The following is a 53,390-nucleotide window of genomic DNA, read 5'->3' as shown; positions in this document are numbered from 1 at the left end:
TTGGGCCATAGACCTACCAATCCTATGTCCTCTTTCCACCCCATTCGCGACATATGCCGCCGATCTGGCTGTTATGGCAGGAAACGACCGATTGCAGACATCGACGATAGCGTTATGTTTGAGCGCATGATGGGCTTTGCAGACCGCGTGCGCATCAAACGCACCGAAGAAACCGAACGGCTTGGCTTGGCTGGACGTGAAGGCCAAGTATTTGGGTATACCACGCCATCCGTCACTGACGTGGCAGTGGTGGGCATTTTAGCGGATGACTATGCCGTCAACGTTCACTTCAAAGAATTGGCTGAGGGATTCTGGTTTGCGGACCACCTTGTTGAACAAATTGATCATGCACCAGGAACGGTGATGTCCCTTGAGGGACAAAATACGGCGTGGGTGCGCCTGCCGAATGGAGGGTGGCAGGAAAAGTCGTCACTAGGCTAACGTCTGCTTCCCACCCCATTCGCGACATATGCCGCCGATCTGGCTGTTATGGCAGGAAACGACCAATTGCGGACATACGTGGATTAGCGGGCGAGCATCACTTCGGGATCGCGATCTAATGAGCCCCCCTCTATGAGGCGACCATCGTCAGTAACCACTACGGGTCCGTGTCCAACTAGCATTTGGTCCAAAGCACCCGTCTCAACATAAGCCCGCGACTGATAGAAAAAGGCCCATCCTTTAGAAAGGCGCTCTGGACCAGCCGGAAGCGCTAACAACGATTCTCCGAGTTCCCGCTCCTTGGCGGTGAGAAAGGATGCGAACGCACGAACCGGCGACGCCTCATTCGGGGCTGATAAATTAGGGCGATACGCTTCCACGTTTCCAGCATCAACGGCTGCAAAGGTGCGGCTTTTGAGGATACCCATACCTTCGCTGACGCTGGCCGTGATGATTGCTGGCGGCTCCTGATCTGCCGCCGTCCGCAAAAGGGCAACGAACTGTTCGCCGGTCTCTCGCCACCAAATCTGATAGGATTTATATTCTTCATGGGCTGCCATCGGGCGATTATACAACGTTTGCACACGATGTCAGCTAACCACCCCAAAGCAGGCACAAACGGCCCGCAAGAAAACCGCTGTCCTACATTGCCGCGCCATGCCAGCCTGCGATCCGCTGTTTGAAATCGTCGGCTTTCGGCACATCAGCTTAAAGCGACAAAGGAGACAGTTTCGCGGCGTACATCCGTATATTTTGTCGCTTTAAGCACCGGCAAACCGCTCTCAGCGAGAGTATCTTTGCCCGATCGGACGAAAAAAAGGGCAGCGATATCGTCGATATCGCTGCCCACCGGGAACTGACTGTTTTGAAGGCTTTAGAAGTTCAGCTTCACGCCGCCCGAAACATAACGGCCGATTACGTCGTAGTTCGGCGTGATATAGGGCGTGAACGGCGGATCGCGGTCGAACAGATTGTTGACGTTGCCGAACAGCGTGAACGGACCCGTCTTGAACTGCAGACCCAGGTCGACATAGGTGCGGCTGCCGTTCTTGTTGTTCACGATCGGCTGCTGCGTCGGGCCGAGCTGGGTGTTGTACAGACCGCCGTCGACATAGCGCACGCGAAGGTTCGCGCCGAAACTGTCGTTGTCGAACGCGATCGTTCCCGAACCGCGCCATTTGGGCGTCGAGAAAGCGGTTTCGCCGCCGACGATGCCCGACACGTCGGTTCCGTTGATCCTCAAGTGGAAGACATGGTTGGCGAGCGCGCGGAAGGAGAGGGTGCCATCGCCCAGACCCGTCCGGTACGACGCCTCGATGTCGAGCCCCGCGGTGTTGTAGTTCGCGAGGTTGCGGAAGGTGTTCGACATCGACTCGATATTGCCGTTCGGCAGGCGGGTGATGACGCCGCCGCACGTCCTGTCGCTCGGGTTCGCCGCATAGCATTGGCGCAGCAGATCCTGAGCGGTCACCGTCGTGATCACATTGTCGATGTCGATCTCATAATAGTCGACCGACAGGCGGACGCCCGGAAGATAGTTTGGCGAATAGGAGCCGCCGAGCGTCAGCGTGTGCGAGATTTCGGGGGTCAGGTTGCGGTTGCCGCCGCCATATACGACGACATTGTTCTGCGGCGTGTTGACGGCGCCGCTCGAATTGGGGAACGGATCGATCACATTGCCGATGTTCGTCGACCGGTTGAGGAAATATTCGGTGATGCTGGGCGAGCGGATGTCGCGCGAATAGACGGCGCGGAGCAGCAGGTCGTTGGCGACGCGCAGCGTTCCGCCGGTCTTCCACGACCAGATGCCGCCGCTCGTGCTGTAATCCGAATAGCGCGCCGCGCCGTTGATCTCGAGCTTTACCGCGTCGACGATGTCGAGCAGCGGCACGTTCACTTCGGCAAAGACTTCCTTGACGTTGAAGCTGCCGTTGGTCGCCGAGGAATTGAGCGTGCCCAGGGCGTTCGCCTGCGACAGCGGATCGACATAGTTGGTGATCTGCTTTTCCCAGCGCGCGTCGGTGCCGATCGCGATGTCGACCGGACCCGCCCAGGTTGCGAAGGGCTGGCCCGACAGGCTGGCGCCCACGGCGTCGAGCTTGGTGGTGGCGATCAGTTGCGACCCGCCGAACGCCCACTCCGCCGCGGCGGCCGATATATTGCCGTTGCCGAACAGGTTGATGGGCACGCAATTGGGATCGTCGTTGGCGGTCGATGCGTCGGCGTTGATCCGGCACGTCGGCGTACCCGCCACCAGCACTGCGTCGACGCCGTTGTTGAAGCGCGTCTTGATCCGCTGGTTGTTCAGGCTCTGATTGATCCGGACTTCGCCGTGATCATAATAGAATTTATAGCTCCAGCCATCGCCGAACGTGCCGTCGAGGCCGATCGCGCCTTCCAGATTGCGGCGGTTGTACCGGAACGTCATCATCTTGTCGGGTCCGACATCGTCGAGGACGCGGCCGAGAACGAACGGACCGGTGACGCCGCCGGCGGCGAGCGCGGCGCGGTTTGCTGCGGTCAGGAAGGCGTTGTCGGGCATGATCACCGCCGTCGGGGTTTCGGGGAAGAAACCGTAATTGCCCGTCATGCGGTGATAGCTGAAGTTGGCCCAGATCTTGAGCGAGTCGGTCACCTCGAAATCGGCACGGGCGAAGCCGTTGATGCGTTCATAGGGCGTGCTGACCGCGACATAGTCGAAGATCGTCTGTCCGCCGCCGCCGACGGTCGTGACGCCCTGCGTCACGCTGCCGAACGGGAAGCCGCCGATGTTGCCGTCGGGGTTGAAGACCAGATTATAGGGCACGCCAGTCAGACCGAGGATCGAGCCGCCGTTGTAAAGCTGCGTCGAATTGGGGTCTTCGACCAGTTCCAGTCGGCCGTCGGGGCGCAGGAACACACCCGATTCCAGCTTGGGGCGGCCCTTGCGGCTCAGGATACCGCGCTCGTTCATATAGTCGCCGGCAACCATGAAGTGGCCGCGACCGTCCGCGAAATCGGTGCCCCATGCGATGTCGGCACCATAGCGCGCACCGTCGCCGCGCGACGACACGCCGGCCTGGGCGCCCATGCGCCAGCCCGTGAAATCATCGTCGAGAATGATGTTGACCACACCCGCAACGGCGCCCGAGCCCCAAGCGGCCGATGCGCCGCCGGTAACGACGTCGATGCGCTTGACCAGGCTTTGCGGCACGGTGTTGAGGTCGGCTGCGCCCGAGAAGCGGTGCCCGTTGAGCAACGTCAGCGTGCGGACCGCGCCCAGGCCGCGCATGTCGGCGGTCGACACGCCGCTGGCGGTGTTGCCGGTCGTCGTCGTCGGGCTCGACGTAGGGCGAAATTGGGGGGTGTCGTTCAGAACCTGGGCGATGCTGGGACGGTTGCCGAGCGCGAGTTCGGCTTCGCCGATCACGGTCGTCGGGGTCGGTGCGTCGAAGCCCTCACGCTGAATGCGCGAGCCGCTGACGACGATCTCTTCGTCCGAAACGGCCCCGGCCGCGGCGTCGACCGACTGCGCATAAGCCGGGTTCAGGCTGACGAGCATCGACAGGGCGGTCCCTGCATACAAGCCCGATTGAACGAATTTCATAATTATCCCCTTCGCCTGTGGGCGACAGATGCTGCGGCCCGATGTTCGCTTATGTTTTCACCGCGAGGCTCATGGTCCTCGGGTTTGCGATTTTCTATAAAGTCGGATTTTTTTGAAAAATCAACCCAGATCGAGACAAAATTTTCACAAATAGAAAATTATCTGGCGCGGGGATATCTGATTAGGAGATAAATCTATTTAATCCAGATGGTTGGATCAATTTCAAAAATGCATCGATTGCCAACGGCTGCAATTTCGGCGGGCGGCCCGGAACGGACGACTCCATGGTCGGCGGGGTAGCGCCCCAATCGCCCCGAAGCGATATCGGTTGTTATCCGCCGTCCGGCGTCAAGACGAACCTGCGGTTGGTGGAGTCGTCGGGCATGGCGCTTCGGGGATGGCGCATATCGTCCAGCCGCCGCCCATCGCCTGGAAAAGCTGGATGCGCGCGGAGAGGGCGTCGGCGCGAAGCTGGATCAGTGACAATTCGGCGCCGAGCAGGCCGCGCTGGGCATCGAGCTGTTCGAGATAGGGCGAATAGCCTTCGCGGTAGCGATTGGTTGCCAGCCGGAGTCCTTCGGCCAGCGCGTCGCGCTGCGACTGCGCATAGGCGATTTGCGCGTCTGTGAGCCGAACTGCGGCGAGTGCATCCTCGACCTCGCGGAACGCGGTGAGCGCGGTGCGGCGGTAGGCGAAGGCTGCCTGGTCGCGCTGCGCGCCCGCGGCATCGGCCTGCGCCGTGAGCCGCCCGCCCTGAAAGATTGGCGCAAGGACACTGCCGCCGACCGACCAGATGGTGATGGGATCGCCGATCAGTGTCGAAAAGGCGGCACCGGCCGCCGAGCTCAGGCGCACCTGCGGCAGGAAGCGCTTACGCGCCGCGGACAAATTCTTGTCGGACGCGGCGAGCTGATATTCGGCCTGCGCAACGTCGGGCCGACGGCGCAGCAGCTCGGAGGGCAGGCCGTCGGGAACCGCAGGCACCGTAAGCCGGTCGAGCGCTGTGCCGCGTTCGACGGCACGCGGCGTGTCACCCACCAACAGGCTGAGACCGTCCTCGATGCGTGCGATGGCGAGTTCGATTTGCGGCACGATCTGCGCGGTCGCATCATATTCGGCTTGTGCCTGTTGGAGTTCGAGCTTGGGGGAATAGCCCCGACCGACGCGCGATTTCGCGATCCGCAGCGATTCCGATCGCGCGCGCACCGTCTCGCGGGCGATCTCCAGCCGCGCGTCGAGGCCGCGAAGCGTGACATAGTTGCCTGCCACCGCCGCAGCGACCGAGAGTTCGACCGCATCATGCGCGGCCTCGCTGGAGAAATAGGAATCGCGCGCCGCCGATTTCTGATCGGCAAGGCGCCCGAACAGGTCGACTTCATACGCCACCTGAATTTGCGGCTGCGCGAAATTCTGTTCGATAGGCTGGCCAAGGGCGCTCACCGACCGCGACCGTCCGCCGCTCAGCGTTGCATCGATCGCCGGCAGCATTTGCGCTCGCGCGACCGCAAGATTGGCGCGCGCTTCGCGCACGCGTCCGGCTGCGACGCCGATATCGCTGTTATAGGCCAATGCCTTGTCGGTCAGGGCCACCAGAGCCGGGTCGTCGAACGACCGCCACCAGTCGCGTTGCAGCGGCGCTGTCGGCCCGGCATCGGTCCGCCATGCGGTCGGCGGCGTGACGGGAGCGACCGGGGTCGTCGCCACATTCGGGCCCGCACAGGATGCGAGTCCGACGCCCAGCACGGCAGCCAACGCGAACCGCGGCGCCTTCATCGCCGCGATCCGCCGCTTGTGTCGACACGGACCTCGACCGACATGCCGGGGCGCAGGCGTTTCGCGAGCGATTGCCCCCCATCGATCTTGATCCGCACCGCAATGCGCTGCGCCACCTTGACGAAATTGCCTGTCGCATTGTCGGCCTTCAGTACCGCGAATTCGGACCCCGCCGCCGGTGACAGATTTTCGATCCGTCCGGTCAGTTCGGCGCCGCCGAGCGCGTCGACGCTGAACCGTGCCCGCTGGCCGATCATCATGCCGCCGGTCTGGGCTTCCTTGAAGTTCGCGATGACCCAGACATTGTGCGGGACCACCGACAGCAATTGGGTGCCCGCGGTGACATAGGCGCCCACGCGCACGCCGACTTCGGACAGCTGCCCATCGGCGGGCGCGCGGATGATCGTGTTGTCGAGATCGATCTGTGCGAGGCGAAGCTGCGCCTTCGCCGACTCAACCGCCGCTTCGAGTCCGGCGCGACCGACGACGACGGTGCGGACGTCCTGCGTCCCGATTGCCCGGCTGGCGCGCGCCTGTTGGAGTGCCGCCTGCGCCGCGAGCAGCGCCGCGCGCGTCTGGTCGAATTCACGGGTTGAGATCGATCCATCGGCGACGAGCGCGCGGGCGCGGCGCATGTCGGCGTCGGCCTTTGCCAGTTGCGCCTGCGCGTTGGCGATCCCGGCGTTCTGGCTGTCGGTCGCGACCTCGCGCGATCGCTGCGCCTGCGCCGAATTGGCGAGCGCGGCCTGCTGCGCTGCGACATTGGCTTCGGCTTGCGCGACGCGGGCGCGATAAATGCGATCGTCGATCGTCGCGAGAATCTGGCCCGCCTTGACCTCGGCGAAATCCTGCACCGGGACGCGGGTCACATAGCCGCTGACCTGCGGACTGATGATCGTCACGCGCCCACGGACATAGGCGTTATCGGTCCGTTCCGCTCTGCCGGCAAAGGGGGGCAGATCCCACGCATAAAGGATGGCGAGGATCGCCAACACTGCGGCGGTGATAATGATGACGACGGTCGTGCGCGTTTTGTCCGGTGGGCGCCAGGCCGATGGCTGCGCGTCGACTTGCGGATCGGACGGAGGCGGAACTGCCGTTTCGGCTTCGGGCTTCACCGTCTTGGTTTTGGGCTCGTCGCTCATCCTATGGCCCCTGCTGAGCTTGTGCCTGCGCTTGCAGGCGCTGCACCAATAATATCACTGGAGACGGCTCGTTTCGCCGTCGGATCGACCGGCTGATCAGGAAGCCCCATATCGCGGTCAAGATCGCAAGTACCCCAACCAGCAGGAATACGTCATTATACGCAAGGATATGCGCCTCGCGCGTGACCTGCTGACTGAGCAGCGCGGCGCCCTCCGCATTGCGCAGCGCGGGATCGCCAACAGTTCCGGCGACGACGCGGCTCCCGGCGCCTAGCCGCGCAGCGACGAGCGGGTCGCTCGCAACGATATTCTGGACGAGCTCGTGCGAATGATATTTTTCGCGAACCGTCTGGAAGGTTCCGAGCAAGGTGCCGCCCGCCAGTCCGCCGATACTCTGGCTCATGCTGAACAGCACGACGAAGCTGATGAAATTTTTCCCGCCTGCGAGCAGGGTCCGCGCGATCCCGATCACCATCGCCTGGGCAAGGAACAGCAGCGAAGCGAAGCCGATCAGGGCCTGGCTGACGTAGAATTGGCCGGGCCGCGTCAGATTGGTCGCCTGCGCGTCCATGAACGATCCGATCACGATCAGCACCACCGCGATGATGATCGGCCGCGACAGATTATCGGGGCGGAAGGTCAGCACGGCCGTCGCGAGGCCGGCGATCGATGCGAACACCACGATCAGGTTCAGCGTCACCAACTGATCATTGATCAGGCCGACGGTGGTGAGGAAGCCGATCGACCCGAACGCCTGTTCGGAGAGCAGGATGCGGATAGATGAAGCAATGGCGAAGAGCCGCAGCATCTCGCGCGTGCCCAGCCAACGTGTGTTGAGGAGCGGGTTTTTGCGATGATGTTCGACGAGGATCGCGGCGGCGATCAGCGCCACACTGGCCGCCAGCGACCAGCCCATCCACGGTCGCTCGGTCCACCACTGGATACGCCCTTGTGAAAGCACTGCAACCAATAGCCAAAGCCCCGGAGCCAGCAAGCCAAAGGTCAGGAAGTCGAGCGGTTCGAACACTTTCTCGCGCTCACTGGGGGGCAGGGGCTGTGCCATCACCGCCGCCAGCGTTGCCAACGCCATGCCGAATTCGAACCAATAGAGATTGTGCCAGTCGCCCCAGATGAGCAGGCCGGGCGAGAGTACGCGCGCGAGCGGCGTCGCGATCTGCGGTATGCAAATGCCGATCATCACCGCGGCAAGCCGCTTGGAAGCGGGCAGCGCCTGAAAGAAATAGAGGATCGTAAGGGTCGACAGACCGCTCGCCGCGATCCCGCTCATCGCGCGCACCGCGACCGACGTCCAGAAATCGTGAATGAACAGGTGCATCAATGTCGTCACCGCATAGGCAACAAGCGTGTAGCGAATGAACGGCTGGAGCCCGAACTGCTGGCGATATTTGACGAGCAGCAGGTTCGCCGTGACGTTGGTCATGAAATAGGCGGCGGTCAGCCAGGCGGCCTCGTCGCTGTTGAGCCCGAGCGTGCCCTGCGCGAAGTTGAGATTGACGGTGACGAGCGCATTGCCGAGGCCACCGGTAATCCCGATTAGGCAACCGATAATGAAATGGCGCACCATGCGCGACGTCGGATGATCGGGATTCGCGGGCGAACCCGGAAGCGTCGGCCGCTCGTGGGGTTTGAAAACATAGTCCGCCATGTGGGGTCAGGCTTTCGCGGTCACGGGCACGCGCGGTGCGCTGATGATCGCGGGGCCCGGAAGCCGCGACGAGTCGGTTCGACAATCATGTTTTTCCTTACCGCATTGTCGCGCCTCATGCAGCCTATTCGCTGGAATAGTCGTTCCGCGACATCGGGGCGGGGACCCCGCAAGGAGGCGGCTTTCAATCCCCCTCAGTCTTCCAGAGCCAGGCGGCGCAGGCCAGATCCTGTACGATCGAACCCAGCGATTTATAAATGGTGACGTCGGAGGTCGCGAGGCGGCCCGCGGCGGCACCCGAGAATATATTGCCTATCTCGGGCAGGACATGCGCTTCGGTGATCAGCCCCGACGCGCTTGCGCGCAGATATTCGGCGCCCTGCGCCAGCACGCCCTCGCGATGATCTGGGACGAAGCGCGCGCGTGCGACCAGCGCCTCGTCGATTTCGGAGGGGCCGGCGCGGCTCGATCCGACGGCATTGATATGCGTTCCGTCCTGAACCTGCGCACCGAAAAGGACCGGCTCGGTCGCTCCCGTCAACGTGCAGATGATGTCCGCCCCGTTTGCGGCCTCGGCAACCGAAGCTGCACAATATGCCGATAGACCAAGGTCGCGGGCCACCCGGTCGGCAAGCCCGGCCGCCTTTTCGGGCGAGCGGCCCCATATCCGCACGTCATCCAGCGGACGGACGTAACGGATCGCAGCGATATGATGCCAGGCCTGCTCGCCCGTTCCCAATATCGCGAGACTGCGGGCCTCGGGCCGGGCGAGCGCGTCGGTTGCTGCAGCCGAAGCGGCGGCGGTCCGGATCGCGGTAACCTCGCTGGCATCGATGACGCAAACGGGGGCTCCGTTCGCACGATCGAACAGGATGATGACCCCTTGGTGCGAGCTTCCGTGGGCGGCGGCCGAGGGGAAGATGCTGATGATCTTCGCACCGAAACCCGCGCCATCGAGCGCGCCGGGCATCACCCCGAACAGATCGCCGCCGTCGAGGTCGATGATGCCGCGCAGCAATTGCCGGCTACGGCCCTCCGCGAGCGCGATCATCGCGTCCTTCATCAGTGCGATGCACGTCGCATGATCGAGCCGCCGTCGAACCTCGACCACATCGATGAAGCGGATGGGATCAGCCACCCCAGACGCTTTCGGCGTGGTGCAGGAAATTGAGTCCCATGATTTTCTCGATCCGGCCGCTCGAATAGCCGCGCGCGGCGAGTAGGCCGATCAGCTTCCGGAACTGGTCGGGCCCGCGCAGGTCGACGACAAAGGGATAGGTATCGGGACGCTCACCCGAAGCGCTGATCCCCGCCGCACGGCGCTCGGCGATCTCCTTTGCAAGGACCGCTTCATACGCCTGCAGGTCGTCGATCTGTCCGATATGGCCGTCGGTGCCGATCCCGACGTGATCCTCGCCGCAGATGTTCACTGCGTGGTCGATGTGGCGGACCACATCCTCGGCGCGCGCGTGGCCCGAGACGTTGAGGAAGGGCATGAAATAGATGCCGACAAAGCCGCCATTTTCGGCAACCAGCCGCAATTCGGCGTCGGTCTTGTTCCGCGGCAGGTCGGTGACCGCGCGGCAGCCGGTGTGATTGATCGAGATCGGCGCCTTCGATGCCCGGGCAGCTTCGAGGCAGGTTTTCTCGCCGCTGTGCGACAGGTCGACGATCATCTTCTGCGCGTTGAGCCGCTCGATCACCTCGCGCCCGAAGGGCGTCAGTCCGCGATTATCCGGCGCCATCGACCCGTCGCCAAGCTGGTTCGCCGGATTATAGGTGAGCTGAAAGATGCGCACGCCCATATTGGCGAAGATATCGACGCGCCCCGCGTCCTTGCCCATCATCGCGCCGTTCTGGAAACCGTAGATGATCCCGATCTTCTTTTCCGCCTTGGCGCGGCGGATGTCGGCGGCGCTCAATATCTTGATCAGGTCGCGTGGATAGCGGCGCAGCAACATGTCCATTTCGGCAACGTCGGCGACGCTCTTTTCGAACGGTTCGGCCGGACCCGCGACATAGCCAAGGGTGCAGTTGATCGCAGTGATGCCAGACGCATGGGCTTCGGCGAGCACACGCGGTGAAAAAGGATCGGGCGCATCGCGTATATTGGGATCGGCAAGCCCGCCGAGCGCATTGACGATCACCCATTTGCGGCCGTCAGGGGCCGCAGCACGGGCCGCCACCGGCAGCAAGGATGTTGCGGCCAGCCCCGCCGCGCCTGCCAGCATCGCGCGCCGCTCAATCGTCATTTCCAAGCTCCTTTGTCGTCGGTGCGATATAGTCGGTGCGTCGATATTCGCGGCCACGCTTCACGGTCATTTCGATCCGTTCGATATTGTCGATATCGGCCGAAGGGTCCGCCGTCAGCACGACGAAGTTCGCGAGCTTGCCGGGTTCGATCGACCCCATGTCTTTCTCGCGGCCCGCGGCGCGCGCGCCGACAAGCGTTGCCGAATGAATGACCGCGAGCGGAGGCATCCCGACGTCGCTCGCCAGATAGCGAAGCTCGGCGTGGACTTCGGGCCAGGGGTTGCTGGCGGGGTCGACAAAATCGGTCCCGGTCGAAATCGGCAGCCCCGCGCGCCATGCCTGTTGCGTCAGGCGGATCGTCCGGGCGCCGCTGCAGCGAAGCGGTTTCGCTTTCGGATCGGCTTTGCGTGCGGCCTCGAATTTGACGAACAGGCTTCCGGTCGCGTCGAGGATCGTGCCCTTTTTCGCCATCGCGCGATACAGGCCGGCGACGACCGGATCGTCGCCCGTCGGCGCAAGGCGCGCTTCGTCGACCGGCGTGCGGTCCTGATAGGATGCAAGCATTTCGGGCTGGGCCTCATAGCCGAGATAACAGACATGGCTGACCGAATCGACGCCCGCGGCGATCACTTCGGCGGGGCGGGCAGGGAAGATCGCGCTGTGGGCCCAGATCATCAGCTTCTGTCGGTGCGCCTCGGCCGTGATCGCCGCGACGCGCTCGGCGGGCAGGTTGGCGTATATCTTGATCGCGCTCGCCGACGTGCCGCGCGCCAGTGTGACCGCCGTGCGAAGGTCGGTCTTTTTGTCGATCGCCTGCATCCACGGCGCGGTCCCCGGCGTGAAGCCGCGGCTGACCGCGAGCACGCGCGGATCTTCGAAAAAGGAGGGGCCGGCCATCAGCGCGGCGTAATAGATGTCGGGGGCAGGAATCTCGCCCACCAGCGACGCGCGCGAAAGCTCGCCCACCGCGCGGAGGTCGTCGGCCATGTCGCGCACCGCTGTCACGCCGCCATAAAGCTGGCGGCGCAGGATCGCTTCGGCGCGCGTGCGGTTGGGCGGGGTCGCGAGATGGACGTGGCTGTCGATCAGGCCGGGAATGACGAAGCGGCCCGACAGGCCGACGCGGCGCGCGCCGTCTACTTGTGCGCCGAGCGTATCATGTGCGCCGACCGCAACAATCCGCTCGCCCTCGACCAGTAAATCCTGGCCGGATCGGGCCGGGCCACCCGTTCCGTCGATGATCGTCGCGTTGGTATAAAGGACACGCTCCGCGGCGCCGGATGGGGTGGCCGTCGCCACCAAAGCGGCAAGGCCGATTGACCGGAGGGCAGCGACAAGCGCAGGCGAGCGGGGACGGACGGACATCATATGCTCGTCGCTAGCCTGCTCATTTCATGTCCGCAATCGCGTTGCCATGCGAATGCCTCTCCCCCTTGTTCGATCCCTAATCGCGTTCCCCGGATCGACGCATTGCCTGATATCGGGGGTCGAGGCTGATCGCGCGCCGTTCGTCCGCTTCGGCGCGCTTTGTGTCACCCTGTTTGCGAAGCAGGATGCTGCGATTATAGTAAGCGCGCGCCGATCGGGGGGCGTATTGGACCGCCCGGTCGAGGTCGGCAATCGCGCGGGCGCTTTCCCCCTGACGGTCATAGGCAAGGCCGCGATTGAGATAGGCCACCGACAAGTCCGGCGCGACGGCAATCGCCTGATCGAACGCCGTGATCGCGCCACCGAGATTGCCTTCCCACGCCTGTTTCAGCCCGTCGGACAAATGTGTATCGGCCTGCGCGCGAACCGCCTTCGCACCCTTGTTCGCAAGCTTCTTGCACTGCGACAGTGTCCGGCCGGGGTCGTTAACCGTGCAGGCATTCCAGTCGCCGCGCCGGGGTGCCCCGCGCGCCGCGATGCGCGTGCCGGTGACGACGACGCTATCTTCGACCGCCTCCGCCGAAATCGCCGAAACGGCACTTGGCGAAGCCTGTACGGGGCGTGGCGCGCGTTGGGCCGTGACCGTGATCGCCTGGCGATCTTCGACCTTTGTTGCCGGCGCGGCGGGCGCGGCCGTGTCCGCCTGGGCCAGTTCGACGCGCTTTGCGATTGGCGCCGAAAGGACAGGTTGGATCGTCTGCGGCGCCGGGGTAACGCCCTTGGACAATTTTGCGGGCGGTGGTGCTGCGACGGCTACCGGGGCCGGTGTTTCGACAGTGTCGCGAAGGACCATGCGTGTCTCTGCCGGGGCGCCGCGTTGCATATGTTCGTCGGCCGCGGGAAGCCCATGGTCGAGCGTTGTCCATGCAAAGGGCAGGCTGATCGCGGCAACCAGCGCGGCGGTCGCAAGCAGCCCTGCTTGCGGACGCCCGAGACTGGCCCACCACGATGGCTTTCTCGGCGTAGGCGCGGCCGCCGGTGAAGCGGTGCCGTCGAAACGGGCGAGCGCTTCGGCTATCGTCGCTTCGCGCCGTTTCGGCGCTGGCGGCGGCGGCTCGGGCAGAAAGCCCGTCAGATCATCTTCGCCCGTCATCGCCATGCGGCTCCCGACGCATTCCAGCGCGCTGTCGAGCGATGTCGAAACGGCAGGCACGAGGGGAGGGGCATGGGCATCGGCTGACCTTATACGCACAATATCGCGGCGGTCGAATATCTCGATCGGCGGGGCGAAACGGGCAGGGCGGATGCGGCGGCGCTTCGTGAAACCGCCGCCGCATCATCTTAGCGTTCCAGTCTTGCCATCGATCCGGCCGTCTTCGCCGCGCGAACCATCTGGACCAGCTCCATGCGATATCCGAAATCGTCGGTGCCGCGCGCCGCGCCGACGATTTGCAAGACATCGTCATAGGTCATCGAACCGCTATATTTCCCGCCGCGCATCAGTTCGGCGAACGCGGCGACGCCGGTGGCGAAGCGTGCATCTTGCGGGGCGTCCGCAAAACGGGCGAATTCGATACGGCGGTCGATGGGCGTTGAGATCAGCTGGCTGCGGTCCGATTTCGGCAGTTTGTAACGGATCTTCACAAAGCCATATTCGCGCGATGCCGTCGGCACGGCGCGCGCGGCGGGCTGGCTGTAACGCAGGTCGCCCATCGTGCGCGGGCCGCCGACCGGCACGATCTCATAGAGTGCCGTCACCGTCTGTCCCGAACCCACATCGCCCGCGTCGACCTTGTCATTGTCGAAATCCTCGCGGTTCAGCATCCGCGTTTCATACCCGATGAGCCGATATTCGGCGACCGTCGCCGGATTGAACTCGACCTGGATTTTCACATCCTTCGCGATCGGGAACAGCGTCGACGTCGCTTCGTCCACCAGCGTTTTGCGCGCTTCGCTGAGGGTGTCGATATAGGCGGCGGCGCCATTGCCGTTCTGGGCCAGCGTCTGCATCAGCGCATCATTGTAATTGCCCATGCCGAAACCGAGGACCGACAGGAAAATGCCCTTGCCGCGTTCGCGCTCGATATAGCCTTTCAGCGCATTCTGGTCGGTAATGCCGACATTGAAGTCGCCGTCGGTGGCGAGGATGACGCGGTTGACGCCGTTCGGGTCGCGGTTGCGCCCGGCCAGCGCATAGGCTTGGCGTATGCCCTCGGCACCCGCAGTGCTGCCTCCCGCGCCGAGCTGATCGATCACCGCCAGGATTTTGCCTTTCTCGCTCGCCGCGGTCGGCTCGAGCGCGGTGCCTGCGCTGCCGGCATAGGTGACGATCGATACGCGGTCGCCCCGATCGAGCTGGTCGAGCAACAGGCCGAGCGATTTCTTGACGAGGGGTAGCTTGTTCGGCGCATTCATCGAGCCCGACGTATCGATCAGGAAGACGAGGTTCGCGCGCGGCCGCGTCGCGCGTTCGATCTCATAGCCCTTGATGCCGATGCGGACGAGTTTGCGCCCTGCGGTGAATGGACTCGGGAAGACCGCGACGTTCGAGGAAAAGGGCTGCTGCGAGCTGCGCGGCGCGGCATAGTCATAGGGGAAATAATTGATCAGTTCTTCGGTCCGCACGGCGGCCGGTTGCGGCAGGGCATTGTTGTTGAGCGATGCGCGGACAAAGGAATAGGACGCGGTGTCGACATCGATCGAAAAGGTCGACACGGGCTCGTCGCGCGCGATCTTGAATGGATTCTGAGAGGTCGAAGTGAATTTGTCGCGGCCGATATCCTGATAATAGGGCGCCATCCGGTCGGGATAGGGGGCGCGGATGGCGCTTCCTGTTACGACCATTTTGCGGGCCTGCGCCGGGGGCGCTGATTGGCTTTCCGAACTGATCACCGATATCGGCATCGGCGCATCCATTGCGGGTGCGGCGATCCTCTGGCTCGTCACGACGATCGCCGACGTGTCTTCTTCGACGTCTGCTTTCACCGCCGGCGTTGAAGCCTCGGACGATGGTGAGGCGATGTCGGGTTCGTTCGATTGCGAGCAGGCGGTGACGAGCGTGATCGACAGACCTGCGGTGAGCATCAGACAGAAACGGGGCATCATATGTCTCCCTGGCAACAGCGGCGCACAATCGCCCGCATGTCCCTGTGACGCCGGGGCGCAGGAAATCCTTGGCGGCATCTGCGAAAAAAGTTTCGGCGGTGCCGTGGGTCAGTCTTCGGGTCCGGCCTTCGCCGCAAGTTGGCGGCGTACCTCGTGCATTCGCCACGACACCGTTGCCTCCGCAACGCCCAGGATTTGCGCGGCTTCGGCATGCGAAAGCTGCTGTCCGGCGATGAGGATCGCGGTGTCGCGAAGGTCGGGTTTGAGCCGCGCGATCGCGCTTTCGATCCAGAGGGCATCGTAAAGGTCGCGGCCGTCGGGGCCGCGCGCCAGCCCCGCCATGATGCTCAGCCGGCCTGCGAAGCGTGTGAAGGCCGATCGGCGCCGGTGAAAATCGCGGCAGGCGTTATAGACGATGCTGCACAGCCAAGTCGTGAATTTGGCATCGCCGCGGAATGCGGAGAGTTTTTCCGCCAGGATGCAGCAAACGTCCTGCGTGATATCGTCCGCATCGGCGCGCGATCCGGTCAACTGCCAGGCGAGGCCATGGATGCGATCATAATGGCGCCGCAGCAGCGCTTCGAAAGCTTCACGGTCACCCGCGATGGCCGCGGCGAGGATATCGGGGTCGGCGGCCTCCTCCATGGGTCAGGGGCGCCTGTGCGAATATCGACGGCCGCCCGGCCCGTTGACGGGCCGAAGCTCTCTTGCCGGCCAAATTGATCCCCCGCATCCTGCCATCGCGACGGTTTGTGCCCCATCCGCCGCACGAAGGCCATCGCCGACTTTGGCGGCCTATCCTTCGGCGTCGCGGATTTCGGCGTCGAGCGATAGGGATTCGGGCAAAAATGGGTCGGGCGCCGGGCGACCGAAATAATAGCCCTGCGCCTGCGGACATCCCTCGTCGAGAAGCATCTGACGCTGTTCGCCGGTCTCGACCCCTTCCGCGACGATCGGCATGTTGAAGCTCCGGCCGAGCCCGATGATCGCACGCACGATCGACCGCGCCGCCTCGTCATCGGGGATCGAGGCAACGAAGCTCTTGTCGATCTTGATCTTGTCGAACGGAAAGGCCTTGAGGTTGCTGAGCGACGAATAGCCGGTGCCGAAATCGTCCATCGCGATCCGCACGCCAAGCGCCCGGATTTCGTGGAGCGCCTTCAGCGCGCTTTGCTTGTTGCGCAGGAATGCCGTCTCGGTGATTTCGAGTTCGAGTCGGCGGGCCTCTAGCCCCGATTGGGACAGCGCGTCGCGAACGATTGCGGGAAGATTGGGTACCTGGAACTGTACGGTCGATACGTTGACCGCAACCGAGACATTCTTTGGCCAGCCGGCTGCGGTCCGGCACGCTTCGCGCAGCACCCATTCGCCGATCGGTACGATGGCGCCGATTTCCTCCGCGACGGGAATGAAATAATCGGGCGGAACGTCGCCGCGTTCGGGATGCTCCCAGCGCAGCAAAGCCTCATAACCGACCACCGAAGCAAAGGCTGTCGCGACGAGCGGCTGAAAGACGATGTACAGCTCGTTGCGGGCGATGGCATGCCGCAGATCATGCTCGAGTGCCCGGCGCTCGCGTGCGAGTTCGTCCATCTCCTGATCGAAGAAGGCGGCATTGCCTTTGCCGTTGTTCTTCGCGCGATAGAGTGCGGTATCGGCATTGCGCTGCAGCGTCTCCGCATCGCTTCCGTCCTGCGGAAACAGCGCGACGCCGATGCTGACCCCGACCGCCATCGGATCGCGCGCGACGTCCATTTCGATGGCGAGCGTGTCGAGAATGCGCGCCGAAAGCTTGCGGGCATCGTCGGGCCCCGAAACGCCGGTCTGGATCACCAGAAACTCGTCGCCGCCAATGCGGGCGACGACGTCGTCGGCCCGCACGGCAGAGCGCAGGATATCCGCGATGCGGCACAATATCTCGTCGCCGGCGCCGTGACCGAAGATGTCATTCACCGCCTTGAACCGATCGAGGTCGAGTGCGAGCAGCGCAAAGGGCTTCTTCGCGTTCAGCGCCGCATCGAGTGCCCGGCCGAAATGAGCGCGGTTCGACAGGTTGGTCAGGGCGTCGTGCGACGCCAGATGCTCGATTGCCCGCTGCGCGCGCTTTCGGTCGGACAGGTCGCGGATCGCGAGAACCTGGCAGCTTCGTCCGCGATACTCGATCGTCTGGGTCGCAATTTCCAGGATATGATCCTCGTCGCTGCTGTTCCGAAGGCGGGCTTCGGCGGAATGGCCGCTGGGCGGTTCGAAGGAGGTGCCGTTGCTGGCGATGAACCAGTCGGACGGGGTGCTGCCGATTATCGCGCCGCTGCTGACGCCAAGCAACGAGCAAAGCCGGGCGTTCACTTCGATGATCCGCCCGTCATAGGTGATCGCGAGGGCCTCGAGCGTCGCGTCCGCAAGGCCATGAGCATCGGTGAGCCAGCGGTCGATGAGCGACCCCGTGAGGGCCAGGGATACCAGCGCGATATTCGCGATCACGATGGCCGGAACCAGCCAGTCGCGGCTGCTCGCCGCCCCGGCGATGCCACCGCGCGTGGGGTCGGGGACAAGCGTTGTTGCCGACATCGCGGTGAAATGCATGACGACGATCGCGAGCACGGCGAAGCCCGCGGGCAGGGCTATCTTCCTCCAGCCTTTCGTCCTCGCAAAAGCGAAGAATGCGGCGAAGAAGCACAGCCCCGACAGCAGGGCCGAAACGAGAATCGGGGCCCAATCATAGGTAACCCGCGCGGGCGCGATGATCGACGCCATGCCGATGAAATGCATCGCTGCGACGCCGGTCGACGCTCCGGCCGCTGCAATCCCGCAGCGGAGCGCGTCGGGCGCCTTGCCCAGCCAGCGGAAGCTGCACCAGAAAAACGCGATCGCAACCGCGACCGACAAGATGGTCAGGCCAACGTCGAAGCGGATCGGCATCGATCCGCGATAGGCCAGCATCGCGACGAAATGCGTCGCCCACACGCCCACGCCTTCGGCGACGGCCGCGACCACGAGCCAGTGGCGCCTGCGGGCATCGACGCAGTGTGTCGAGCGGTTCAGGACAACGAAAAGGCTGATATTGCCAAGGATGCAGACGAGTGCGGCAATCAGGACAAATCGCAGATCGTGCTGATAGACGACGCATTCGAGGACGCTGAACATGCATTCTCTCCCTGGTCCCCGACGCTCTTGTGCCCTCCAATTCTAAAGATTGCCTTATTGAGCGGTCATATCCCGTCAGGGTATTTGAATATCATCGGCCGGGACAAGAAGCGGCCGGCCTTTCTCTACGATATAGGTCGCGAGTTCGGCGCCATTAGTCGCGGTGCGATTTTGCGCCATATGCGCGGCCCCTGCTGGCACGAACAGCACGTCGCCCGCTTTCAGCGTGACCGGCGCCTTGCCCTCGATCTGATATTCGAGCGTGCCTTCGATGATATAGATTATCTCTTCGCCGGGATGGCGATGCCACGGTGCAACCGCGCCAGGCGCGATGTCGATGCGCGCCTGGACCATTTCGCGGTCTGGTATCGAAAGCTCCTGACGTTGGAGGTCCGTCCGCGTGACGCCTTGCGGTGCTGCTGCGGAAGCGGGGCCGGCGAGCGTGATCGCGGCGGCAAGCAGGGCGAGGGTGTGTCGGATCATTATTCGGTCCTTTTGCAGCGCGCCGCAACGAGCGGCATCGACGAACCAATGTTCGACGCCAAGGGCGCCGAGGTTACGAAATGGGGATATTGCGGCCGGGCAAACCGGAAGCTGCGCCCCGAAAATGATTGATTTGCTCGTCCAGCGATAATAACTTAGATATCTAAGTATATTCATCGGCGACTTTTGGGGGCAAGCATTGGCGGAATTCTGCGACTTGGTGAACGGGGCAGGGATTCGCGCGGAATGACAATGCCGATTGCGCGCACCCTCTATGACAAGATTTGGGATGCGCACGCCGTCGCCGACGATGATGGCGAAACCCTTCTTTATATCGACCTGCACCTGCTCCACGAGGTGACCTCGCCACAGGCCTTTGCCGGGTTGGCCGCGGCAGGCCGGATGGTGCGGCGGCCGGAACGGGTGCTGGCGCTTTCCGATCATAATGTACCGACGTCCGGGCAGGCGGCCGGGCCGGCCGGTGTTCCCGATGTCGAGGCGCGGGCACAACTCGAGGCTCTGGTGGACAATACACGGCGTTTCGGGATCGAGAATTTCCCGATGGGGGATCCGCGTGGCGGCATCGTCCATGTCGTCGGCCCCGAACAGGGGCGGTCGCAGCCGGGGATGACGATCGTTTGCGGCGACAGCCATACTTCGACGCACGGCGCGTTCGGTGCGCTCGCTTTCGGAATCGGGACGTCGGAGGTCGAGCATGTGCTCGCCACGCAGACGATCCGCCAGCGTCGGTCGCGCAACATGCGCGTAACCGTCGACGGCATGCTCGCGCCGCACGTCCATGCCAAGGATCTGGCGCTGCATTTGCTGAGCATGATCGGGGTCGATGGTGCCGGTGGTCATGTGATCGAATATGCCGGGGCTGCGGTCCGTGCGCTTTCGATGGAGGGGCGGATGACGCTCTGCAACCTCAGCATCGAAATGGGCGCGCGGGCGGGACTTGTTGCGCCCGATGCGACGACGTTCGCCTATCTCGCGGGCCGTCCGGCAGCCCCGCTCGGCGAAGCCTGGGACGCTGCGCTGCTCCGTTGGCGTGCGCTCGCCAGCGATGACGATGCGTCGTTCGACCGCGAACTTGCCATTGATGCCCGCGATGTACGCGCGATGGTGAGTTGGGGAACAAATCCGTCGCAGGTGGTCGCGATCGACGGCCGGGTTCCCGATCCCGTGCTGCTGGACGATGCTGACACGCGTGCAGCGGCCGAACGCGCACTTGCCTATATGGACCTTGAACCGGGAGCGCGGATCGCAGGCCAGCGGCTCGACCGGGTCTTCATCGGCAGTTGCACCAACAGCCGGGTCGAGGATTTGCGGATCGTGGCCGACGTGGTGCGCGGACGCCGCGTCGCGCCGCATGTCCGCGCAATGGTCGTGCCGGGTTCGGGGCTGGTCAAACGGCAAGCAGAGGAGGAAGGGGTCGCCGACACGCTCCGTGACGCAGGGTTCGATTGGCGCGAACCGGGATGCTCGATGTGCGTCGGAATGAACGCCGACCGGTTGCAGCCGGGCGAACGCTGCGCCGCGACGTCGAACCGCAATTTCGAAAATCGTCAGGGGCGCGGCGGCCGCACCCATCTGATGAGCCCCGCCCTTGCTGCCGCGAGCGCAATCGCGGGCCGCATCGCATCGCCCGAAATGCTGGATTAGAGCGCGGCCTCGAACTTTGTGATCGCGTCGTCGTGGCGGAGCGTGCGGCCGATATCGTCCAGTCCCTCCATCAGGATGCGGCGGTCGTCCGGGTCGATGTCGAACGCAATCGTTTCGCCCGATGCGAGGCGGATCGACTGCGCTTCCAGGTCGACTTCGACTGGGGCATATTGCGAAAGCGCGACTTCGGACCGCAGATGCCCGCATATTTCGTCGGGCAGCCGGATCAGCAACAGGCCGTTCTTGCGTGCATTGCTTGCGAAAATATCACCGAAACTCGGCGCGATCACACAGCGAATGCCGAAATCGGTCAACGCCCACACGGCATGTTCGCGCGAGGAGCCGCAGCCGAAATTGCGATCGGCGACAATGATCTGCGCGTTCCGGCACTGCGGCCGATTCAGGACGAAGTCGGCGCGCTCCTCGCCGCTCCGGTCAAACCGCAATTCCTGGAACAGATGTTTGCCGAGGCCGGAGCGGCTCAGCGATTTCATATATTGCGCCGGGATGATCATGTCGGTGTCGACATTGGCGAGCGGTAAGGGCGCGGCGACAGCCTTCATCCGGATAAATTTTTGCACATCGCCTCCATTAACTTAGTATTCTAAGTAAATCGATGGATCGATCCTGTCCACTCTTATCGCGCGGTTGGGCGGGCGATGCGATGCAAGATGGCAATGAAGATGGTTGCTGCGCGAATCTTCGCGTTCTAAGGTTCGCCATTGTGCGGACCGCCGCCCGGCGCCGGGAACCGCGACAGGGGAGCAGGATTTTGGCAAAAAAAACACAGGATTACCGGCATCCGGCCGAATATTATACCGATCCTGAAAATAGCATCGGTTATCTGGCGCGTGTCGTCTTTCGTTCATTTTCGCGGCTGCTTGAACGGCGCACGCTGACGCACGACGTCTCGGCAGGGCAGTGGCGTTTCCTGCGCCAGCTTTGGCGCGAGGACGGGATCACGCAGCGCGAGCTCAGCGAGCGCGTGGGCATGCGCGAACCGACGACGGTGGTTGCGCTGAAAGGGCTCGAAAAGGCGGGACTGATCACGCGCAAGAAGACGACCGACGATCGTCGCAAGACCTTTATCCACCTGACCCCGCACGCCAAGAAGCTCGAACTGATCCTTGCGCCGATGAACGCCGAAATCCACGAGATCGCGACCAAGGGCATGAGCGACGAGGAAGTCGAGGTGATGCAGGGGCTGATGCGCCGCGTGATCAACAATCTCGCCGAAGAGACGCAGAAACTGTCGGTGCTGTCGGACATCAAGGCCTGACCGCTTGCAACTTGCCTCGCGACACGACAATAGGTTAGTATTCTAACTATATTGGCCGGGAGGGAAAATGACCAGCATCGCCGTCATCGCGGGAAGCATCCGCGAAGGATCGTTCAACCGCGCCTTGGGGGAACTGGCCGCGACCAGCCTCGAGGCGCACGGCGCAAAGGTGACGCGGGTCAATCTCGCGGCATTCGATCTGCCGCTCTATTCGGCCGCGCTCGAGGCCAATGCCTTCCCGCCCGACGCCCTGAAACTCAAGGCGCTGTTCGCGGCGCAGGACGGGCTGCTCTTCGTCTCCCCCGAATATAATGGTTCGCTATCGCCTTTGCTCAAAAATGCGATCGATTGGGCGTCCCGCCCGACCGGCGACGAGGGGCTCGTGGCGCTGACCGCCTATCGCGGCAAGGCCGCGGCGGTCATGTCGGCGTCGATCAGCCCGTTCGGGGGGCTGCGCGGATTGATGCACCTTCGCCAGATTCTGTTGACGATCCAGATGCTCGTGATTCCCGAACAGGTCGTGGTGCCGAATGCGCATGCCGCCTTTGCCGAGGACGGCAGCCTGAAGGATGCGCTTCCCGCGTCGCTCGTCGATCTGACTGCCGGACGCCTGGTCGCCGTGGCAAAAGCGCTCGCGGGTTAGGTCCGCCGCTGGCGCTGGGGGGCGGGCTCGAGATTGTCGCCCCAGTCGGCTTCGAGCGCCGCGAGCAGGTCGTCGAACCGGTCCTGTCCCAAGCGGGCGGCGATCTGTGCGGTCAGCGCATCCATCGATCGCTGGGCATCCTCGCGCATGCGTGTGCCAAGGTCGGTCAGCGAGACGATCATATGGCGCCGGTCGTCGGGATCGACGTCGAGTTGCACGATGCCCAGTTTCACCATCTGGTTGATGGTGCTGTGGATCGCCTGCCGCGATACGCCAAGATTGCGCGCGATGTCCGACGGGCGAACGATGCCGCTGACGATGTTGGTCATCACCATAGATTGTGGGCGGTTGACGTCGGGCCAGCCATGATCGTGGAGACGCGCCTGCAGCCCTTCGTCGAGCCAGCAGAAACGTTGGAAAAGGGCAATGATAAGCTGATTTGTGCGCATATGACGCTGTGAATAATCCCTGTTGCCTGCTGGGTGCCGGCATCGTCACGCTAGAAGAGCGGGGCAGGCGAAGCAAGGCAGAGCGGCGTTGCAATCATCAAATACTTAGCATACTATCTATTAAAGCAAAAAGGGAGAGACGCTCGCATGGACGGGTTGATGCAGAATGTGCCGCTGACGGTCGACCGGATCATCGATCATGCGGCGAACTGGCACGGCGCGCGCGAGATCGTGTCCCGCGATGCCGAGGGGCGCGTCACGCGCTCGACCTATGCCGCCGTCCATGCCGATGCGAAGCGTGTTTCGAACGCGCTCGCCGCCGAAGGAATCAAACCCGGCGACCGCGTTGCGACGATGGGTTGGAACGGCGCGCGGCACCTCGCCGCATGGTATGGCGCGGCGGGAATGGGGGCGGTGCTCCACACGCTCAACCCGCGGCTTTTCCTCGAACAGATCGCCTATATCGCGAACCACGCCGGCGACCGGCTGCTGATCGCCGACCCGGCGACCGCCGACCTCGTCGAAGAACTGCTGCCGCAGGTGCCGAGCATCGAGAAAGTGATCTTCTTTTGCGACGCCGCATCGATGCCCGAAACCAGCTTCGCCGCCGTCGCGTTCGACGACTGGATCGCGGGCCGGGCCGCCGAATATGACTGGGGCGACTTCGACGAAAATGCCGCGTGCGGGCTCTGCTACACCAGCGGGACGACGGGCAATCCCAAGGGCGTACTCTATTCGCACCGCTCCAATTATATCCATGCGTTGATGACCCTGCAGCGCGATGCACTCGCGCTTTCGGCGCGCGACACGGTGTTGCTGGTGGTCCCGATGTATCATGCGAATGCGTGGGGCGTCGTCTATTCGGCGCCCGCGGTCGGCGCAAAGCTGGTGCTGCCGGGGCAACGGATGGACGGCGAATCGATTTATGATCTGATCGAGGAAGAGGGCGTCACTTACTCGGCCGCGGTGCCGACGGTGTGGCAGATGCTGCTCACCTATATGCAGGAAAACGGCAAGCGCTTCACGACGCTGGAACGCGTGACGATCGGTGGTTCGGCGTGCCCCGAGTCGATCATCCGTACGTTCCGCGACGATTATGGGGTCGACGTCATTCAGGGCTGGGGCATGACCGAAACCTCGCCGCTCGGCACGGTGTCGGTGCCCAATGCGTCGGTCGCCGCGAAATCCGAACCCGAGCAGATGGCCTATAAGCTCAAGCAGGGGCGGCTGCTCTGCGGGCTCGAAATGAAGCTCGTCGACGATGCCGGAAAGCGCCTGCCGCACGATGGCAAGACGCCCGGCCGCCTGATGATCAAAGGGCCGACGATCGCGGGCGCCTATTATGGCGGCGAAGGCGGCGATGTGCTCGACGTCGAAGGCTTTTTCGACACCGGCGACGTCAGCACGATCGACGGCGAAGGCTATATGCAGATCACCGACCGTGCGAAGGATGTGGTGAAATCGGGCGGCGAGTGGATCAGTTCGATCGAGATCGAAAATATCGCGATGGGGCATGATGCGGTCGCCAATGCGGCGGTCGTCGGGGTCGCGCATCCGAAATGGGACGAGCGGCCGATCCTGCTGTGCCAGCTCAAGGATGGCGCCAACGCCTGCGCCGACGATCTCAAATCCTACCTCGACGGCAAGATCGCGCGCTGGTGGATGCCCGACGATGTGCTGTTCGTCGAAGAGATCCCGCTCGGGCCGACGGGCAAGATCGACAAGAAAGCAATCCGTGCCGGGCTGGAAGGCTACAAACTGCCTTTCGAAGTCACCCGCTGAAGAATAATCGACAATCAGGAGAGATGATGATGGACCCGAACGGGATCGAAGGACTGGACGCGCAATTCATCGGGCTGGTTTCGCCGACGGCGCCGCGCATTCAGGCGGGCGGGCATCCGTGCCAGGGCATTTACTGGACGGCGGCCGGCACCCGACCGAAGGTCGCGATCATCGCAACCCACTATAATGTCGATTTCTCGGAACATTATATCGCGCCCTATTTCGCGCGGCAGGGCTTTGGCTTTCTAGGCTGGAACACGCGCTATCGCGGGGTCGAGGACCAGTTCCTGCTCGAACATGCGGTGCTCGATATCGGCGTCGGCATGAAATGGCTGAAGGAAGAGGCGGGCGTCGAACAGATCGTCATTCTCGGCAATTCGGGCGGCGGTTCGCTCATGGGCGCCTATCAGGCCGAAGCCATCGCGCCGACGCTGACCGACCGGCTGCCCGCAGTCGGGCAGGATGCGCTCGCGCAGCTCATCAAGGGCGACCTCTATATCAGCTTCAACGCGCATCAGGGCCGCCCGGAAGTGCTGACCGACTGGATGGACGCGTCGGTGGTCGACGAGAATGATCCCGTGGCAACCGACCCCGAACTCGATCCGTTCAACCCCGATAACGGTCCGCCCTATTCGGACGCGTTCATTGCCAAATATCGTGCCGCGCAGCGTGCCCGCAACCAGCGGATCACCGACTGGGCAAAGGCCGAGCTGAAACGGCTGAACGATGCCGGCATTCCCGACCGCATCTTTCCGATGTTCCGCTGCTGGGGCGACATCCGCTGCGTCGATCCGGCGATCGATCCTTCGGACCGCAAGCCGAATTGGTGCTATCGCGGCGACCCGGCGATCGCGAACCGCACGCCCAGCATCGGCCGCGCGAATACGCTCAGGACCTGGCTCAACATGTGGAGCCTCGAAACCTCGCCATGCCAGGGGCAGCCGCACCTCGCCAAGCACGACACGCCGGCGCTTGTCGTGCAGGGAACCGCCGATACGGGCGTGTTTCCCAGCGACGCGCGCAAGATCTTCGACTTCCTCGGTTCGACCGACAAGAAGCTCGAACTGATCACCGGTGCGCATTATTTCGAGGATTCGATTGCCGAACGCCAGAATGCGGCCGACCTTGTCGGCGCGTGGATCCGGGAGAAGCTCTGACGTGACGGCGGACGCCGACATTGTTCGCGAATTGCGCGCGGCCGGCTTGGCGGGCGAGGGCGATGTCGTTCTCGAACCGCTGACCGGCGGCGTGTCGTGCGATGTGTGGAAGGTTGAAACGCCATCGGGCCCGATCGTCGTCAAGCGGCCTCTGCCCCAGCTTCGCGTCGCCGCCGAATGGCATGCACCGGTCGAACGCGGCCAGAGCGAGGTTCGCTGGCTTCGGCGCGCGCGCGGTGTCGATGCGCGTATCGCGCCCGAAGTGCTCGCCGAACTGCCCACGGGTCACGCCTTTGCCATGCGCTTCCTGCCCGGCTCACCCGTGTGGAAGGACGAGCTGATGGCCGGGCGGGTGGACGCCGCTTTTGCTGCTGCGGTGGGGCAGCGGATTGCCGCGGTTCACGCGGCCACCGCGCACAGCGACGACGACCGCGACGATTTTCCCAACGACGCGATGTTCCGTGCGCTGCGCGTCGATCCCTTCCTGCTCTACGTCGCCGAACGCGACGCCGAACTCGCGCCTGTCCTGCGCCGGTTCGCCGACGACCTGTCGGTACGTAAGATCGCGCTCGTCCATGGCGATGTCAGCCCGAAGAATATTCTCGTCAGCGCCGACGGCCCGGTCTTTCTCGATGCCGAATGCGCGGTCTATGGCGATCCGGCCTTCGATCTGGCTTTTTGCGCCACGCATCTGCTCCTGAAATCGGTGTGGTCGGGCGATGCGCGGCTGACCGAGGCCGCTGCGGCGCTCGTTGCGGCGTATCGGGAGGGTGTCGACTGGGAAGATGTCGATGGCCTGCTGCTGCGCGCGGGCGAATTGACGGCGGCGCTGCTCCTCGCGCGGGTCGAGGGCAAGTCGCCCGCACCCTATCTGACCGATCCCGAACACCAGCGTATCGTGCGCGATCAGGCGCGTGCGCTGATCCTTGCGACGGAGCCGCTCGACACCCTTGTGACCCATTGGAAAAGGAACCTTGCATGACTTCGCGTATCGCCTCCGTCACCGGCCGCCAGATATGGGATTCGCGCGGCCGGCCCACCGTCGAGGCTGAAGTCACGCTGGAATCGGGGGCGGTCGGGCGCGCCATCGCCCCGGCGGGCGCCTCGCGCGGGGCGCATGAGGCGATCGACCTGCGCGACGGCGGACGCGCGTTTGGCGGCTTCGGCGTCAACCGCGCGGTCGCGGGGATCGGGTCGGAAATTGCAAGCGCGATCGGCGGCATGGACGCGCGCGATCAGGCGGACGTGGACGCCGCGCTCTGTGCGCTCGACAACACCACGAACAAGGCGCGATTGGGCGCGAACGCGGTCGTTGCGGTGTCGATGGCGGTTCTGCACGCGGCCGCGGCCGACGTGCGCGAGCCGCTGTGGCGCTATCTTGCCGAGGGCCGCAAGGTGCGCACCCCGCTTCCCGAAATCCAGATTTTCGGGGGCGGCGCGCACGCGGGACGGCGCACCGATGTGCAGGACTTCATGGTCATGTGCCCGAAAGCGGGCAGCTTCCGCCGCGCGCTTGAAATTACCGACGATGTCTATCGCGCCGCTGGCAAATTGATGGAAGCGAAGGGGCCTTTGTCGGGGGTCGCCGACGAAGGCGGCTGGTGGCCCAATTTCGCGTCGAACGAGGATGCGCTCGATACGCTCACCAAGGCCATCGAAGCGAGCGGCCACCGTGCGGGCGAAGAGGTGTTCATTTCGCTCGACATCGCCGCGAACGAACTCGGCGATGCCGATGGCTATGATCTGGCGCTCGACCACGGGCGGCTGTCGGGCGAGGAGATGGCGGCGCGGATCGTCGAATGGGCGAAGCGCTATCCGATCCTGTCGATCGAAGATCCGGCGGGGCAGGATGACTGGACCACCATGACGGCGGTGACCGCCGCGATCGGTGATCGGGTGCAAATCATCGGCGACGACGTGCTTGTTACCAATGCCGCGCGCGTCGAACGCGCTGGCGATGCGGGGGTCTGCAACGCGGCGCTGATCAAGGTCAATCAGGTCGGCACCGTGACCGAGGCCAAGGCCGCGCTCGACGCAGCCGTCGCGCGCGGCTGGGGCGCGATCGTGTCGGCGCGCTCGGGAGAGAGCGAGGATGTCACCATCGCGCATCTCGCGACCGGCTGGAACGCCGGGCAATTGAAGGTCGGCAGCTTCACGCGGTCCGAGCGCATGGCGAAGTGGAACGAGATGCTGCGGATCGAGGAAGCGATGGGCGCCGACGCGGTGTTCGCTGGCTTCTCGGCCTTTGCGGGATCGATCGGGGCGGTTCACGCATGATCGTCCTCCACGCCCGGCCGAGCCCCGGTTTTCGCGAAGCGGTCGATGCGATCTTCGGCGCCGGCGTTGTGACGCATGTCGACGAGGCCGAGCCGCTCGACGGTGTGGCGGACGAGATCACCGCGTTGCTGCATGTCCTGACGCCGGTCACCCCCGAGTTCATTGCCTCGGCACCGAAACTGAAACTGATCCAGAAGCTCGGCGTCGGGGTGAACACGATTGCGCTCGATGCGGCCCGCGATCACGGCGCCGCGGTGTGCAACATGCCCGGCACCAACAGCCAGGCGGTCGCCGAAATGGCGCTGTCGCTGATGATGGCGGTGCTCCGCCGCACCTGCTTCTTCGATGCGCGAACGCGCGCAGGCGAGGGATGGACCGCCGACCCATCCGAGCTCGACAGCGTCGGTGAAATCGGCGGGCGCACGGTCGGTCTCGTCGGCTTCGGTCATTCGGCCGGGCTGCTCGCTCCGGTCCTCGCGGCGCTGGGGGCAAAGGTCGTCTATACCGCGCGCAGCCCGCGCGATGTGCCCTACGAATTTCTACCGCTGGATCGCTTGCTGGCGGAGAGCGACATCGTGTCGCTGCACATCCCGCTGACCGACGAGACGCGCGCCAGCATCGACCCCTTCGCGATGAAGCGCGGCGCGGTGCTCGTGAACACCGCGCGCGGCGAACTCGTCGATCAGGCGCCGCTGGTCGAGGCGCTCACCTCGGGGCATCTGCGCGGCGCCGGACTCGATGTCTTCGCCGACGAGCCGCTACCGCGCGGCAATCCGCTGCTCGGCCTGCCGAATGCGGTGCTCGCGCCGCATATCGCCTGGCTCACCCCCGAAACACTCATACGCAGCCTCACCGTGGCGCACGAAAATTGCCGCCGCCTCGTCGCCGGCGAACCTCTTCTTCATCAGGTGATCTAATGTCGCTCCCCATCGTTCTCATCACCGGCCAGCTTCTGACCGACGCCATATGGCAACCTCTGCTCGACGCGTGGGGCGACCGCGAGGTCATCGTCGCCGACAATCGCAGCGACGACAGGATCGAGGATTTCGCACAGCGCCTGCTCGACAACGCTCCGCCGAAATTCATCCTCATTGCGCATGCAATGGGCGGCTTTATCGCCTTCGAGGTATTGCGCCGCGCGCCCGAACGCGTCGCGAAGCTCGCGCTGATCTCGACACTGGCCTCGGCCGATGGCCCGGCGCAGACCGCGCGGCGGCAGGGCTATATCGACCTCGTCGAAAGTGGCAATTTCGATCAGGTCGTCGAGGAACGCATCCCGATCCTCTTCCCCGAGGACAAACGCGGCGACACCCGCCTGCTCGGCATCGCACGGCAGATGGCGGCGGATACCGGTGCCGACACCTTCCTCGCACAGCAGCGTGCGATCATGGCGCGGATCGACAGCCGTCCGCGCCTCGGCGAGATCGCTGTGCCGACCTTGCTCATCTGGGGCGAAAAGGACGGCATCACCAGCCGCGCACACCATGACGAGATACTGGACGCGATCCCGGGCGCGCGGCTGGAGGTGATTGCCGGGGCCGGACATCTGCCAACGGTCGAGGCGCCCGAAGTGGTGGTGCCACTGCTGACCGAGTTCATCGACGCTTGATCAATTCGTCATCCCGGCCTTCGCCGGGATGACCAGATCAGGTGAGCTCCGCCCGTACCATCGCGGTGCCGTCGACCATCGCCTTCAGCTTCGCCTGGCTATGCTCGCGGCTGTGATATTTCATCCCGCAATCGGGCGCGATCCACAGTCGTTCGGCGTCGACATAGCGCAGCGCCTCGCGGATGCGCCCCGCGACGACTTCGGGTGTTTCGACCTCGGGGATCGACAGGTCGAGCACGCCATACATGATCGTCTTGGTCGGCAGTTCGGCAAGAATCGCGGGGTCGAGCCCCGGCTGCGCCGCTTCGATCGAGATTACGTCGATATTCGACGCTTCGAGTTCCGCCAGGAAGTCATAGGCCTTGGGCTTCGGTCCCGTCGCGCCCGCGCCATGGTGGACCATCGCATAGCCGAAACAGATATGCAGCGCGGTCGTCCCGTCGACGCCGTCGAGCGCGCGATTGATCGCCTCGATCGCATAGCTGTTCGCCTCGGCGGCCCGCGCCTGCAGATAGGGTTCGTCGAGCTGGACGACATCGACGCCCGCCGCGAAAAGATCCTTCACCTCGGCATTGACCGCATCGGCATAGTCCATCGCGAGCGATCGCAGATCGGGATAAAAACCGTTCTCGGCCTGCTGCGTCATCGTAAAGGGGCCGGGCAGGGTGAGTTTCACCGGCTTCGTTGAATGGCGGCGCAGGAACGCCGCGTCCTGTGCCTCGATCGGTGCAACGCGGCGGATCGGCCCCGAAACGAGCGGGACCGGATTGGCGTTGCCCGTACGGTCGATCGCCGTGCCGTGCTTCTCGCGGTCGATCCCCGACAGCGCCGTCGCGAGGCGGTTCGAATAGCTTTCGCGGCGCATCTCGCCGTCGCCGACGATGTCGATGCCCAGCTCTTCCTGATCGCGGATCGCCATCAATGTTGCGGCTTCCTGCGCGTCGGCGAGCCAAGGTTCGGGAATGCGCCACAGCGTCTCTGCCCGCACGCGCGGCGGCAGGCTGGCCTTCAGCCTTTCGCGGTCGATCAGCCAGTCAGGCTGGGGGTAGCTTCCGACGATGGTTGTCGGCAGGATGGGGTGGTCGAACAAGGCCGGTCCTCTCGAATTTTTATCTGGCCAAGCATTTGCTTAGTATTCTATCTAATTCAAGTCGAAACGACGATTGGGAGAGCAAAATGATCGATCTGGAGGCCATCCGGACGCTGGCGGACATTCCGGCGGCGCAGGCGCGAGTGCGGGGCGCTGCGACCGCGGTGAAATTCGGGGAGCGTGAGACGAGTTTCACCGAGCTCGATGCGCGGTCGAATCGCGTCGCCCACGCGCTGATCGCGTCGGGCGTCGTCCCCGGTGGTCGCGTGTCGGCGCTGACGAAGAACCATGATAGCTGGTATCCGCTTTTCTTCGGCACGGCGCGCGCACGCGCCTGTTTCGCGCCGATCAACTGCCGCCTCGCGCCCGCAGAGATCGGCTTCATTCTCGGCGACGCCGGGCCGAAGCTGCTCTTCGTGGGCGAGGATTTCTTCGATTGCGCGTTGGCGGCGGTCGCCGACCTCACGGCGCCGCCGCGCCTGATCGCGCTTTATGGCGAACATCCGGCGTTCGAGCCGTTCGACGCATGGCTCGGTGACGCGTCCGACGCGCCGCTAGCCGATCCGCCACAACTCGGCGACGATGTGCTCCAGCTCTATACCAGCGGCACCACCGGGCTGCCCAAGGGCGTCGTGCTGACCAACGCCAATTATCGCACCTTCCTCGAAGCGGCGACCGAGGTCGACGGCTTCGCCTATGGCGAGGACGAGACGGTGATGATCGTCATGCCTTTGTTCCATGTTGCGGGCACGAACGTCAGCTTCTCGGGATTGGCGCAGGGCGGGCGCCTCGTACTCGTCAAGGATTTCACCGCCGCCGACGCGGTGCGCATGATGCGCGAGGAGGATGTCGCGCACGCTTTCCTCGCGCCTGCGATGATCCAGATGATGCTGCTTCAGCCCGATGCGAATGCGGGCACCTATCCCGCGCTCAAATCGATTGCCTATGGCGCCTCGCCGATCGCCGAGGATGTGCTCCGGCGTGCGCGTGCGACCTTCGGCTGCGATTTCGTGCAATTCTACGGCATGACCGAATCCGCCGGCGGCGGTTCCTACCTGTCGCCAAGCGCGCACGACCTGCCGGGCAAGCTAACCTCTTGCGGCAAGCCCTGGCCCGGCGCCGCAATGGCGATCCTCGACGGCGAGGGCCGCGAACTCGGTGAGGGCGAGATCGGCGAAATCGCGATCCGTGGCGGTATCGTGATGAAGGAATATTGGAACCGCGCGAAAGCGACCGAAGAAACGCTCGCGGGCGGCTGGCTCCACACCGGCGACGTTGGCTATCGCGATGCCGACGGCTTCTATTACGTCCACGACCGCATCAAGGACATGATCGTGTCGGGCGGCGAAAATGTCTATCCGGCGGAGGTCGAAAGCGCGATCATGGGCTGCCCCGGCGTCGCCGACGTTGCCGTGATCGGCGTGCCCGACGATAAATGGGGCGAGGGGGTTAAGGCGCTGATCGTGCCCGCAACGGGGGCGACGCTCGACCCTGCGGACGTCATCGCGTGGGCGCGTGAACGGATTGCGGCATACAAGGTGCCGAAGAGCATCGAGTTCATCGACGCGCTGCCGCGCAACCCGTCGGGCAAGGTGCTGCGCCGTGAACTTCGCGCGCCCTATTGGGAAGGGCGCGATCGGGCCGTCGGGTAGGCGGTCCCTCTGCCGTCTTCTCCAAAAAGAACCCGGCCAATGGCCGGGTTCAGGAGGAGTTCCCAATGGGTAATTTATTGGGAATGTCTATTCGGCGGGCACCGGCGTGCGGCCTACGATAAAGCCCTCGCGCTTCGTGCCGTCGGCCTGCACCGGATCGTGCGCGACGTCGCTCTCGTCGAATTCCTTGGTCCACGCCGCGAACTCGAGGCAGACACCGTCGGGATCGAAGAAATAGACCGAGCGGACGAAGACGCCGGGGTGCATTTCGGCCGAAGCCTGCATCGGGCTGTCGTCGTGGTTCAGCACCGGGGTTACCTCGATGCCCTTTTCGATCAGGCGGTTGTAATAATCGTCGAACTTGTCGGCGCGGACGTTGATCGCGATATGGTTCATCGATCCGTGCGCCGACACGAAGCTGCCCTGCGTCGGCAGCGCGGCGGGCGCCGATATGCCCGGAACGGCCTCGGGCGCATTGGGGAACCAGAAAAAGGCGAGGCTGTCGCCATTGCCGATGTCGAAGAAGAAATGCTGGCCGCGCCCGCCGGGCAGATCGATCGTCTTGGTCAGCGGCATGCCGAGCGTGTCGCGATAGAATTCGACCGTCTTCGCCATGTCCTTGCACACGAGCGCGAGGTGATTGACCCCGCAGAATTCGAATTCGCTATTTGCTGCAGCCATGATCCGTCTCCTTGTGGTTCAGTTTGCGGTGGCGCTGGGGCGGCTTTTCATCCGCTCGTACCAGCTCTGGATATTCGTACAGGCGGGGTCGATCGGCTGGCCGACCGATGCACCGAAATCGAGGAACGCGAACAGCATGATGTCCGCGAGGCTGAGGGCGTCACCGCCAATGAACTCGCGCCCGGCGATCTGCGCATCGAGCCATTTGATCCCGTCCTGCGCGGTCGCCTTCAATCCATCCGCCGCTTCGGGCAGACAGCGCAGGCGCGGCTCGAACAAGGGCAGGCCCTCGGCAAAGCGGAAGCCGTTGGTCAGCGGCTCGCAAATCTTGAGGTCGACGCGCCGCGTCCACATACGCGTCTTTGCGCGTTCTTCGGCGGTCGAGCCGATCAGCGTGCGATCGGGGAAACGTTCGTCCAGATATTCGCAGATCGCGGTGACTTCGCAGAGAAAGCTGCCGTCGTCGAGTTCGAGCGCAGGCGTCTGTCCGGCGGGATTTACATCGATATTATAGGGCGCGCGCCGGTTCTCTCCGCCGCGCAGGTCGATTGCGACCTCGGGAATTTCGATACCCTTTTCGGCCATGAAAAGCTTCACGACGCGCGGGTTCGGGCCGACGCTGGTATAGAATCTCATTCTGTCCTCTCCCGCTTCTTTTATCATTATCCGGATTAACCGTCAACTTAGTTGACGGTTAATCCGGGGCGCGGCCAACGGACGCGGTAAAGCGTGCCTGTCGTCGATGCGGTGATGTAGGCATCGCGCCGATCGGTGCCGCCAAAGGCGATGTTGGTGATGCCGATGTCAGGCAGCGGCACGAACTCCGAGCCACTGCCATCGGGGTCGAAGATCGTAATCCCGCCCTCGACCATTGTGCCGACGCAGATGCACCCATTTTCCTCGATCGCCATGCTGTCGAGGAGGCGAAAGGCGGGCGGTGTGCCGACAAAGCGGCCGGGCGCCCAGGGCGGCGGTGCGGCGAGTTCGCCGGGGGCAACGATCTCCATCGCCCAGACGCGCGCGGTCATCGTCTCGCTGACGTAGAGCGTCTTGCCGTCGGGCGAGAGGCCGATGCCGTTCGGCCCCATCATGTCGGCGCGCTGGCGGCTGATCTTCGACCCGTCGGCGGCCGCATGATAGATTGCGCCATGATCGCGGCCGGTGCCCCGGACCTGCCCATGATCGGTGAACCAGAAGCCGCCGTCCGCATCGAAGACGATATCGTTCGGTCCCTTCAGGCGCTCCCCGTCGAAACTGTCGTAGACCGTCGTCACGGTGCCGGTGGTCAGGTCGACGCGCTGGATCGATCCGCAGGGCTCGGCATGCGCAGCATGGCCGGGAAAGAGCAGGTCGCCCGCCTCGACCCATTCGAAACCGCCATTGTTGCAGACATAGGCGGCACCATCGGGCCCGACAGCGAGCCCGTTGGGCCCGCCGCCAAGCTCCGCAACGACCGACAGGCTGCCGCCGGGCAGGACGCGCGTCAGCGTGCCGCGCGCGATCTCGACCAGCAGCACCGACCCGTCCGCCATCGGCACCGGGCCTTCAGGAAAACGAAGGCCCGTCGCGACAACCACGGGGGTGCCGTAGTCGCTCATTATCCGTTCGCGGGTCGCGGGGCGCTGAGGAAGTCGGCCGCGCTGAAGCCTTCGGGCGCGGCGACCTCGACGATCGGATCCTCGCGCGCGTCATATTCCATGCGCAGCGCGCGGGTGATCACCGCATGCATGTCATAGAGGCAGGTGATGTAGGTGAATTCGAAAATTTGCTCGTCATTCCAGAAGGTCTTGAGCTTGTCGAAAACCTCGAGCGGGACGCGCCCGCTCGCCTGCGCAAGGCAGTCGGCATAGGCGAGCACGGTGCGTTCCTGCTCGTCATAGCAATCGGCGACCTGCCAATGCGCGATCGACGCGATCTTCTCTTCACTGACGCCAAGCCCGCGGAGCGACTTGCAATGCTGCGAAAAGACGAACTGGCTGCCCTTGACCCAGCCGGCGCGCGTCTGGCCGAGCTCGCGCAGCACCGGATCGATCGTCCGCGCGGGATTGCGATAGACGGCGAAACCCTTGACCGCATGTTCGAAGATGTCGGGCGACAGCGCGAATACCGTCCACCAGTCGCCCGGGGTTCCGGTCGCGGTCCCGGGCTCGGCAACGGGATCGCGCTCGCCGAACAGGCGGTTGTAATAAGCGAGGACGGTCTCGTCGGTGACTTCGGACCGGGGAACCTGGCGCAGGACGGGCATGACTAACTCCTCAAGCGTTTGCAAATTTGCGGAATTCGGCGACGTGCGCGCTGTCGAAATATTCGTCGAGCCGCGTGATCTTGCCATTCTCGACCTTGCACACGATCGCGCAGGGCAGGCGGACCGGGCCGTCGTCGTGGACGCGCACACCCTTCAGGACATGCTGCTGGACGAAACCGCCGGGGAAGGTTGTCAGCCGGCGGTCGGCATATTCGCGGTCCTTGATCCGCGTAACCATGCCGGTCAGCGTCTGCGCGGTCTGCGCGGGGGTGACGATCAGCTCGTCGGTATTGTGCCAGATCTCGGCATCGTCGGTGAAGCTGCCGCGCATCGTCTCGATATCGCCAGCTTCGATCGCGTCGAAGAAGCGCTGCGCCATTGCGCGAATGTCGTCCTGCTCTGCCATGTGTCTCTCCTATTTTTTCGCGCCGAACATGCGGCCGCCGTTCGCGGCGATCAGCCCGTCGATATCGTCGCCCCGGTAACCGGGATCGGCCGATGGACCGAAGGACGACAGCATATCCTGCGTCACCAGTTCGGCCATCGCCTTCCATTCGGGGTGGGTGAAGATCCAGTATTCGCCATTTTCGATCGCCTGCACGACGCGCGCGCCGATCTTGTCGGGGGACATGCCGCCGGCGAGCACGCCCTGCATCGCCTGGCTCGTCGCCGCGGCCTTACCGACCTCGACCTCGACGGGACGCAGGTCGCGCGTCGTCTCGACGATCCGCGTCGCCGACATGCCGGGCATCAGCACCGAAATATCGACGCAGCTTTCAGCGAGTTCGTTGCGCAGCGCCATCGCGATGCCCAGCGTCGCATATTTGGAACTGATATAGGCGACCGAGATCGGCGGGGGCACGATCGCGACCATGGAAGAGGTGATGACGAGATGGCTCGGCTCGCCGCTCGCCTTCATGTCGCCGAGGAAGGTCCGGCAGGCATAAAGATGCGCATGTGCGTTGACCGCATAATTCCAGCGCCAGACGTCGGTGTCATATTGCTCGAACGGTCCCGATCCGCCGCCGACCCCGGCGTTGCTGAACAATATGCGCACCGGGCCGAATTCGCGTGCTTTGGCGCCCGCCTCGGCCCAGCTTTCCTCGCTCGTCACGTCGAGTTGAAGACCCAGCGCGCTTGTGCCCTCGTTGCGCAGCGTGGCGGCCGCATTTTCGGCACCCGCCGCGTCGATATCGGCGAGGATCACTGATGCCCCCTTTGCGGCGAGTGCCCGGGCGGTCGCGAGCCCGAGCCCGCTTGCACCGCCGGTGATGAAGGCGGTCTTGCCCGCGACGTCGGTCATTCGGCGAAGTCCTTCTCCAGATAGCGCGTCATGCGATACTGCGCGATGCCAGCCGCAGCGGCGAAGGGCATCAGCGCCATCAACGCCCATCGCAGGCTCTCGTCGCCATATTCGGGCTTCAGGCTGTCGCTGACGATCCCGGCGAACAGCGGCCCGAGCCCAAGCCCGATGATGTTGAACATCAGCATCAGCACCGCGGCGGCGGTCGCGCGGCTGCGCGGCGGGGTCAAATTCTGCACGAGTGCGAGGGCAGGGGCGACATAGGCGGTGCACGCCGCCATCGGGACCAGCAGCAGCGCGAGCGAGAGCTGCCAGCTATCGACCAGCAGCGCGGCGATAAAGGTCGGGATCAGCACCAGCGTTGCCAGTGCCGGGATCGAGCCATAGGCGCGCGCCGACACCTTGGCGCGGTGGCTGACCAGCCAGCCGCCGCCGAGGATGCCGATACCGAACGTGATGCCCGCAGCCGGCCCGAAATATGTCGCCATTGCTTCCAGCGGCATCTTCTGCGTCCGCATCAGGAACGCCGGAATCCAGTTGAGCATGCCATAGCTGGTAAAGGCCGCAAGACCGCTGCCGATCATCACCATACGCAGCGACGGGCGGCGCCAGAACATCGCGAGGCTCTGCGAAAAGGGCAGGGCTTCGTCGGCGGTTTTCTGCGTGTCCATTTGCCCGCGCGCAGGCTCGCGGACGAGCCAGATCAGGATCGGCGCGACGACGATGCCGACAATGCCGATCAACAGGAAGGCGTTGCGCCAGCCGATGTTCGCGGCGGCCCATGCGCCGAACGTCGCACCGACGAAAACCCCGAACGGGCCGTTTAACGTGAACAGCCCGATCGCCAGCGGGCGCTGCGCGGGCGGATAATAGTCGGCGATCACCGACAGCGACGGCGCGGTGCCGCCCGCTTCGCCAGCACCGACGCCGAAACGCATCAGCGCGAGTTGCCAGAAGTTCGACGCCATGCCGCATGCCGCAGTGAAACCGCTCCACACGACGCAGGCGATACCGATCAGCTTCACGCGGTTCCAGCGGTCGGCGATCATCGCGACGGGCACGCCCATCGCCGCATAGAAAAGTGCGAAGGCGAGGCCGGTAAGCAGGCCGAACTGCGTATCGCTGAAATCCATGTCGGCGCGGATCGGTTCGACGAGCACCGACAGGAGCTGGCGGTCGACGAAGTTGATCGTGCCGACGATGAACAGCATGACGAGCGCGACATTGCGGCGCAGCGCGAGCCCGCTGTCCGGCGCCGGAGCGCCCCCATCGAGGGTGGTAGCTTGCGACATAACTCTCCCCAAAACGCACGAGTCTTCTCGGTCGAAAAATACTTAGGTATTTAAGTTTATCTGTCAACGTGCTTTACGGTAGCGACAAGATGGACGGGAGAGAAGAGATGGAAATCAACGGCAAGACGGCGATCGTCACCGGCTCGGCGGGCGGCATCGGTCGTGCGACCGCGGTGATGCTGGCGGAGCGCGGTGCCTCGGAAATCAGGCTCGTCGATGTGAAGGAAGACGCGCTCGCCGAAACCGCGCGGCGCGTCGCGGCGGCGGGGGCGCGGGTAACGACGCATATCCTCGACCTTTCCGACATCCCCGTGGTCGAAGCCTGGTTCGAGGCGCATGGCGACGTCGATATATTGCACAACAATGCCGGCGTCGTGTCGGGCCTGCCGCAATTCCCCGACGTCGATGCGGCGCGCATCCGCTGGATTATCGACGTCAACATCACCTCGCTCGTCGCCGCGACGCAGATCGCGGTGCAGAAGATGAAGGCACGCGGCGGCGGGGTGATCGTCAACACCGTCTCGACCGTCGCGCTCGGCACCGGCTTCTACGACGCCATGTATGCGACGACCAAGGCGGCGGTGATGATGTTCACGCGCTGCTGCGCGCCGCTGAAGGAGGAATGCAACGTCCGCGTCGCGGGCATGCTGCCGGGGCTGGTCGACACGCCCATCCTCGACACGACGGGCGCGGGCGGCAAGTCCGAATGGATGAAGACCGTGCTCGCGAACAACGAGGCGTGCGCGCCAGAGGATATCGCGGGCGGCGTCATGGCGCTGATCGAGGATGACGGCCTTGCGGGTGGCGACTGGGTAGCGGTGCGGCGTGTGAACGGCCAGGTCGAATATCAGTGGGGCCACGCCGACACGGTATGACCCACAATTCGTCATTCCCGCGAAAGCGGGAACCTAGCTGCAACGGCAGCTCGCTGGGTTCCCGCTTCCGCGGGAATGACGAGATATAGGTTGGTTTAGCGCGTCGGCGCTTCCAGCATATTCTTGCCGAACAGGTTCGACCATTGTGCCTCGGTCAGCACCGGGCGCGCGCTCGACAGGTTTGCTGCATTTTTGACGTCGGTCCCCGCGATCACCGCAGGGCGCTCGCTGATCCGCGCGAACCAGTCGGCAACCGCCGGATAATCGTCGAGCGTCAGCCCGATCGCACGGATCGCGCGCGTCCACGGCCACGCCGCAATATCGGCGATCGAATATTCTTCGGCCAGATACTCGGCTTCACCAAGCCGGCCGTTAAGCACATGAAGCAGCCGCAGCGTCTCGTTGCGATAACGTTCGACCGGATAGGTCTGCCCCTCGGGCGCATAGCGGATGAAATGATGCGCCTGTCCCTGCATCGGACCGAAGCTCGCCATCTGCCACATCAGCCATTGCTGCGCTTGTGATCGGCGGCGCGGGCTTTCGGGGAGCAGCTTGCCGCTCTTCTCGGCCAGATAAAGCAGGATCGCGCCGCTCTCGAACACCGGCAGCGGCGCGCCGCCGCCGATCGGATCATGGTCGACGATCGCGGGCAGGCGTCCGTTCGGATTGATCCGCCTGTATTCGGGCGTCAGATGGTCGCCCTCCAGCATGTTCATGCCGATCAGATTATGGTCCAGTCCGACCTCTTCGAGCATGATCGAGACCTTGTGGCCGTTCGGCGTGGGCGTGAAATAGACGTCGATCATGCGGAATTTCCTTCGGCGAAAATGGCGCGCGCGGCGGCGAAGGCGGCTTCGAACGCTTCCTTCCCAGCGGGGTAGGCAACAACGGACAGCGTCACGCCCGCAATCTTCCACTCGCCCTGCCGCACCAGCCGGTGCGTGTAGCGGCCGATCAGGTCGCCGAGCAGCGCGCGGTCCTCGACCCCGACGACGTGCACGGCATCGACGATGCTCGTCACCGTCGCCTCGTCGCCGTCGATCGCGGCGACGATATTGTGCAATTGGTGCGCCGTCGCGTCGAAGCCCTCGAGCGTCCGGCAGCGGTTCGTCCATTCATCGGCGGGCACCGTCGCGACGAGCGAGCCGATCGAGGCATAGTCGATCGCGATCTCGTCCGTAAAAAGCGCGCGGTAAGCGCCCCAGTCGCGCGCATCGAGCGCGCTCGCATAACGGGTCACGGCCGCCACCGCTGCTTCCCTGTCGAGGAAAGCATCGATGGCGGCCGATCCCTGGGACATCGAAAATTCGAACCTAGAACTTGATCCCGGCCTCGACCGAAATGTTGCGCGTGGGTTCGAGATACAGGATCGCGCGCGGAACCGGCGTGATCGGGGCGGGCAGGTTGAATGCGCTGCCGATCGTTTTCTGGTTCGTCAGATTCTTGCCGACCAGCGCGAGGTGCCAGCTATTGTCCCGATCGGCGAGTTGCACGCGCAGGTCGAGCTTCACATAGCCGTCCTGCACACCGAAGATCGGGCTCTGGTTGTCCGAATTGAAATATTTCGAACGCCCCGCCGCGACGCCGGTGATGTCGAGCTTCAGGTCTTCCGACATATCGAAGCGCGCGTGCGCCGTGACGCTGCCGGTCCATTTCGAGGCATAAGCGACGGGGTAGCCGGCGAGGTTGTTCGTCGCCGGAGTACAGCCGACCTGCGAGGCAAGGCAGGCTGCGCCCGGATAATCGTCATATTTGATATCCGAATAGGCGGCCGACGCGCTGATGTCGAAATTCTCGATCGGATAGATGCTGAGCGAGCCTTCGATGCCCTTCGACGTCGCGGCTGCGGCGTTGCCGGTCAGATAGCTCGACGTCGCGGGCTGATAGACCGAAACCTGCAAATCCTTGAACTTGGTGTGATAGGCGGAGACGTTCGCGACGACCTTGCCGTCGAACAATGTCGACTTGATGCCGGCCTCGAAATTCTCCGACTGTTCGGGTTCGAAGGTGAAGGTCGCGTTCGTCGTACCGAGCGTGTTCGACACGAAGCCGCCCGACTTCGAACCGCGGCCCCAGGTGCCATAGACCATGATACGCGGTGCGATGTCATATTGCAGCGTGATCGAGGGATCGACATTGCCTTCGCTGATCTTGCCGGCCGCGCTCGAAATCGGGCGCAGGGCAAAGGGCTGGCCGTTGACGCCGTTCGAGCCATAGACAAGGCGGGCAGCGAAATCGCCGTCCTTCTTGGTGTGGCTGTACCGCAGGCTGCCGATCGCGCGGAAGGCTTCGGTAATGTTGAACGTGCCCTGTCCGAACACCGACCAGCTTTCGGCTTCCTGATTGAAGACGCTGTCAATGCGGCCGAAATAGGGGCCGACGATCACGCCGGGAATATTGAGGCTCGGGATGTTGAAGCCTTGATATTGCTCCAGCGTATAGTTCGACTTGTCATAATAGGCGCCGACGATGAATTCGAAGGTCTTGCCCGTTGGCGACAGGATGCGGATTTCCTGCGAAATCTGGTCGAAGCGTTCGGGGAACGCATTGTAGACCGAGTTCGACGTGAAGGCGCCGCCGCTGTTCGGGATCGTCTGGTCGAACCCGTTGACGATCTTCGACTTGAACCAGCTGTAACCGGTGACCGAGGTCAGCGTGAAGTCGCCGAGCGCGAGGTTGCCGACGCCCGAGATCATCACCGACTTGTTGTCATTGCCCTCATCGCCGAGCGCCGAGCGCTCGAGATAGCGCGACGTCTGCGGATCCTGCCCACTGGTCAGCGGGCTCGACACCGTGATGCCGCCGATGACTTCGCGGTTTCCGTATTCGACCTTCGCCGTGTAGTCGAAGTTCGCCGACGGTTCCCACTTCAGCGTCAGGCGCAGCAGCTGCGACTTGATTTCGGGATCGTCGTGATCGGTCGCGCGGTTATAGATATAGCCGTCCTGATTGACGATCTTATATGCGAAGCGCGCGCCGAGCGTGTCGGTGATCGGGCCCGACAGATAGCCCGAGAAATCGGTGCCCTTGTGATCGAAATTGTAAAGGCCGGTGATCGCGCCCTCGAACTCCTTCGTCGGACCCGCCGAGACGACGCTGACCGCGCCCGCCGCCGTGTTCTTACCGAACAGCGCGCCCTGCGGACCGCGCAGCACTTCGACGCGCGCGAGATCGAAGAAGGGCGCCTGCGCCTGACGGTTGCGGCCGGCATAAATGCCGTCGACATAGAGCGACACCGACTGGTCGAACGCGAAGTTCGCCGGCGGCGACCCGAAGCCGCGGATATAGATCACGTCGTTGCCGGCGGTCGACTGAACGAAGACGTTCGGCGTGTAGTTCATCACCGCCTTGATATCGCTGGTGTTGAACTCGGCGAGCTTCGCGCCACTGACGACTTCCATCGAAATCGGCACATTCTGCAAATTCTGCTCGCGCTTTTGCGCGGTGACGATGATTTCATTGGCATTGCTGTCGTCGATCTCTGCCGCGTCGGCAGGGGCCGCCTGCGCCATTGCCGGTGCGGCATTGGCAAGCATCGCGATTGCCGCCACACCGGACAGCAGGAACTGGTTATGCGCCTTCATTATCACCCTCCCATAGAGCTTCTTGTCGCCGGTCCCGGAAAGCCTTCCGATCCGTCAATCTGATTGACCCTTAGTATACTAATGGTTTTATGCTTGTCCATAGGCTGGAAGAGGATTCGCATCATGGACGAAGAAAATTTGCAGAGCGCACCTGCCGGACTGGCGACCCGTCACCTGTGTACGGTGGAGTTCGAGGTGGGCGGCGGGATCATCGGCATCGGCGCGTCGCCATTCGGTGACCAGCGGCTCGGCTATATCAGCGGCGGGCGATTTTTCGGGCCGCGGATCAACGGTATAGTCCTTCCGGGCGGAGGCAATTGGTCGCGCAGCGGGCGGCTCGGCGACAGCGCCTCGGTCGGCACCTTCGATGCGCGCGCGGTGTGGCAGACCGACGACGGCGACCTCGTCTATTTAAGCTACACGGGCCGCAACATCATTCCCGACGATGTGCGTGCGACCTTCGCCGATCCGGCCGTCCCTGACGCCGACCCGTCGCGCTATTATCTGCGAATCGCACCGGTGTTCGAAACGGCGAGTGCCAAATATGGCTGGCTGAATGGCGTGCTCGCCGTCGGCGTCGGCGAGCGCACCGATTTCGGGGTGCGGCATGTGATCCACGAGGTGCTCTGAGATGATCGACCTTCATTATTCGGCGACGCCGAACGGGCAGAAGATTGCGATCATGCTGGAGGAAATCGGCGAGCCCTATCGCGTCATTCCCTACGACATCTTCGATGGCGACCAGCTCTCGGTCGATTTTGGGCGGATCAATCCGAACCACAAGCTCCCCGCGATCGTCGATCTCTATCCGGCGGGTGGGGGCGATCCGGTGACGGTCTTTGAATCGGGTGCGATCCTGCAATATCTCGCCGAAAAGAGCGGGCGCTTCCTGCCTGCGTCGGGCGGGGCACGTGCCGCAACCTTGTCATGGCTGACCTGGCAGGTCGCGGGGCTTGGGCCGATGGGCGGGCAGGCGAGCCATTTCCTGCGCTATGCCCCCGCCGGGCAGGACTATGCGATCGCACGTTATACGAAGGAGCTGACCCGCCTTCTTACGGTGCTCGAAAAGCGGCTGGAGAAGAGCGCCTATGTCGCGGGCGACGATTATAGCATTGCCGACATGGCGATCTGGCCCGGCCGCGCCTCGGCCTTCGTAATGGGGATGGGGCTCGACGAATGGCCCGCGATGCATCGCTGGTTCGAACGCATTCGCGAGCGACCGGCGGTGGAGCGCGCCATGACGCGCGACGATCTGAAAGCGCCAGCCAAATATATAGGTCGGCACCAGGCGCTCGACGACAAGGAGTGGTCGAACATGTTCGGCGACGCGAACCATGCGGCGGTGAAGGGCGATTGAGACCGCCGGTTCGGCGGGCGGTGGGATTCCGGGCCGGTCGAGCCGCCGCCCGGCCCATCGCTTCGCCGCGGTGCCGTTGACACCGTGCAACCCAAATCCTATATCGCCGTCACACCCCATCGTCCGAGATAGAGCCTGACTTTGCGCGGCAGGCTGTACGGATAGGTCGGCGGGGATTTCGGGATGCGTCAAGAAGCTGCGGTAAGCCGGCAACGGTTGCTTGCGGCCTTTTTGCGTCTCTATCGCGTTCGCGATCTAATTTATCAAGGCGAGACAATCACTTATGGCGACCAAGGCGAAGTCGGTGGGCAAGGCCCTCGAAGCAACCGCAAGCAAGCGAATCCGTAAGCTGTTCGGCAATATCCACGAAGCGGTGGACATGCCCAACCTCATCGAGGTGCAGCGCGAATCCTACGAACAATTCCTGCGGTCCGACCCCTCGGTCGGCTATGTTTCGGGTCTCGAAAAGACGCTGCGCAGCGTTTTTCCGATCCGCGATTTCGCCGGCACCGCCGAACTCGACTTCGTTCACTACGAACTTGAAGCGCCGAAATATGACGTCGAGGAATGCCGTCAGCGCGGCATCACTTATGCGGCGCCGATGAAGGTCACGCTGCGCCTGATCGTCTTTGAAGTCGACAGCGAAACCGACACGCGTTCGGTCCTCGATATCAAGGAGCAGGACGTTTACATGGGCGACATGCCGCTCATGACCGAGAACGGCACCTTCTTCGTCAATGGCACCGAGCGCGTTATCGTGTCGCAGATGCACCGTTCGCCGGGTGTGCTCTTCGACCATGACCGCGGCAAGACCCACTCGTCGGGCAAGTTCCTGTTCGCCGCGCGCGTCATTCCGTATCGCGGTTCGTGGCTCGACTTCGAATTCGACGCCAAGGACATCGTCAACGTCCGTATCGACCGCAAGCGCAAGCTGCCGGTCACCAGCCTGCTGTACGCTCTGGGCATGTCGGGCGAAGAAATCCTCAACGATTTCTATGACCGTCTCGTCTTCGAGCGCGCCGAAAACGGCTGGAAGGTTCCTTTCGTCGTCGAAAACTGGCGCGGTGCGAAGCCCGCGTTCGACGTCGTCGACGCCAAGACCGGCGAAGTCGTCTTTGCCGCCGGTCACAAGATCAGCCCGCGCCTTGCGAACAAGGCCGCAAAGGACGGTCTCGACACGCTGCTGATCCCGACCGAGGAAATCTTCGGCCGTTACAGCGCCTATGACCTGATCAACGAAGCAACCGGCGAGATCTATATCGAAGCCGGCGACGAAGTGAGCGCCGACAACCTCGAAAAGATCGACGGTGCCGGTCTCGACAAGCTCGTGCTTCTCGACATCGACCACAACAACACCGGTCCCTGGATCCGCAACACGCTGAAGGCCGACAAGGCCGAGGATCGCGATCAGGCGCTGTCGGACATCTACCGCGTCATGCGCCCCGGCGAACCGCCGACGCGCGAAACCGCGGAAGCGCTGTTCGGTGGCCTGTTCTTCGACCCCGAGCGTTACGACCTGTCGGCCGTGGGCCGCGTCAAGCTCAACATGCGCCTTGGCCTCGACGCCGAGGACACGGTTACCACGCTGCGCAGCGAGGACATCCTCGCCGTCGTCAAGGAACTGGTGAACCTGAAGGACGGCAAGGGCGAAATCGACGATATCGACAACCTCGGTAACCGTCGTGTCCGTTCGGTCGGCGAGCTGCTCGAAAACCAGTATCGCGTCGGTCTGCTCCGTATGGAGCGCGCCGTGAAGGAGCGCATGAGCTCGGTCGACGTGTCGACCGTGATGCCGAACGACCTGATCAACGCGAAGCCGGCCGTGGCCGCGGTGCGCGAATTCTTCGGCTCGTCGCAGCTCTCGCAGTTCATGGACCAGACCAATCCGCTGTCGGAAGTTACCCACAAGCGCCGGGTCTCGGCTCTCGGGCCGGGCGGTCTGACGCGCGAACGCGCAGGCTTCGAAGTCCGCGACGTTCACCCGACGCACTATGGCCGTATCTGCCCGATCGAAACGCCGGAAGGCCCGAACATCGGTCTGATCAACTCGCTCGCGACCTTTGCGCGCGTGAACAAGTACGGCTTCATCGAAACCCCGTACCGCCGCATCATCGACGGCAAGGTGACCAACGAGGTCGTCTATCTGTCGGCAATGGAAGAGCAGAAGCACACGGTTGCGCAGGCGAACGCCGACCTCAACCCCGATGGCAGCTTCATCGACGAGCTGATCTCGGCGCGTGAAGCGGGCGAATTCCTGATGGCCCCGCGCGATCAGATCACCCTGATGGACGTGTCGCCGAAGCAGCTTGTTTCGGTCGCGGCATCGCTGATCCCGTTCCTCGAAAACGATGACGCCAACCGCGCGCTCATGGGCTCGAACATGCAGCGTCAGGCTGTGCCGCTGATCCGGGCCGAAGCTCCGGTCGTCGGCACCGGCATGGAAGAAACCGTTGCGCGCGACTCGGGCGCGGCCATCGCGGCGCGCCGCGGCGGCGTGATCGACCAGGTCGATGCGACGCGTATCGTTATCCGTGCGACCGATATGGTCGAACCCGGCAAGTCGGGCGTCGACATCTATCGTCTACAAAAGTTCCAGCGTTCGAACCAGAACACCTGCATCAACCAGCGTCCGCTGGTGAAGGTGGGTGAGATCGTCCGCGCGGGCGACATCATCGCCGACGGTCCGTCGACCGAACTTGGCGAACTGGCGCTCGGCAAGAATGTGCTCGTCGCGTTCATGCCGTGGAACGGCTACAACTATGAGGACTCGATCCTCATTTCCGAACGCATCGTGAAGGACGACGTCTTCACCTCGATCCACATCGAGGAATTCGAAGTCACCGCACGCGACACGCGCCTCGGGCCGGAAGACATCACGCGCGACATCCCGAACGTCGGCGAGGAAGCGCTGCGCAACCTCGACGAAGCGGGCATCGTCTACATCGGTGCCGAAGTCGGCCCGGGCGACATTCTGGCCGGCAAGATCACCCCCAAGGGTGAATCGCCGATGACGCCGGAAGAAAAGCTGCTGCGCGCGATCTTCGGTGAAAAGGCCAGCGACGTGCGCGACACCTCGCTGCGTCTGCCGCCGGGCGTGTCGGGCACGGTCGTCGAAGTCCGCGTCTTCAACCGTCACGGTATCGACAAGGACGAACGCGCGATCGCGATCGAACGCGAAGAAATCGAACGTCTGAAGCAGGACGCCGACGACGAACGCGCGATCCTCAATCGTGCGACTTTCTCGAGCCTCAAGGAACTGCTCATCGGTCAGGCGACCAGCGCAGTGCCGAAGGGCCTGAAGAAGGGCGATGTAGTCACCGAAGAGATGCTCGTCGAACTCGACCGCGCCGACTGGTGGAAGCTGGCCGTTGTCGAAGACAATGCCCAGGCCGCCCTCGAAGCGATCAAGGCGCAGTATGACGAAGCGATCAAGCGGATCAGCGCGAAGTATGAAGATCGCGTCGAAAAGCTGCAGCGCGGCGACGAACTCGCCCCGGGCGTGCTCAAGATGGTCAAGGTCTTCGTTGCCGTGAAGCGCAAGCTCCAGTCGGGCGACAAGATGGCGGGCCGTCACGGCAACAAGGGCATTATCAGCCGCATCCTGCCGATCGAGGACATGCCGTTCCTCGAAGACGGGACGCATGTCGACTTCGTGCTCAACCCGCTTGGCGTGCCGTCGCGCATGAACGTCGGGCAGATTCTCGAAACGCACCTCGGCTGGGCATCGCGCGGTTTCGGCCGTCAGATCACCGCGGCGCTCGAGGATTGGCGCATGGCGAACCCCGACCCCGAAGCGGGCGCCCCGCCCGAGGCGGTTCGTGAGGCGCTGCTGCAGGCCTATGGCGATGAATATGCCGACGAAATCAAGGCGCGCAGCGTCGATGAAGTCGTCGAACTCGCCGGAAACCTGTCGGTGGGCGTACCCTTCGCGACCCCGGTGTTCGACGGTGCGCGCGAAGGCGACGTATCGGCGATGCTGGAACGCGCCGGTCTCGACCGCTCGGGTCAGGTCGATCTCTACGACGGCCGCACTGGCGATCGGTTCGACCGCAAGGTGACGGTGGGATATATGTATATCCTGAAGCTGCATCACCTTGTCGACGACAAGATCCACGCGCGTTCGATCGGGCCGTACTCGCTTGTCACTCAGCAGCCGCTGGGCGGTAAGGCGCAGTTCGGTGGTCAGCGCTTCGGTGAAATGGAGGTCTGGGCGCTCCAGGCCTATGGCGCGGCATACACGCTGCAGGAAATGCTGACGGTGAAGTCCGATGACGTGATCGGCCGCACCAAGGTTTACGAAGCGATCGTCAAGGGCGACGACACCTTCGAGGCCGGCATTCCCGAAAGCTTCAACGTGCTCGTCAAGGAAATGCGCTCGCTGGGCCTCAACGTCGAACTTTCTTCCTATTCGGAAGAAGACCCCGACGAAGGTCCGGAAGCCCTTCCCGAAGCCGCCGAATAAAGATTTGTCCTCACCTCTCTCGCCCGCGGCGAGGGGGGAAGATGGAGCTAGAATATGAACCAGCTTACCAACTTCATGAATCCGGTCGCGAAGCCCGAAACCTTCGACATGATCAAGATCGGCATCGCGAGCCCGGAACGCATCCGCTCGTGGTCGTTCGGCGAAATCAAGAAGCCCGAAACCATCAACTACCGCACGTTCAAGCCCGAGCGTGACGGCCTGTTCTGCGCGCGCATTTTCGGTCCGATCAAGGATTATGAATGCCTGTGCGGCAAGTATAAGCGCATGAAATACAAGGGCATCGTCTGCGAAAAGTGCGGTGTCGAAGTCACGGTGACCAAGGTCCGCCGCGAGCGCATGGGCCATATCGAGCTCGCCGCGCCCGTCGCGCACATCTGGTTCCTGAAGTCGCTGCCGTCGCGCATCGGCCTGCTGCTCGACATGCAGCTCAAGCAGCTCGAGCGCGTCCTGTACTTCGAGGCCTATATCGTTCTTGAGCCCGGCCTGACGCCGCTCGAGAAGTTCCAGCTTCTGACCGAAGACGAGCTGCTCGACGCGCAGGACGAATATGGCGAAGACGCCTTCTCGGCCGGCATCGGTGCCGAGGCGATCCGCGTGCTCCTTGAAAATCTCGACCTGGAGCAGGAACGCGTCGACCTGATGGAAGAGCTTGCGACGACCAAGTCGGAGCTGAAGCCCAAGAAGATCATCAAGCGTCTGAAGGTCGTGGAATCGTTCATCGAATCGGGCAACCGTCCCGAGTGGATGATCCTCGAAGTCGTGCCGGTTATCCCGCCCGAACTGCGCCCGCTGGTGCCGCTCGATGGCGGCCGCTTCGCGACGTCGGACTTGAACGACCTCTATCGCCGCGTGATCAACCGCAACAACCGCCTGAAGCGCCTGATGGAGCTGCGCGCGCCGGACATCATCGTCCGCAACGAAAAGCGCATGCTGCAGGAAGCCGTCGACGCGCTGTTCGACAACGGCCGCCGCGGCCGCACGATCACCGGCGCCAACAAGCGCCCGCTGAAGTCGCTGTCCGACATGCTCAAGGGCAAGCAGGGCCGCTTCCGTCAGAACCTGCTCGGCAAGCGCGTCGACTATTCGGGCCGTTCGGTCATCGTGACCGGTCCCGAACTCAAGCTGCACCAGTGCGGCCTGCCGAAGAAGATGGCGCTCGAACTGTTCAAGCCGTTCATCTACGCGCGCCTCGACGCCAAGGGTCTGTCGATGACCCTGAAGCAGGCGAAGAAGTGGGTCGAAAAGGAACGCAAGGAAGTCTGGGACATCCTCGACGAAGTCATTCGTGAGCACCCGGTCCTCCTGAACCGCGCCCCGACGCTTCACCGCCTTGGCATCCAGGCGTTCGAGCCCGTGCTGATCGAAGGCAAGGCGATCCAGCTTCACCCGCTGGTCTGCGCCGCGTTCAACGCCGACTTCGACGGTGACCAGATGGCGGTCCACGTGCCGCTTTCGCTGGAAGCCCAGCTCGAAGCGCGCGTGCTGATGATGTCGACGAACAACATCCTCAGCCCCGCGAACGGCAAGCCGATCATCGTTCCGTCGCAGGACATGGTTCTCGGTCTCTATTATCTCTCGATGGAGCGCGAAGGCGAGCCGGGCGAGGGGATGCTTCTGGCCGACATGGCCGAGGTGCATCAGGCGCTGTTCACCGGCGCGGTCACGCTGCACACCAAAGTGGTGAGCCGCGTCCCGCAGACCGACGAGCAGGGCAATGAGTATCTCAAGCGCTTTGAGACCACGCCGGGCCGCATGCTCATCGGCGAATGCCTGCCGAAGTCGCACACCGTGCCCTTCGACGTCGTCAACCGCCTTCTGACCAAGAAGGAAATCGGCGACGTGATCGACCAGGTCTATCGTCACACCGGCCAGAAAGAGACCGTGTTGTTCGCCGACGCCATCATGGCGCTGGGCTTCCGCAACGCGTTCAAGGCCGGCATTTCTTTCGGCAAGGATGACATGATCATCCCCGAGTCCAAGGAAGGCATGGTCAACGAAACCCGCGCGCTGGTGAAGGATTTCGAGCAGCAGTATCAGGACGGCCTGATCACGCAGCAGGAAAAGTACAACAAGGCGATCGACGCCTGGTCGCAGTGCGGCGACAAGGTCGCGAACGCGATGATGGACGAAATCCGTGCGGAACCGAAGGATCCGAAGACGGGCCGTCTGGCCCCGATCAACTCCATCTATATGATGGCGCACTCGGGTGCTCGTGGTTCGCAGGCCCAGATGAAGCAGCTTGCCGGTATGCGCGGCCTTATGGCCAAGCCGTCGGGCGAGATCATCGAAACGCCGATCATCTCGAACTTCAAGGAAGGCCTGACCGTTCTCGAGTATTTCAACTCGACGCACGGTGCGCGTAAGGGCCTGGCCGATACGGCGCTCAAGACGGCAAACTCGGGTTACCTGACCCGCCGTCTGGTCGACGTGTCGCAGGACTGCGTCGTGATCGAGGAAGATTGCGGCACCGAACGCGGCATGGAAATGCGTGCGATCATCCAGGGCGGTTCGACGATCGCCTCGCTCGGCGAACGCATCCTCGGCCGCACCACGCTCGAAGATGTGGCCGACAAGGACGGCAACGTCATCGCTCCGGTGGGCACGCTGCTCGACGAAGCGACGACGCAGCGGATCGAAGATGCCGAAGTCCAGTCGGTCAAGATCCGTTCGCCGCTGGTCTGCGAAGCGACGCTGGGTGTTTGCGGCAAATGCTATGGCCGCGACCTTGCCCGCGGTACGCCGGTCAACATCGGTGAAGCTGTCGGCGTTATCGCCGCGCAGTCGATCGGTGAACCCGGCACGCAGCTGACCATGCGTACCTTCCACATCGGTGGTGCGGCGCAGGTCAACGAACAGTCGAACGCCGAAGCGATTTCGGACGGTACGATCGAATATCGCGACATGGCGACGATCGTCGACCAGCGTGGCCGCCGTCTGGCGCTGTCGCGTTCGGGCGAACTCGCGATCATCGACGCCGAAGGCCGCGAACGTGCGACGCACAAGCTGCCCTATGGTGCACAGATCATGCACAAGGACGGTGAGAAGGTGAAGAAGGGCGACCGGATTGCCGAATGGGATCCGTTCACCATGCCGCTCATCACCGAAAAGCAGGGCATCGTGAAATATCAGGATCTGGAAGACACCAAGACCCTGATCGAACAGGTCGACGAAGCGACGGGTATCGCCCAGCGCGTCGTGATCGAATATCGCTCGGCGGGCCGCGCCAAGAAGGAAGACCTTCAGCCGCGCCTGACGTTGCTCGACGATCAGTCGGGTGAAGCGGCGCGCTACCTGCTCGCGGTCGGCACGATGCTGTCGGTCGAAGACGGTCAGGAAGTGCAGGCGGGCGACGTTCTGGCGCGTGTCAGCCGCGAAGCGTCGAAGACGCGCGACATCACCGGCGGTCTGCCGCGTGTTGCCGAGCTGTTCGAAGCGCGTATCCCGAAGGACAATGCGGTGATCGCCAAGATCAGCGGCCGCATCGAATTCGTGAAGGATTACAAGGCGAAGCGCAAGATCGCGATCGTTCCGGAAGAAGGCGATCCGATCGAGTATCTCATTCCCAAGTCGAAGGTCTTGGAAGTGCAGGAAGGCGACCAGGTCAAGCGCGGCGACGCACTGATCAGCGGTTCGCCGAACCCGCATGACATCCTCGACGTCATGGGCGTGGAAGCGCTGGCCGAATATCTGGTCGCGGAAATCCAGGAAGTCTATCGACTGCAGGGCGTGAAGATCAACGACAAGCACATCGAGGTGATCGTTCGCCAGATGCTGCAGAAGGTCGAGATCACGGCGGGCGGCGACACCACGTTGCTGCCGGGCGAACAGCTCGATTATCTGGAGATGATGGAATATAACGCCAAGCTGCCGAAGAACGGCGTTCCCGCGGAGGGCCGCCCGGTCCTGCTCGGGATCACCAAGGCGTCGCTGCAGACCCGCAGCTTCGTTTCGGCGGCATCCTTCCAGGAGACGACCCGCGTTCTCACCGAGGCTTCGGTGCAGGGCAAGATCGACTCGCTGCAGGGCCTCAAGGAAAATGTCATCGTCGGCCGCCTCATCCCGGCGGGTACCGGCGCTGCCATGAACCGCGTCCGCGTTACCGCGTCGAGCAAGGATGCCGCGCTGCGCGCCTCCATGCGCGCCGCGAACCAGGAGCATCTGATCGCACCTGCGACCGCTGCTGAAGAGCATGCTGCCGAACTGGCACAGGGCCCCGAAGCGGCGATCGGTGACGATCCGCTGGGCGCTGTCGAAGGCGAAACCCACGGCAGCGATGCCGATGCGGGCGATTACCTGATCCAGGGCGACGAGGCGTAAGCCTCTCTTTCGGGTCACAGCCTGAAAAAATGGCCCCGCCGGAGCGATCCGGCGGGGCTTTTTCTTTGTGCGTTGCGGGGCAGGTTTCCGACTGCCCGTTGTCAGTCGCTCGCTGTCCATATCCGCCGTTGATCGTCGTCAAATCGCAGCAGCATGTCCCATCGGTCTAACCCCGGTCCGTATCCGTGCCGCGTGATTTTCAGCACTTCGAAGCCAAAAGCGGCGTAAAATCCTTGGGTGTGCTGGCTGGTGTCGAGTCTGATCTGCGCGATGCCGGGCGTGGTGGCAGCTAAGCGTAATCGCAATTCGGCAAGCATACGGCCAAGGCCTGTTCCGTGAAGACTTTTTACGATCATGCCCCAGCACAGGTCTGCAGTATGGCTATCCTTCTCAATAGCCAATCCGCCGCAGCCGACGATCCGTCCGCGTCGCTCGAGAACCTGATAGGGCCATTCCGAAGTCCGCTGAATCAGGAAACGTTCAAAGTCGTGACGTTCTGCCGGGGAGAAAAATTCGGGGACATTGCCATCAAACAGCGCGAGGCAGGCACCCTCGTCCAAGGGGGTGTAGGCACGGGCGATTACGTCATGATTGCCGGCTGTTGTAGGCATAGTCCCCGCATGGCCGGTTTCGGGAATGCGGACAATATCGATCTGTCCTGCAATCGGTAGTTACCGGCCAAATAG

General features: G+C 63.4%; 43 protein-coding genes. 16 read left to right on the top strand and 27 right to left on the bottom strand.

Features of this window, described 5'->3' with window-relative positions:
* Window positions 1–441: hypothetical protein (locus tag BLW56_RS20250; protein ID WP_218140568.1), on the top strand; the 441-nt coding region annotated here is incomplete at its 5' end.
* Window positions 442–524: 83 nt separating this feature from the next.
* Here BLW56_RS20250 and BLW56_RS20245 read toward each other — a convergent pair.
* The 13 genes from BLW56_RS20245 to BLW56_RS20185 form a co-directional block, all read right to left on the bottom strand.
* Window positions 525–1,001, bottom strand: a complete 477-nt coding sequence (locus tag BLW56_RS20245; protein ID WP_093513093.1) for a YrhB domain-containing protein — start codon at window positions 999–1,001, stop codon at window positions 525–527.
* A gap of 314 nt (window positions 1,002–1,315) precedes the next feature.
* Entirely contained in the window at window positions 1,316–4,027 is a 2,712-nt protein-coding gene (locus BLW56_RS20240; protein WP_093513091.1) for a TonB-dependent receptor plug domain-containing protein, read from the bottom strand.
* 348 nt (window positions 4,028–4,375) lie between these two features.
* Window positions 4,376–5,800, bottom strand: coding sequence for an efflux transporter outer membrane subunit (locus tag BLW56_RS20235; protein ID WP_093513089.1), 1,425 nt, complete (start codon window positions 5,798–5,800; stop codon window positions 4,376–4,378).
* The gene (locus BLW56_RS20230) at window positions 5,797–6,945 is read right to left on the bottom strand and encodes an HlyD family secretion protein (protein WP_093513087.1); all 1,149 of its coding nucleotides are present in this window, start codon (window positions 6,943–6,945) and stop codon (window positions 5,797–5,799) included. Before BLW56_RS20230 ends, BLW56_RS20235 begins: the two co-directional genes overlap by 4 nt.
* A 1-nt stretch (window position 6,946) precedes the next feature.
* Window positions 6,947–8,611, bottom strand: a complete 1,665-nt coding sequence (locus BLW56_RS20225; RefSeq protein ID WP_093513085.1) for an MFS transporter — start codon at window positions 8,609–8,611, stop codon at window positions 6,947–6,949.
* A 184-nt stretch (window positions 8,612–8,795) separates the two neighbouring features.
* A complete protein-coding gene (locus BLW56_RS20220; RefSeq protein ID WP_256203746.1) occupies window positions 8,796–9,749 on the bottom strand; it encodes an ornithine cyclodeaminase family protein in 954 nt (317 codons plus the stop codon).
* Entirely contained in the window at window positions 9,742–10,863 is a 1,122-nt protein-coding gene (locus tag BLW56_RS20215; RefSeq protein ID WP_093513083.1) for a dipeptidase, read from the bottom strand. Before BLW56_RS20215 ends, BLW56_RS20220 begins: the two co-directional genes overlap by 8 nt.
* Window positions 10,853–12,229 carry an amidohydrolase family protein gene (locus BLW56_RS20210; RefSeq protein ID WP_093513134.1) on the bottom strand — a complete coding sequence of 459 codons (1,377 nt, stop codon included), beginning with the start codon at window positions 12,227–12,229 and terminating at the stop codon, window positions 10,853–10,855. Before BLW56_RS20210 ends, BLW56_RS20215 begins: the two co-directional genes overlap by 11 nt.
* Before the next feature lie 79 nt (window positions 12,230–12,308).
* Window positions 12,309–13,445, bottom strand: a complete 1,137-nt coding sequence (locus BLW56_RS20205) for a tetratricopeptide repeat protein (protein ID WP_177176054.1) — start codon at window positions 13,443–13,445, stop codon at window positions 12,309–12,311.
* 128 nt (window positions 13,446–13,573) lie between these two features.
* Window positions 13,574–15,334 (bottom strand): vWA domain-containing protein, encoded by a 1,761-nt coding sequence (locus BLW56_RS20200; protein ID WP_256203741.1) that lies wholly within the window; start codon window positions 15,332–15,334, stop codon window positions 13,574–13,576.
* Between the two features lie 111 nt (window positions 15,335–15,445).
* On the bottom strand, window positions 15,446–15,982 hold the full coding sequence (locus BLW56_RS20195) for an RNA polymerase sigma factor (protein WP_093513077.1): 537 nt from the start codon (window positions 15,980–15,982) through the stop codon (window positions 15,446–15,448).
* A 150-nt stretch (window positions 15,983–16,132) separates the two neighbouring features.
* Complete coding sequence (locus BLW56_RS20190; protein WP_093513075.1) at window positions 16,133–18,481, bottom strand: bifunctional diguanylate cyclase/phosphodiesterase; 2,349 nt, start codon at window positions 18,479–18,481, stop codon at window positions 16,133–16,135.
* Window positions 18,482–18,556: 75 nt separating this feature from the next.
* The gene (locus BLW56_RS20185) at window positions 18,557–18,964 is read right to left on the bottom strand and encodes a cupin domain-containing protein (protein WP_093513073.1); all 408 of its coding nucleotides are present in this window, start codon (window positions 18,962–18,964) and stop codon (window positions 18,557–18,559) included.
* Between the two features lie 246 nt (window positions 18,965–19,210).
* Between BLW56_RS20185 and leuC the strand changes: the two genes are divergently transcribed.
* On the top strand, window positions 19,211–20,629 hold the full coding sequence (leuC, locus tag BLW56_RS20180; protein ID WP_093513071.1) for a 3-isopropylmalate dehydratase large subunit: 1,419 nt from the start codon (window positions 19,211–19,213) through the stop codon (window positions 20,627–20,629).
* On the opposite strand, the gene leuD is transcribed toward leuC, so the two are convergent.
* A complete protein-coding gene (gene leuD / locus BLW56_RS20175) occupies window positions 20,626–21,210 on the bottom strand; it encodes a 3-isopropylmalate dehydratase small subunit (protein WP_093513069.1) in 585 nt (194 codons plus the stop codon). The genes leuC and leuD overlap by 4 nt on opposite strands.
* A 191-nt stretch (window positions 21,211–21,401) precedes the next feature.
* Between leuD and BLW56_RS20170 the strand changes: the two genes are divergently transcribed.
* Both BLW56_RS20170 and BLW56_RS20165 read left to right on the top strand, forming a co-directional pair.
* Window positions 21,402–21,908, top strand: a complete 507-nt coding sequence (locus BLW56_RS20170) for a MarR family winged helix-turn-helix transcriptional regulator (protein WP_093513067.1) — start codon at window positions 21,402–21,404, stop codon at window positions 21,906–21,908.
* Between the two features lie 67 nt (window positions 21,909–21,975).
* Entirely contained in the window at window positions 21,976–22,551 is a 576-nt protein-coding gene (locus tag BLW56_RS20165) for an NADPH-dependent FMN reductase (RefSeq protein ID WP_093513065.1), read from the top strand.
* Here the strand turns inward: BLW56_RS20165 and BLW56_RS20160 are convergent.
* Complete coding sequence (locus tag BLW56_RS20160) at window positions 22,548–23,000, bottom strand: MarR family winged helix-turn-helix transcriptional regulator (protein ID WP_093513063.1); 453 nt, start codon at window positions 22,998–23,000, stop codon at window positions 22,548–22,550. The two genes, BLW56_RS20165 and BLW56_RS20160, sit on opposite strands and share 4 nt — an antisense overlap.
* Before the next feature lie 147 nt (window positions 23,001–23,147).
* Here BLW56_RS20160 and BLW56_RS20155 point away from each other — a divergent pair, with 147 nt between their 5' ends.
* The 6 genes from BLW56_RS20155 to BLW56_RS20130 are packed head-to-tail and all read left to right on the top strand — an operon-like array spanning window position 23,148 to window position 29,825.
* Window positions 23,148–24,782 (top strand): long-chain-fatty-acid--CoA ligase, encoded by a 1,635-nt coding sequence (locus BLW56_RS20155; RefSeq protein ID WP_093513061.1) that lies wholly within the window; start codon window positions 23,148–23,150, stop codon window positions 24,780–24,782.
* Window positions 24,783–24,808: 26 nt separating this feature from the next.
* Window positions 24,809–25,939, top strand: coding sequence for an alpha/beta hydrolase (locus tag BLW56_RS20150; RefSeq protein WP_256203738.1), 1,131 nt, complete (start codon window positions 24,809–24,811; stop codon window positions 25,937–25,939).
* Window position 25,940: 1 nt separating this feature from the next.
* Window positions 25,941–26,921 carry a phosphotransferase family protein gene (locus tag BLW56_RS20145; protein WP_256203737.1) on the top strand — a complete coding sequence of 327 codons (981 nt, stop codon included), beginning with the start codon at window positions 25,941–25,943 and terminating at the stop codon, window positions 26,919–26,921.
* Entirely contained in the window at window positions 26,918–28,216 is a 1,299-nt protein-coding gene (eno, locus tag BLW56_RS20140) for a phosphopyruvate hydratase (RefSeq protein ID WP_093513057.1), read from the top strand. The genes BLW56_RS20145 and eno overlap by 4 nt, the downstream gene beginning before the upstream one ends.
* Window positions 28,213–29,133: an NAD(P)-dependent oxidoreductase gene (locus BLW56_RS20135; protein ID WP_093513055.1), complete on the top strand. Its 921-nt coding sequence runs from the start codon at window positions 28,213–28,215 to the stop codon at window positions 29,131–29,133. Before eno ends, BLW56_RS20135 begins: the two co-directional genes overlap by 4 nt.
* Window positions 29,133–29,825, top strand: a complete 693-nt coding sequence (locus BLW56_RS20130; protein ID WP_093513053.1) for an alpha/beta fold hydrolase — start codon at window positions 29,133–29,135, stop codon at window positions 29,823–29,825. Before BLW56_RS20135 ends, BLW56_RS20130 begins: the two co-directional genes overlap by 1 nt.
* Window positions 29,826–29,862: 37 nt before the next feature.
* Here BLW56_RS20130 and BLW56_RS20125 read toward each other — a convergent pair whose 3' ends face one another.
* Window positions 29,863–30,915 carry a cobalamin-independent methionine synthase II family protein gene (locus tag BLW56_RS20125; RefSeq protein WP_093513051.1) on the bottom strand — a complete coding sequence of 351 codons (1,053 nt, stop codon included), beginning with the start codon at window positions 30,913–30,915 and terminating at the stop codon, window positions 29,863–29,865.
* Window positions 30,916–31,001: 86 nt separating this feature from the next.
* Between BLW56_RS20125 and BLW56_RS20120 the strand changes: the two genes are divergently transcribed.
* Complete coding sequence (locus BLW56_RS20120) at window positions 31,002–32,567, top strand: long-chain-fatty-acid--CoA ligase (RefSeq protein ID WP_093513049.1); 1,566 nt, start codon at window positions 31,002–31,004, stop codon at window positions 32,565–32,567.
* An 87-nt stretch (window positions 32,568–32,654) separates the two neighbouring features.
* Here the strand turns inward: BLW56_RS20120 and BLW56_RS20115 are convergent, their stop codons facing one another.
* The 7 genes from BLW56_RS20115 to BLW56_RS20085 are packed head-to-tail and all read right to left on the bottom strand — an operon-like array spanning window position 32,655 to window position 38,088.
* Window positions 32,655–33,248: a VOC family protein gene (locus tag BLW56_RS20115; protein WP_093513047.1), complete on the bottom strand. Its 594-nt coding sequence runs from the start codon at window positions 33,246–33,248 to the stop codon at window positions 32,655–32,657.
* Between the two features lie 18 nt (window positions 33,249–33,266).
* Window positions 33,267–33,884 (bottom strand): glutathione S-transferase family protein, encoded by a 618-nt coding sequence (locus tag BLW56_RS20110; protein WP_093513045.1) that lies wholly within the window; start codon window positions 33,882–33,884, stop codon window positions 33,267–33,269.
* A gap of 47 nt (window positions 33,885–33,931) precedes the next feature.
* The gene (locus BLW56_RS20105; protein WP_093513044.1) at window positions 33,932–34,846 is read right to left on the bottom strand and encodes an SMP-30/gluconolactonase/LRE family protein; all 915 of its coding nucleotides are present in this window, start codon (window positions 34,844–34,846) and stop codon (window positions 33,932–33,934) included.
* Window positions 34,846–35,493: a carboxymuconolactone decarboxylase family protein gene (locus BLW56_RS20100; RefSeq protein ID WP_093513042.1), complete on the bottom strand. Its 648-nt coding sequence runs from the start codon at window positions 35,491–35,493 to the stop codon at window positions 34,846–34,848. The genes BLW56_RS20105 and BLW56_RS20100 overlap by 1 nt, the downstream gene beginning before the upstream one ends.
* Before the next feature lie 10 nt (window positions 35,494–35,503).
* Window positions 35,504–35,899, bottom strand: coding sequence for a nuclear transport factor 2 family protein (locus BLW56_RS20095; RefSeq protein WP_093513040.1), 396 nt, complete (start codon window positions 35,897–35,899; stop codon window positions 35,504–35,506).
* A gap of 9 nt (window positions 35,900–35,908) precedes the next feature.
* The gene (locus tag BLW56_RS20090) at window positions 35,909–36,796 is read right to left on the bottom strand and encodes an SDR family NAD(P)-dependent oxidoreductase (protein WP_177176053.1); all 888 of its coding nucleotides are present in this window, start codon (window positions 36,794–36,796) and stop codon (window positions 35,909–35,911) included.
* Entirely contained in the window at window positions 36,793–38,088 is a 1,296-nt protein-coding gene (locus BLW56_RS20085) for a spinster family MFS transporter (RefSeq protein ID WP_093513036.1), read from the bottom strand. Before BLW56_RS20085 ends, BLW56_RS20090 begins: the two co-directional genes overlap by 4 nt.
* Before the next feature lie 89 nt (window positions 38,089–38,177).
* On the opposite strand from BLW56_RS20085, the gene BLW56_RS20080 reads away from it, so the two are divergent.
* On the top strand, window positions 38,178–38,963 hold the full coding sequence (locus BLW56_RS20080; protein WP_093513033.1) for an SDR family NAD(P)-dependent oxidoreductase: 786 nt from the start codon (window positions 38,178–38,180) through the stop codon (window positions 38,961–38,963).
* A gap of 95 nt (window positions 38,964–39,058) precedes the next feature.
* On the opposite strand, the gene BLW56_RS20075 is transcribed toward BLW56_RS20080, so the two are convergent.
* The 3 genes from BLW56_RS20075 to BLW56_RS20065 are packed head-to-tail and all read right to left on the bottom strand — an operon-like array spanning window position 39,059 to window position 42,547.
* A complete protein-coding gene (locus BLW56_RS20075; RefSeq protein WP_093513031.1) occupies window positions 39,059–39,769 on the bottom strand; it encodes a glutathione binding-like protein in 711 nt (236 codons plus the stop codon).
* A complete protein-coding gene (locus BLW56_RS20070; RefSeq protein WP_093513029.1) occupies window positions 39,766–40,263 on the bottom strand; it encodes a nuclear transport factor 2 family protein in 498 nt (165 codons plus the stop codon). The genes BLW56_RS20075 and BLW56_RS20070 overlap by 4 nt, the downstream gene beginning before the upstream one ends.
* 13 nt (window positions 40,264–40,276) lie before the next feature.
* Complete coding sequence (locus BLW56_RS20065) at window positions 40,277–42,547, bottom strand: TonB-dependent receptor (protein WP_093513027.1); 2,271 nt, start codon at window positions 42,545–42,547, stop codon at window positions 40,277–40,279.
* A 123-nt stretch (window positions 42,548–42,670) separates the two neighbouring features.
* Here BLW56_RS20065 and BLW56_RS20060 point away from each other — a divergent pair, with 123 nt between their 5' ends.
* From BLW56_RS20060 to rpoC, 4 genes are all read left to right on the top strand, one after another.
* Window positions 42,671–43,177 carry a DUF3237 domain-containing protein gene (locus BLW56_RS20060; RefSeq protein ID WP_177176051.1) on the top strand — a complete coding sequence of 169 codons (507 nt, stop codon included), beginning with the start codon at window positions 42,671–42,673 and terminating at the stop codon, window positions 43,175–43,177.
* Between the two features lies 1 nt (window position 43,178).
* Window positions 43,179–43,904 (top strand): glutathione binding-like protein, encoded by a 726-nt coding sequence (locus BLW56_RS20055; RefSeq protein WP_093513023.1) that lies wholly within the window; start codon window positions 43,179–43,181, stop codon window positions 43,902–43,904.
* Between the two features lie 283 nt (window positions 43,905–44,187).
* Window positions 44,188–48,366, top strand: coding sequence for a DNA-directed RNA polymerase subunit beta (gene rpoB, locus BLW56_RS20050; RefSeq protein ID WP_093513022.1), 4,179 nt, complete (start codon window positions 44,188–44,190; stop codon window positions 48,364–48,366).
* Window positions 48,367–48,420: 54 nt separating this feature from the next.
* Window positions 48,421–52,704: a DNA-directed RNA polymerase subunit beta' gene (rpoC, locus tag BLW56_RS20045; protein ID WP_093513020.1), complete on the top strand. Its 4,284-nt coding sequence runs from the start codon at window positions 48,421–48,423 to the stop codon at window positions 52,702–52,704.
* A gap of 101 nt (window positions 52,705–52,805) precedes the next feature.
* On the opposite strand, the gene BLW56_RS20040 is transcribed toward rpoC, so the two are convergent.
* A complete protein-coding gene (locus tag BLW56_RS20040; protein WP_093513019.1) occupies window positions 52,806–53,315 on the bottom strand; it encodes a GNAT family N-acetyltransferase in 510 nt (169 codons plus the stop codon).
* Window positions 53,316–53,390: the final 75 nt, after the last annotated feature.

The sequence above is a fragment of the Sphingopyxis sp. YR583 genome (genome assembly GCF_900108295.1).
In the GTDB taxonomy this organism is placed as follows: domain Bacteria; phylum Pseudomonadota; class Alphaproteobacteria; order Sphingomonadales; family Sphingomonadaceae; genus Sphingopyxis.
The sequence above is the reverse complement of the archived record's forward strand: the minus strand, read 5'-3'. Positions and strand labels throughout refer to the sequence as shown.

Excerpts from the sequence above, each read along its gene's own strand:
- BLW56_RS20105 (WP_093513044.1), bottom strand. The coding sequence starts at position 34,846 with ATGAGCGACTACGGCACCCCCGTGGTTGTCGCGACGGGCCTTCGTTTT.
- BLW56_RS20065 (WP_093513027.1), bottom strand. The coding sequence starts at position 42,547 with ATGAAGGCGCATAACCAGTTCCTGCTGTCCGGTGTGGCGGCAATCGCG.
- BLW56_RS20200 (WP_256203741.1), bottom strand. The coding sequence starts at position 15,334 with ATGCCCCGTTTCTGTCTGATGCTCACCGCAGGTCTGTCGATCACGCTC.
- BLW56_RS20040 (WP_093513019.1), bottom strand. The coding sequence starts at position 53,315 with ATGCCTACAACAGCCGGCAATCATGACGTAATCGCCCGTGCCTACACC.
- BLW56_RS20090 (WP_177176053.1), bottom strand. The coding sequence starts at position 36,796 with ATGACCGACGTCGCGGGCAAGACCGCCTTCATCACCGGCGGTGCAAGC.
- BLW56_RS20225 (WP_093513085.1), bottom strand. The coding sequence starts at position 8,611 with ATGGCGGACTATGTTTTCAAACCCCACGAGCGGCCGACGCTTCCGGGT.
- BLW56_RS20075 (WP_093513031.1), bottom strand. The coding sequence starts at position 39,769 with ATGATCGACGTCTATTTCACGCCCACGCCGAACGGCCACAAGGTCTCG.
- BLW56_RS20245 (WP_093513093.1), bottom strand. The coding sequence starts at position 1,001 with ATGGCAGCCCATGAAGAATATAAATCCTATCAGATTTGGTGGCGAGAG.
- BLW56_RS20155 (WP_093513061.1), top strand. The coding sequence starts at position 23,148 with ATGGACGGGTTGATGCAGAATGTGCCGCTGACGGTCGACCGGATCATC.
- BLW56_RS20230 (WP_093513087.1), bottom strand. The coding sequence starts at position 6,945 with ATGAGCGACGAGCCCAAAACCAAGACGGTGAAGCCCGAAGCCGAAACG.
- BLW56_RS20110 (WP_093513045.1), bottom strand. The coding sequence starts at position 33,884 with ATGAGATTCTATACCAGCGTCGGCCCGAACCCGCGCGTCGTGAAGCTT.
- BLW56_RS20150 (WP_256203738.1), top strand. The coding sequence starts at position 24,809 with ATGATGGACCCGAACGGGATCGAAGGACTGGACGCGCAATTCATCGGG.
- BLW56_RS20055 (WP_093513023.1), top strand. The coding sequence starts at position 43,179 with ATGATCGACCTTCATTATTCGGCGACGCCGAACGGGCAGAAGATTGCG.
- leuC (WP_093513071.1), top strand. The coding sequence starts at position 19,211 with ATGACAATGCCGATTGCGCGCACCCTCTATGACAAGATTTGGGATGCG.
- rpoC (WP_093513020.1), top strand. The coding sequence starts at position 48,421 with ATGAACCAGCTTACCAACTTCATGAATCCGGTCGCGAAGCCCGAAACC.
- BLW56_RS20130 (WP_093513053.1), top strand. The coding sequence starts at position 29,133 with ATGTCGCTCCCCATCGTTCTCATCACCGGCCAGCTTCTGACCGACGCC.
- BLW56_RS20185 (WP_093513073.1), bottom strand. The coding sequence starts at position 18,964 with ATGATCCGACACACCCTCGCCCTGCTTGCCGCCGCGATCACGCTCGCC.
- BLW56_RS20195 (WP_093513077.1), bottom strand. The coding sequence starts at position 15,982 with ATGGAGGAGGCCGCCGACCCCGATATCCTCGCCGCGGCCATCGCGGGT.
- BLW56_RS20210 (WP_093513134.1), bottom strand. The coding sequence starts at position 12,229 with ATGTCCGTCCGTCCCCGCTCGCCTGCGCTTGTCGCTGCCCTCCGGTCA.
- rpoB (WP_093513022.1), top strand. The coding sequence starts at position 44,188 with ATGGCGACCAAGGCGAAGTCGGTGGGCAAGGCCCTCGAAGCAACCGCA.
- BLW56_RS20165 (WP_093513065.1), top strand. The coding sequence starts at position 21,976 with ATGACCAGCATCGCCGTCATCGCGGGAAGCATCCGCGAAGGATCGTTC.
- BLW56_RS20100 (WP_093513042.1), bottom strand. The coding sequence starts at position 35,493 with ATGCCCGTCCTGCGCCAGGTTCCCCGGTCCGAAGTCACCGACGAGACC.
- BLW56_RS20120 (WP_093513049.1), top strand. The coding sequence starts at position 31,002 with ATGATCGATCTGGAGGCCATCCGGACGCTGGCGGACATTCCGGCGGCG.
- BLW56_RS20060 (WP_177176051.1), top strand. The coding sequence starts at position 42,671 with ATGGACGAAGAAAATTTGCAGAGCGCACCTGCCGGACTGGCGACCCGT.
- BLW56_RS20115 (WP_093513047.1), bottom strand. The coding sequence starts at position 33,248 with ATGGCTGCAGCAAATAGCGAATTCGAATTCTGCGGGGTCAATCACCTC.
- BLW56_RS20095 (WP_093513040.1), bottom strand. The coding sequence starts at position 35,899 with ATGGCAGAGCAGGACGACATTCGCGCAATGGCGCAGCGCTTCTTCGAC.
- eno (WP_093513057.1), top strand. The coding sequence starts at position 26,918 with ATGACTTCGCGTATCGCCTCCGTCACCGGCCGCCAGATATGGGATTCG.
- BLW56_RS20215 (WP_093513083.1), bottom strand. The coding sequence starts at position 10,863 with ATGACGATTGAGCGGCGCGCGATGCTGGCAGGCGCGGCGGGGCTGGCC.
- BLW56_RS20070 (WP_093513029.1), bottom strand. The coding sequence starts at position 40,263 with ATGTCCCAGGGATCGGCCGCCATCGATGCTTTCCTCGACAGGGAAGCA.
- BLW56_RS20190 (WP_093513075.1), bottom strand. The coding sequence starts at position 18,481 with ATGTTCAGCGTCCTCGAATGCGTCGTCTATCAGCACGATCTGCGATTT.
- BLW56_RS20080 (WP_093513033.1), top strand. The coding sequence starts at position 38,178 with ATGGACGGGAGAGAAGAGATGGAAATCAACGGCAAGACGGCGATCGTC.
- BLW56_RS20235 (WP_093513089.1), bottom strand. The coding sequence starts at position 5,800 with ATGAAGGCGCCGCGGTTCGCGTTGGCTGCCGTGCTGGGCGTCGGACTC.
- BLW56_RS20135 (WP_093513055.1), top strand. The coding sequence starts at position 28,213 with ATGATCGTCCTCCACGCCCGGCCGAGCCCCGGTTTTCGCGAAGCGGTC.
- BLW56_RS20240 (WP_093513091.1), bottom strand. The coding sequence starts at position 4,027 with ATGAAATTCGTTCAATCGGGCTTGTATGCAGGGACCGCCCTGTCGATG.
- BLW56_RS20085 (WP_093513036.1), bottom strand. The coding sequence starts at position 38,088 with ATGTCGCAAGCTACCACCCTCGATGGGGGCGCTCCGGCGCCGGACAGC.
- BLW56_RS20160 (WP_093513063.1), bottom strand. The coding sequence starts at position 23,000 with ATGCGCACAAATCAGCTTATCATTGCCCTTTTCCAACGTTTCTGCTGG.